Genomic DNA, 57226 nt, shown 5'->3' with positions numbered 1-57226 from the left:
CAGTTGAGTGAGCACGAAGACAGCGCCATCGGCCCTGGCCGCCAATCCAGCCCCGAGTTCCTGCTCCAGGCGTTGACGCACCGCCTGTTTGAGCGGCAAGGCATGAGGTGCCAGGTAATCCTCACGCCGAAAGCGTGCCAGGGCAGGGCGTCGCGTGCTGAACCCCGGCACGTTGTCGAACAACTCGGGAAGTTCGTCGAGATCGAGCCAGGCCATCCACAGGCGATAGGAGAACCGATGGCCACGAGGTATAAAGCGACGATGACGCAACGTGCCCCGATAAATACGGCTCCGCGGTGCGGTCATCATGACATCGGCTCCTCTGTATAGGAGGGGAGCAGCGCCTGGGTGTTGCTTCTCTGTTCATTACCCCGGCCATCACCCCAGCCTTGGCAGCCCAGCGTCTGAGCGACGCGCAGCGCACTCCACAGCCCATCCTCATGAAAGCCATTGCGCCAGTAGGCGCCACAGTAATGGGTGCGATATTCACCTGCGGAAATATCGCCATGGCGCTGCTGGGCCATCTGTCCTTGCGGCGTGAAGCAGGGATGCGCGTAGCTGAAGCGCTCGATGATATGGGCCGGATCGATGGCGGCGCTATCATTCAGCGTGACGCAGAACGTATGCGGCGAATCGATCCGCTGCAGGATGTTCATGGCATAGGTGACCGAGACCCGAGCGGTATCACCGCGCCCATCGAGGCGATAGTTCCAACTGGCCCAGGCGCGGGGTCGGCGAGGTAGCAGGCGCTTGTCCGTATGCAGCACCACCTCGTTGTCCTGATAGGGCAAGGCGCCAAGGACACTGCGCTCGGCGTCACTGGGATCGGCTAGAAGCGCCAGCGCCTGATCCGCATGACAGGCCAGTACCACCTGATCAAAACGTTCCTCACCCTGGGGTGAATGCAGCGTCACCCCTGTTGCGTCGCGTCGAATGGCATGAATCGGGCAGTTCAGGCGAATGCGCTCGGCATAGGGGCGTGTCAGGGCTGGTATGTAACTGCGCGATCCGCCGGTCAGGGTATACCACCGGGGGCGATGATCGACGGACAAGAGCCCGTGATTGTGAAAGAAGCGCAGGAAGAATAGAGCAGGAAAATCCCTCAGGTCCTCGAGGCTTGCCGACCAGATGGCGGCCCCCATGGGCAGCAGATAGCGCTCACGAAAATCCACGCCGTAACCACCGCGATCCAGATAGTCGCCTAGCGTCGTGGAGATATCGAGATTTCCGGCCTCGATATCCTGTCGGGCACGACGATTGAAGCGCACTATTTCTGCCAGCATGCGATAGAAACGCGGACGTAGCAGATTGCGTCGCTGGGCGAATAACGTGCCCAAGGTGTGGCCGTTGTACTCGAAGTCATGACGAGCGTCATGCACCGAAAAGCTCATCTCGGTGGGCTGTGACGTCACCTTCAGATGTGCCATCAATCCCTGGAAGAGGGGGTAGGTCCAGTCGTTGAAGACGATGAAGCCGGTATCCACCGCGTAAGACTTACCGTCGAGTTTCACGTCTATCGTCGCGGTATGCCCGCCCAGTCGTCGATCCGCCTCAAACAGGCTCACCTGATGGCGCTGAGACAGCAGATAGGCGGCACTCATGCCGCTGATACCGCTACCCACCACGGCGATCCGTTGACCGGGTGACGCGATGTTGGCTGGCTCGAGAAGAGGAGGTTGTCTAGTCATCGCTTTTTCGTGTCATGGTCAGGCCGATACGGCGACGCAGCGCCGGGGGCAGAATACCCATCAGCTTGATGCCAAAGGTAAAGCGCCGGGGAAAGTGAATATCCAGGGCGCGCTTTTCCAATCCCTTGATAATGGCATCCGCCGCGAACTCGGGGCTTACCCGCATGGGCATGGAGAAGTCGTTGCGATCCGTCAAGGGTGTTTTGACGAAGCCCGGGTGGATGATGCTGACATCGATGTTTTCTGCGGCCAGATCAAGACGCAGCGACTCGAGAAAATGACTCAAGGCCGCCTTGGAGGCGCCGTAGGCCTCGGCTCGGGGCAAGGGAAGATACGCCGAGGCACTGGATACCGCGGCGAACAGGGGGTGACTACCGTCCCGATCCCGAGCGCGACGCAAAAGGGGCAGGGCGGCATCGATCGTGTACAGTGCACCATTGACGTTGGTTGCCAGGACGCGCTCGATCAGATCGACATCGAAGTGACGGACATCGAGATATTCACAGGTGCCTGCGTTATGGATCACCAGATCCAGGCCGGCGAACTCGGCATCGATTCGCTGTCCCGCAGACCGGATCGACTGACGATCGTTCAGATCCAGCGGTACGACCAACGCATCCTTGTGATCCTGAGCAAGCTCTTCGAGAGCCTCGCGACGGCGCGCACTCAGGGCAACGCGGTGTCCTTCGGCAAGCAGGTGCTGCCCAAGGGCCAGACCGATGCCCGAGGTGGCACCGACCAACCAGATACGCTGTTTCCCTGTCAGTGAAGCCATGTTGTGTGCCTCTCCCGAAGCCGAGCGACTGGCGCGCTTGTAGGGTTGAAATACGCCGCTCAAGACGATGAGTGTTGAAAGAAGTGACGTATCCAACCAACGGACCGCTATAGCTTTCATCCGAGTGTAACCCTCAGACAAGTATTTTGTACAATATTTGTCCAATTAATTGCTAGGGGTGTACAAGATATCTGCAGGACTTTCTGCCCTTTAATGCGCTCTTTTATCGCAGGGACAATGCGCCTTGTCAGCGCTCTTTGCTGAGGGCCTTGAAGGCATCGAGAGCGCGGGTTCGTGCCGCCTTGTGATCGACGATCGGTGCCGGGTAATCGACCTCCTCGAGCAAATCCTTGGGCGGAGCATGCCGCGCCTTCTCGGGCAGGCTTGCCAATGTGGGTAAAAATTCGGCAATGAATTCGCCCTGGGGATCGAAACGCTGGGACTGAGTGGTGGGATTGAAGATGCGAAAATAGGGTGCGGCATCCGTGCCAGTGGAGGCCGCCCATTGCCAGCCACCGTTGTTGGAGGCGAAGTCGCCATCGATGAGGTGATTCATGAAGAACGCCTCTCCACGGCGCCAGTCGATCAACAGGTGCTTGCTCAGGAACATGGCGGTCACCATGCGCAGACGGTTGTGCATCCAGCCGCACTGCACCAGCTGACGCATGGCGGCATCGACCAATGGATAGCCGGTGCGCCCTTCGCACCAGGCGGCAAAGGCATCATCGTCATCGCGCCAGGTCAGACCCTCGGTGTAGCGTTGAAAAGGCCTGTGGCGGCAGACATCCGGATAACCAAAGGCGATGTGCTGATAGAACTCGCGCCAGATGAGTTCATTGACCCAACTGGTGAGTCCGGCATCACCGTCCGCCAGGCTGCCGCCATTTTCGCTCATCACGGCCTGCAGGCACTGGCGGTAAGAGATCATGCCCAGGGACAGATAAGGCGAGAGTTCGCTGGTGCCGCGAACGGCGGGAAAGTTACGTTGCTCCTTGTAATGATGTGCCCGGTAGCGCAGGAAACGCTCGAGACGATCGGCGGCAGCATCCTGGCCGGCGGGCCAGTGCTTGGCATCGATGGGCTTGCCTTTGAGTCTGGGCAGCGCAGGGATGCGGTCATTATCGATGCCAAGTCGCTGTTGCGCGCCGGGGTTATCGCGCAGTGCCAGACGCTCGGCATCCACCTCCCGATGCCAGGCCTTGGCAAACGGCGTGAACACGCTGTAATAATCGCCTTGACCGGTCAACAGCTCACCCGGCGCGAAAGCCACGGCATCGGTATAGGGTTGCACCCTGCGGTCGGCTTGCCTGAACGCCTGTATTACCGCTTCGTCACGACGCCATTCGTTGAGCGGATATTCCCGATTGAAATGCAGCCCACCTTCGATGTCATATTCCTCGGCAATCTTCAGCAGAGCCTTGGGAGCCTCGTCGAAGGTGTCGATCTCACGATGCAGCAAAGGGATGTTGAGTCCACTCAGGTCATCACCGAGTGCACGCACGCTGCGATGCCAGAAATCGATCTTGTTGGCGCCATGATCGTGGGCTTGCCATTGGTCCACGCTGCGCATAAACACCGCGACTACCGGCCCACGTCGGGCGGCGGCAGCCAAGGCCGTATTGTCGTGAGTGCGAAGATCGCTACGAAACCAGACGAGTTGCCGTTGCATGAAGTGAGTGTCGCTCCATTATTGACTCAATAGCGGGCGAAGCCGGCTAACTGATTGCACCGGATCATCGCTTAACAGTTCTACACCACTGTTGGCGAGTTCACTGGCACGTATCCGTGTTATCGGCCCCGTCAGGCACAGCGGAACCGAAAGCTGATCCGCCAGGCGCGGTAGTTGGCGACGGATCAGGTCGCTGCGCTCAGCCTGTCCGCTGGCCAGTACCAACGCGGAAAGACGCAGGCGGTTGACCGCCAGGCTCAGCTCTCCCGAAGCCAATGGCATATCCAGCAATAAGACGCGATAGTTGGCATCCGTCGCCATCAGCGTAAACAGCAGGGGCCACAGAGCGCCGCTCTCCTCGGAGAGCGGAGCGATCAGCAACTGAGGGCCGTGGCTTGCTAGATTGGCATGATAAAGCCGCGTGCCGATGCGGGTACGCAAAAACGCTTCGAGCATGCGTCGCTGCAGTGCGGCACCTAGTTGGTCGTTCCAGCGCTCTTCGAGTTGCAGGATCGCCGGATGCCATAACTCACGCAGGCAGGTGGACATTGGATAAAGCGCCATTGCCTGATTGTAAAGCGCTTCCAGGCGCGTCAGGTCGAGGGTCTCTACCGCCAGTATCAGCTGTTCACGTTGGTTGGCCCAGTCACCGGCCTCCGCCACCGGGAGCTCAACGCTTTCCGGTTGATCCAGAAGATCATGTACCTGGCTCACCGGAACGCCACGGTTGAGCCACTGCAGGATCAATTCGATGCGTGTTATATCGTGCTGAGCATAGAGTCGGTGCCCTTTGGGCGTACGCTGAGGGCGAATCAACCCGTAGCGACGCTCCCAGGCGCGTAGCGTCACTGAATTGACACCGGTGAGCCGCGACACTTCTCGGATTGGATAAAGCGGCGCATGGGTCGGGTCTATCGCCTTGTCACTCATGCGTAATCAGCCTCCCTGTAAGACAAGCGCATGGCGCTGGGGGTCGAATCATTTTTCACGCCAAATCTGACATTTGTTGGAGTGGAGATTTATCCAACCTGAAGACAATATTGTACAGGTTGATAGCGTTGTACAACTAGCACGCAGATAACTCTGATCATCGCGTTCTGTCATGGGGCATGGCTAGGTTCGGCACGCCCTTCAATGATGCTGGCCAGTGCATCGATGAATGCAGGGTGTTCGCCCACCGGTGCCAACAATTCGATGGTCAGTGTCTCATGCCGGGCATGCAGGGCCTCGATCTGGCGTGGAACGTCTTCCCGCAGATGGCGGCCTGCCGCAAAAAACAATGGCAATACATCCGCGTGCCGATAGCCTGCGGTGACGAGTTCGGCGACGACGCTTTCAAGAGAGGGGTCGCACAACTCCATGTAAGCCAGTCGTAGCGGCGTCTCGAGCCGGCCGCTTAGCGAGTCGGCCAGGGCATCGAAAGGTGCACGCCAACGCGGATCGCGGGAGCCATGGGCCAGAAGAATCAATGGATCATTCATGCAGTCGTCTCCTCCTGCTTACTCAGATAGTTCCCTAAACGGTGTCCTGAGTGCCAGGCATCTTCGAGGCGTCCGGCGCTCAGACCATCACCACCCAAGGCGAGTCCAGATGAATCTATCAGAAAATCCTGTGCCTCATTGCCGATGGCCATCTCCGACTCGGGCTGAGCAAAGCGCCACCGATGCGCATCCAGGAGTTGAATGTCGGGCAGCGGTGCAGGATAACGTTCGGTAAATGCGGCCAGAAGCCGTGTGGCGACCCACTGTGGGTCGCGCTCGAGATGCGTCCGGCTCCAGTTCGACGTCGCCAGCAGCGAGAGGCTCTCGCCCTGATCTTCACGCCCAGGTTTGCTCGCATTACGGGTCACGAAGCGCAGGGGGCCGCCATTCATGAAGGCCGCCTGCCACCCGGGCTCCGGTATCTCAAGGCGCGGCAGGGATGCCTCGAGCAGCGCATAGGCCGCCCAGCAAGGGCTCATCTCGATGCGCTGGCATGCTTGAGCCAGTAACGAACTGTGAGGCGCCAGCAACGAAAGCGCCTGAGGCGCGGGGAGAGTGACGATTACCTTGTTAAAAGGGCCGTGACGCAGACCCTTGGCATCCCTCAGCCACCATTCGGCTCCTTCCTGAATCAGATGTTCGATACGGCATTGAGTACGCAGGTCCAACCCTTGAGATAAATAGCGCGTCAAGGCGCTCATGCGTGGCGCGCCGACCCAGCGAATCTCATCGTCCAGTTTAGGCTGCCAATGACCGTTTTCGCAGACCCAGAGAGAATGTGGCCAGCGTCCAACGACACCGGTCTCGCGCCAGGCGTTCAATTCCTCTTGAAATTCGCCAGAGCGCGCCGTGAAATACTGTGCACCGAGGTCGAAGGTGGCATGCTGTGTGCGTCGGCTTGCCAGACGTCCGCCGGGACCACGACTCTTCTCGAACAGCTGTACCGAGTGGCCGTGACGGACAAGTGCTCGTGCACAGGCCAAGCCGGTGATGCCACTACCGATAATGGCGTACCATGGAGCCTGCATGACACCTCGCCATAGGTTGGGCGTAAAGGGCGTTTAGCATTTAAACTGTATTACAGTAACAGCTTAGTACAATATTTGTATAATATGATAGCGATGCTCAAGGAGAGAGTCGATGCGCATTCTAATCACCGGTGGCAGTGGATTCATCGGGCAGTTGCTATGCAAGCGACTACGAGAGCAGGGGCATACCCTGCTGGTGGTGTCACGTTCGCCGGACAAGACGCGGCGACTATTGCCACCAGACACGGATATCCGCGCCCGGGTGCCCGAATTTGACGGTACTCCGGTCGATGCCATCGTCAACTTGGCCGGGGAGCCGATTGCCGGCAAGCGCTGGAGCGAGGAGCAGAAGAAGAAACTGGTCGAGTCGCGACTGGCGATCACCGGCGACCTGGTTGCCCTGTGTGGCAAGCTGGATACACCGCCTAAAGTGATGGTGTCCGGTTCCGCCATGGGCTATTACGGTGCCCAGGGGCAACGACCGGTCGACGAAGACACGCAGCCCCATGATGAATTCGCTCATCGCCTGTGCGCTGGCTGGGAAGCCACGGCGCAGGAGGCTGAGGCCTATGGAGTACGTGTCGCGTTACTGCGTACCGGCCTGGTGCTCGATCGTCATGGTGGCGCGCTCAAACAGATGCTGCCGCCTTTCAAGATGGGAGTGGGCGGGCGTATTGGTGATGGTCGTCAGTATATGCCTTGGATTCATCGCCTGGACATGGTGCGTATCATCGAGTTTCTGATCGAGCAGGACGGCTTGAGTGGCCCCTTCAATTGTTCGGCCCCAAATCCGGTGACCAATGATGAGTTCGTCCACACCCTGGCGCGCCATCTTCATCGACCGGCGATGATCCCGATGCCTGCCGCGGTGTTAAAGATGGCGGTGGGCGAGATGTCACGCCTGCTTCTGACCGGCGCCGCCATGCAACCCAAACGCCTGGAGGAAGCCGGGTTCACCTTCGAGTATTCGACCCTCGATGAGGCACTGAAGGAAATACTCGGCAATTAACGACGGCCGCTCTCACCCACCGTCACGATCACCCGGACCGCATCCAGGCGTAGCCGGGTGTCGTTGATCACCGTATCCAGCGCCGCGCGCTCTTCCTGCAATGCCTGTATCTCGTCGTCGCGAACCGCCGGATTGTGCTGTGCCAGCGCTCTGAGGCGGGTTAATTCATTATCGAGTTCGGCCCGCATGCGTTGCTGGGCGGTCTCGATGATAGTGGGCAATTCGCGCTCGGCCTCGTTCTCGCCCTGTGTCAGCAGTGCGCGCAACTGATCATGCCGCGACTTGATCAAATCCCGAGCCACTGCCTTCTTGACCTTGCGCAGGTTCTTGGCCAGGCCGGTGAAGGAGACCTTGGACGATAGGTTGGCGCCGGACTCGTCGAGCAGTACCCGGATCGCCGTGGGAGGCAAGAAGCGGTTGATGTGCAAACGTCGGGGCGCGGGGCAGTAGGTGCTGAACACCATCTCCACCATCAAGCGCCCCGCAGGGATCGCTGGATGCGCGAGCAGCGCCACGGCCGTATTGCCCAGGGTGCCGTCGAGAATACGCCCCATCATCTCACGTACCAGGGGATGCTCCCAGGAGAGGTGTTGCACGTCATCCCGGATCAATGCCTGTTGACGGGACGAGGTAGCGGTAAAGCCTTCTTCCCCCTTCACCAGACCCGGCAGGCCGTCGAGCATGTGCGCGCCGGCACGCAGATGTACCAGTTCGTTGTCCAGGTCTTGGCTGTCCACGCCGAAGATGTCCAGCGCCTGGTCCAGATAACGCGCCAGTGTCGTATCTTCATCGAGCTCACGAATGGCCTCAATGACCGCCTCGGCGCGATCCGGATGACAGGCATTGAGCTCGAGTAGGCGATTGCGTCCGGCATCGCGCTCGGCCAGGCGCGCCTCGAACAGCGCACGAGTCTCGCTGACGATTTCATCGACCCCCACGGGGTCACGCAGCGACGCGGCCAGGGCATCTCCGAAGGCGTCATACAGGCTGCTGCCGACCCCATGCGGGGTGCTGAAGGCATCCATGCCCTCCTGGTACCAGCGCAATAGCTGCTCGCCGGGACTCTCGTCGAACACAGGGACATGAATCTCGATGGCATGACGCTGACCGATACGGTCCAGGCGCCCGATGCGCTGTTCAAGCTGATCAGGGTGCTGCGGCAGATCGAACATCACCAGATGACGGCAGAACTGAAAGTTGCGCCCCTCGGAGCCAATTTCCGAACATATCATCACCGGGCTGCCCTGTTCCTCGTCGGCAAAGGCGGCGGCGGCGCGATCGCGCTCGACCAGTGTCATGCCTTCATGGAACACTGGCACATGGAGACCCGCCAGGACCCGCAGCGCCTCGGCGAGATCGATGGCGGTATCGCGATCGTGGGCGATTACCAGCAGCTTGTCGTGGCTGACGTCGCTCAGCAGCTGCAGCAACCAGGCCACTCGTGGGTCGAGCCTCCACCAGGGTTCGATCTGGGTGTCCCCCGCATTGAGAGCGCGATGGGTGATCTCGGGGTAAAGCAGTGCTTCCGAATAACCGAGACCAGCATCCACCAGCCGTTCATCCAAGGCGCTCTCATCAGGGGGAATATCCAGTAACAGCTGGCGATAGGCGCCAGGCAGTTCGAGCCGTGCAATGTGTAAGTGGCGTTCGGGGAAGCCCCCCACATGACGACGACTGTTGCGAAACATCACTCGCCCGGTGCCATGCCGGTCGAGCAGTTGTTCGCGCAGCTGGCGCCGGGCGTTGTCCTGCTGGGCAGTATCGCTTTCCGGATCGATCAGCGTGGTGAGCAACGCCCGGCTATCCGCATCATCGATTTCTGACTCGATGACTGTAGCCGCCCCGGCGTCATCGGGTAGTTTGTCCAGCGCATCGATGGCGGCAGCAACTTTCACATAGTCCGCTTCTTCGAGGCGAAAGCGCCCCAGGTCGTGATAACGGTCCGGATCAAGCAGCCGTAGCCGCGCAAAATGGCTTTCGATACCCATTTGCTCGGGTGTGGCGGTCAGCAGCAGAAGCCCCGGAATCTGACCGGCCAGACCTTCGACACAGGCGTAACCGGGGCCACTGGCGAGGGGTGTCCAGTCGAGATGGTGCGCTTCATCCACGATCAGCAGATCCCAGTCGCAGGCCTGCGCCTGTGTCTGACGCTGCGGGTTGGCGAACAGCCACTGCTGGCTGGCCAGAATCAGCTGGCCGGACTCGAAGGGATTGGCCTCGCCGTGAGCCTGACTTTGCGACTCGTCGAGCAGAGTTACTTCCAGTGCGAAACGGCGCAGCAGCTCGACCAGCCATTGGTGGGTCAAGTTGTCGGGCACCAGGATCAGCGCCCGCTCGGCGCGGCCACTGAGCAGTAGCCGATGCAGGATCAGTCCGGCCTCGATGGTCTTGCCGAGCCCCACCTCATCGGCCAACAGCACTCGCGGTGCATGCCGTCGCGATACTTCGTCGGCGATATACAGCTGGTGGGGAATCAGGTCGATCTTGGGGCCGGCGAGGCCAAGCGATGGATTCTGTTCGACGCGGTGATAGTGATACAGCGTGCGAAAGCGTAAATCGAACCAGTCGTTACGATCGATCTGACCGGTGAGCAGCCGATCACGGGCCTGATTGAACTGCATGCTGTCGGCAATGCGCGCCTCGGGCAGCTCCTGGGCGACACCCTCCTTATCCTTGCCGGTATATACCAGCAGGCCCTCGACTTCCTGAACATCATCGACGATCAGTTGCCCGCCCTCGGCCGTGGTGATGCGATCACCGCTGCCGAAGACCACCCGTGTCAAGGGGGCCTGACGAGCGCTGTAGGTACGCGTCTGTTGGCTCGCCGCGAACAGCACCGTTACGCTGCGGAAGTCACAGTTCAAGATGGTGCCCAGCCCCAATTCGGCTTCGCCGTCGCTGATCCAACGCTGACCCGGTGTAAAAACGCGCATGCTGCCTCGATTACTGGAAGACGGTGTGGTGCCCGACACCATACGTCGGGGCGCAGTAGTTTACAGGAATACGGTGGCCGGCTTAAGCGCTCGCGGGGCTGGCATCACTCTTTCAGCCAGGCTGCTAGCTGAGCCCGGGTCAGTTCGCCCACATGGCGCTCGACGAGTTTGCCCTGGGCATCGAACAGCAGCGAGGTAGGCAGGCCCGGCGACTCGGCGGCAACCATCAGACGCTGTTCGGGATCCAGCAGCGCATGATTGAAATCCAGTCCCTGGCCATCGAGATAGCGCACCGCCGTGAGCAGGGATTCGCCCTGATTGACGACCACTACCTGGACGTCTTCTCGTTTATCCGCCTCTGCCAGCAAGGGCATCTCGCGGCGACAGGGAGGGCACCACGTCGCCCAGAGATTGAGCACTACGGGTTCGCCTTGCAATGTGCTCAGATTGATCTGGTTGCCCTCGAGATCCTCCAGTGCAATGTCCGGCAGTTCGCTCAAGCCAGTCTCGTGACCCAAGGGATTCCAGGCCACCAGCCCCAGCCACAGCACTACGCTTGCTACCAGCAATGCTTCGGCCTTGATCATCGTCGCCAGGTGCTCGCGCAATTTCCAGGCACTGAAGCTCGCCGCGGCCAGCAATCCCCATGTCGTGCTGTAGCCGGGCTGCCATAGTTTGAGAATATCCAGTGGGGCAGCGAGATAACTGTCGGTATGCATCAGCACGTAACCCAGGCGGGCACCCATCAGCCAAGTCAGCAACAGGCCATTGAACCAGCCCGCGCGCTGTGACTTTTCAAGACGCAGCAGCGCCATACTGGCCAGCAGTAACGACAGCGCTGCAACAAAGGCATACAGACGTGGCAGGGCAATCAATAAAGGGCCGAGGGCGATGGCGTTCATGACGTGATCAGGCATCCACTGAGGGGTATTGGAATGGCGGCGGTCGCCTCGCGGGGCCGCCGCGCTACAATGCAGCAGCCTACTGCCCTGGCCCTTTCCTGTCACCTTTAGAGAGTTGGCGTCGCCCACTAGCCAACTGATGCCTGCCCCGACTTTCCTTGACCGGTCAATTTATCATGATAAATTGACCTTGATGCTTGATACTAGCATCAAGGCCTCGACGTTTGACGCCTGCGTCTCTCGCCTGGGCCAGGGCGGGAGGCGGATCACGAGATGCAACCCTTGCCTCCCGGTACTGCTCGATTCTATCCAACAAGGACAACGATATGAGCATTCGAGAGCAGGCGCTTGCCGAGCGCAAGGGCAAGAAGTGGTATCAGACGGTGCCTGATCCGATGGTGCTGATCTTCCTGATTCTATTGGCGACCTATGCCCTGACCTTCGTGGTTCCGGCCGGTGAGTTCGAGCGGGTGATGCAAGATGGGCGCACCCGGGTGGTACCGGGCTCCTTCCAATATCTGACCGACGTGGCGGCGATCCACCCCTTTGATATATTCGTGGCCGTTCCCAAGGGACTGAACGAGGCCTCGCTGTATCTGTTCATCGTATTCATCGCCGGCGGGTTATTTCACATCCTGCAGAAGAGCGGGGCGTTGGAGAATGCTATCGGCGTGGCGGTGAACCGAGTCGGCGTCGAGCGCCGCAATGTGATCATCACCGCCGGTACTTTCATCTACGGCTTCTTCGGCGTCGCCGTGGGCTTCGAGAACAATATCGCTCTGGTCCCGATTGCCGTGCTGATCGCCAGCGCCATCGGTTGCTCCAGTTTAGTGGGCACCACCATGGCGGTGGGTGGCATCGGAATAGGTTTCGCCTTGTCGCCGATCAACCCCTATACCGTGGGGGTGGCCCAGGGTATCGCCGAGCTCCCCACCTTCTCCGGCGCCTGGTTGCGCACCCTGCTGGTGCTGTCTTCACTAGCGCTGCTGTCTTTCTACATCTGCAGATGGGTGGTAAAGATGGACTTCCAGGAGCCCGATGACACCAAGGCAATGAGCAAGGAGTTGACCGAATACCACCTGGAGAAACGTGACAAGTTGACGCTGGCGGTGTTCGTCGGCGGCTTGGTGGCCATGTTGATCGGAGTTTTTACCCAGGGCTGGTACATCAACGAGATCGCCGGCATGTTCCTGCTGATCGCGATTCTGATCGGCATCGTCAACGGTCTGTCGGCCAATGAAATCGTCAAGCAGATGATGGAAGGTGCCTCCAAAGTCACTGCTGGCGCCCTGGTAATCGGGCTGGCCGCATCGATCCAGGTCATTCTCCAGGAGGCCCGAATCATCGACACCATCGTCTACGCCCTGAGTGGCATGATTCAGGACATTCCCTTGGCCTTCTCGGCGATCATGGCCAGCGTGGTACAGGGGGTGATAAACCTGTTCGTGCCTTCGGGTTCAGGCCAGGCTCTGGTCACCATGCCGATCCTGATACCGGTGGCCGATCTCGTGGGTATGAGCCGCCAGTTGATGATCACCGCCTTCCAGGTCGGCGATGGCCTGACCAACCTGATCGTGCCTACCTCCGGTGGTACGCTGGCCATGCTGGCGCTGGGACGAGTGTCCTATGAAAAGTGGCTGAAAGCGATCCTGCCGTTCATGGCGCTGGTCTATGGCCTGTCCTGGATTGGCCTGATCATCGGTCATATGGCCGGCTACTGAAGCAGCGTCCTCTATGACTCTGTCACTGGTTCACGTCAATCCCATGAGCGGTACCGTCGCCACCCTCGCTGCTACTGCGGGGGTGGCGGTAGGGGGGTATGTCCCCCATGGCTGGCGAGGACTGGGTGCCTGTGCTACCCAGGGGCTATCGACCAACCCCTGGTATCCGGATGGTCTGCGCCGCGCACTGGAAGCGGGTTTCGAGGCCGAAGCGGCCCTGCACGCGGTAGTCGATGCCGACTCCGGGGCAAGCCGGCGCCAGTGTCTGGTGATGGATGCTCTAGGGAGAGCGGCGGTGCATTCGGGCCAGGATAACTTGCCTCGAGTCGCTGCCTCGCTTAAGCCCACGGTCGCAGTGGCCGGTAATCTTCTGGCAGGCGCACCGGTAATCGAAACACTGCTCAAGACCTTCCTGACGACCACCTGCCATAACGCTGACGCGGTAATAGCCGAAGAAGCGTTTCCCTGCTATCGCCATGACTACGAGGTTCGACTGCTTGAAGCGTTGATCGCCGCCCTGGAAGCGGCGCTGGCCGCCGGTGGCGACGTGCGTGGCACCCACTCGGCGGCGCTGCGCATCGAGTCGTTCCAGAGCGCCCCGCTGGATCTGCGTGTCGATTGGGCCGAACACGACCTGATCGCTCAGCTACGTGGGCTGGCCGCCAGGGTGCGCGCTCCCGCCTTTGCCGACTTTCTGGCCTCGCTGCCGCGGCGTTGAGCCTATCCTCTCCAACCTTTGGAGGTTCTATGACCATGACGACTCCCACACCTGCTCTTGGCCAGGCACTACTCGATCGCCTCGATGAGGCTGCACGTCACTCCGAGCCTGGCTCCGGAGTCACGCGACTGTTCTGCTCCGACGAGCATCGTGCCGTGCTCGAGGTCATCGAGGCGTGGATGCGACAGGCTGGCCTCGCTCCGGAACTGGATGCTTCCGGCACCCTAGTGGGGCGCAACGAGCACGCCCGGGCCGGTCAAAAGACCCTGATCATGGGGTCTCATCAGGATACTGTGGTAGAGGGCGGCAAGTACGATGGCATGCTCGGCGTGGCGCTGCCGCTGATGGCACTTCAGGCTCTGAAAGAAGAAGGAATAACGCTACCTTATGGCATCGAGGTGGTGGCCTTCGGCGACGAAGAAGGTACTCGCTTCCAGTCCACCCTAATCGGCAGCCGGGCGCTCGCCGGCACCTTCGATCCTGCTAGCCTTGAGTCCCGTGATGCCGACGGCGTCAGTCTGGGCGAGGCGCTCAAGGCTTTCGGCGGTGATCCTGAGGCCATTCCTGGACTGGCCAGAGACCCGGGTTCGATGCTTGGCTTCGTCGAGGTGCATATCGAGCAGGGGCCAGTGCTGGAGCAGCGCGATCACGCCGTAGGCGTGGTTACCGCCCTGACCGGCATCGAGCGCCATCGCCTGAACGTTACCGGCAAGGCCGGTCATGCTGGCACTACGCCGATGCCGGGCCGCTGCGATGCCCTAGTGGGTGCCGCCGAGATGATCGTCGAGGTGGATCGAGTGCTAAACGCCACCGACGACTTCGTCGGCGTGGTGGGCAAGCTCGACGTGAGGCCCAATGCGGTCAACGTGATTCCCGCCGAGGTGGAATTTACTCTGGAACTGCGCTCGCCGGATGGCGAGGTGCGGCGCCGTGGTCGCGAGAAGGTGCTTGCCGCTTGCCAACAGCTGGCCCAAGCTCGAGGCCTAGAGTTCGATGTCGAGTCCACCTACGAGGCCGAGGCGGTGAACTGCGCCGATTGGTTGATCGAAGCCCTGGAAAATGCCTGTCGCGCTTGCAAGGAGCCTGCCGAGCGGCTGTTCAGTGGCGCCGGCCATGACGGCCTGGCCATGAGTGAACTGACCGATATCGGCATGCTGTTCGTGCGTTGCAAGGATGGTCTGAGTCACCATCCCGACGAGGCTATTTCAGCCAGTGACGCTGAGGCCGCCATTAGAGTACTGATGCGCTTTTTGGTCGAGTTGGGCGAACGGCAGAGCTAGGTGGTGGAAGAGCGAGCGGGCGTTCCGATTTCGGAGAGGAAGCCTCGTTGGACTTGAGCCTCATTGTCGTTCATCACCGCCTGAGCCGCGAGCATGTGTTCGCGCATCAGTTTGCGGGCGCATTCGGCGTCGTTGGCCTCGATAGCATCCAAGACTTTGGCATGATACCGGCAGCCGGCTGGTCCGATGTGATGATCGCCAGGCTCGTAAAGCCGACGATAAACCGTCAGGTCGGATAGCACCTGGGCGGTAAAGCGAATGATGAAGGCCAGCAGTGGGTTGCCGCCGGGCAATTCGGCGAGCATCTCGTGGAAATTCAGCGAGTCGAGATGCTGCTGACGCTCGGCTTCCAGGGTCGGTGCGCGTTCGGCGTAGCTGGCAAGACTCTCACGCAGTCGGGCAAGGTTCTCGGCGCTGACCCGGCCGGCCAGAGAGGCGGCCAACTCCGGCTCCAGGGCGATGCGGATCTGATAGATGTCGCGGATCGAGATATCCTTGAAGTACAGATAATGGCTTAGCAGTGATATGGCTCTCGCTTCGCTCATCTCCCGCACGAAGGCGCCACCCCCCGGACCGGTACGCGTCTCCACGAGTCCTTGGGCCTCCAGCACCCGGGTGCTTTCCCGCACCGTCCCTTTGGAGACCCTGAGACGCTCCATCAACTCCGCTTCGCTGGGCAGTCTGTCACCAGGCATCAGCTGACGATCGACGATCCATCCCTTGATGATCTCCGCTATTTGATAGGGGCGCCTTTGGAAGGAGCTTGCTGCCATGGATCACATCATCCCGAGATAACAAAGCCAAAGGGTAACACGAGGTTGTGTCGGGCTGTGTAGCACTGAAATGGATAGCCAACAATTTTGCCCGAGAGAACCACCGCCGCGCTACAATGCAGCAGCCTACTAATCTACCTCGAACCTGTCATCCTCGTCGTGAGCCGGAGCGTTTTCATGGGCCGATCCACCGATCATCTGCGTGCCCTGGCCATTGCCAGTCAAGCCATCGGGTTTGTGCTGATCATCGCCCTGGAAACCTGGTTGGGCGATGCGGCGCGACCCTGGCAGGGGACGACCCTGGTAGTGATGCTGGTGGCCGCTGTCTGGATCGCACTGGTACGGCTTTACCGGCGCAACCGCCAACGCAAGAGAGTTTTCGAGCGGACGCGGGAAGACGCCGAGGATGAGACGACCGATTAGACCTGCGCGACCATGCCTCTCGATAGCCTTCTTCTTGCCCGCTTTCTCAATACGATACCCACAAATCGGCAGATCATATTGCGCACTGCGCAAACGCGGTAAGCGTCTATGCTTCAATAATCAGTGTGACTAAAAGGCGTGGCAGAAAAGTCTGATGGATGAGGGCTTCACTCGCCATGATCGGTAGTCTCTTCATCACAAGAATGTAAGGAAGACCAGTCATGAAACAGCGCAATATCTTCGTCGTCGGTCTCAACGACTTCAATCGCGACCGGCTGCGCACCCTGCGGGGTGCCGAACACTACAATTTCCATGGCGTCATCGATCCCGCCGAAGTCTATGAAACGGAGCATTTCCCCATCGAGGACATGCTCAAACGGGCGGAAGCACAACTGAGCGAGTTCGATGAGCCCATAGACGCGATCGCCGGCTACATGGACTTTCCTGTGTCGACCATGTTGCCACTGTTGTGCGAGCGTTTCGGCACCCGTACCACCAGTCTCGAGAGCCTGCTCAAATGCGAGCACAAGTACTGGAGCCGTCTTGCTCAGCGGGATGTGATCGGCAACTATATCCCGCGTTTTACCGCCTTCGATCCCTTCGATGACCGCGCCTTGTCGCATATCGGTGAAGCGGGGCTGTACTTTCCTTTTTTCGTCAAGCCGATCAAGTCTTCCGGCTCGCGACTGGGTTTTCGCATCGACAGCCCCGAGGATTTCACCGCGGCGGTAGCGCGCCTGCGGGAGGATATCGGTCTGATCTCGGAGCCGTTCAATTTCGTGCTCGATCAGGCCAATTTGCCGGATAAGGTGCGCCAAGTAGATGGCGGCTACTGCATGGCGGAAGAGATCATCGGCGGCTGGCAGTGCACTGTGGAAGGCTATGTCTACCAGGGTGAGGTCGTGTCCTATGGCATCGTCGATTCGATTCGCTATCCCCAGGTGCTGAGCTTTTTCTATTACCGCTATCCCTCGCGGCTTCCAAAGCATATCCAGGATAAGATGCGGGAACTGACCAATACCATCATGACACATATCGGCTACGACAATGCGGCCTTCAACGTCGAGTATTTCTGGGATGAAGTGCAGAATCGCATCTGGCTACTGGAGATCAATACCCGCATCTCTCAGTCCCATTGTGATCTGTTCGAGAAGGTTGATGGGGTCAGCAACCAGCAGGTCACCATCGACTTGGCGCTGGGCCTGTCCCCGGACATGCCGAGGCGCCACGGTGATTTCGCCGTGGCGGGCAAGTTCTTTTACCGAGTGTTCTTCGTCGACGCTGTGGTCACCCGCGTGCCCAGCGATGAGGAGATCAGCGCCCTGCAGCAGGAATTCCCCGGCACCGTGATCGCCTTGCAGGTCGAGGCAGGTACGCGCTTGTCGACACTGCCGGAGCAGGATAGCTATAGCTTTGCCCTGGCCTATGTGTGGATGGGCGCGGACAGCGATGAAGCGCTGGAAGTCAACTACCGGCGTCTGGCGGATAAGTTGCTCTTCGAATTCGAGGAGGTCGTGGGATAGCGCTCTATCTCAATTGTTATCATTCAACTCTTGTTCGGCTCTCGTTCTGTCACTGGAGTAACAGCTGTCTATGCATATCGTTAAGGAGTTCCCCCGGCAGGTCTTCGAAGAGGAGACCTGGATCACCCTGGCCGATGGTTGCCGGTTGGGGGTGCGCATCTGGCGTCCTGTGGATGCCGAACAACGGCCGGTACCGGCAATTCTCGAGTATCTGCCCTATCGCAAGCGCGATCTGACTGCGGTTCGGGACGCCCAGACCCATCCTTATTGGGCGGGCCACGGCTACGCTGGCGTGCGGGTGGACATTCGCGGCACCGGCGAATCGGATGGCGTGCTCACCGACGAATATCTGCAGCAGGAGCTGGACGACGGCGTCGAGATATTGGCCTGGCTAGAGGAGCAGCCCTGGTGCACTGGCGACGTGGGCATGGTGGGTATCTCCTGGGGCGGCTTTAATGGTCTGCAGATTGCCGCTCTGCAACCTCCTCAACTCAAGGCAGTGATCACCCTGTGTTCTACGGATGATCGCTACGCCGATGACATCCACCACATGGGCGGTTGCCTGCTTGGCGACAACCTGTCCTGGGCATCGACCATGTTCGACGGCAATGCCTCGCCCCCGGATCCTGAATTGGTGGGCGAGCGCTGGCGTGACATGTGGCTCGAGCGTCTCGATGGCAGTGGCCATTGGCTGACAATCTGGCTAGAGCATCAGCGCCGCGACGACTACTGGAAACATGGGTCGGTGTGTGAGGATTTCTCCCTTATCAAGTGTCCCGTCTATGCCGTCAGCGGCTGGGCGGATGGCTATTGCAACGCCGTGTTTCGCTTGCTCGAGGGGCTCGATGTCCCGCGCAAGGGACTGGTTGGCCCTTGGGCGCACAAGTATCCGCATCTTGGTGTGCCAGGGCCGGCGATCGGCTTTTTGCAAGAGTCTCTACGCTGGTGGGATCAATGGCTGAAAGGCGAGGAGACCGGCATCATGGACGAGCCGATGCTGCGGGTCTGGATGCAGGACTCGGTACCGCCTTCGGCACGCTATGACAACCGCCCCGGACGCTGGGTCAGCGAGCCGACCTGGCCGTCGCCGCGCATCACGCCGCACATGTTTCGCTTGACCAGCGGCCACGATCTACTGCCCGAGGCTGCGGATGCCCCCTTGATGCAAGCCGTCGACGATGTGCCGCTGGCGGTGCGCTCACCGCTTTCCGTGGGCCTGTTTGCGGGCAAGTGGTGCTCCTACAATGCCCCGCCGGATCTGCCCCACGATCAGCGCGACGAGGATGGCGGCTCATTGATCTTTCAGACGGCACGGCTCGAGGAGGCGATCGAGATTTGCGGCCAGCCCGAGGTCGAACTCGACATCGAAGCGGATCAACCGGTGGCAATGGTGGCCCTGAGGTTGAGCGATATTGCAGCGGATGATAAGGCAACCCGGGTCTCCTACGGACTCCTCAATTTGACTCATCGTGACAGCGACGAGTTTCCCGAGGCACTAGAGCCTGGCAAGCGTTATCGCGTGCGCGTCAAGCTCAAGCATATTGCCCAGCAGTTCGCCGCCGGTCATGCCTTACGACTATCGCTTTCGACGAGCTACTGGCCCTTGGCCTGGCCGGCACCCGAGCCGGTCAAGTTGACCGTTCATCCTGCCGCCAGTCAGTTGATGCTACCTTGTCGCACACCCCAGCCACAGGAAGAAGCGGCCTTGCCCGCCTTTGGCGAACCCGAAGGAGCGCCGGCGCTTCCGCGCACTCTGATTCAGCCCAGCCAGGAAGAATGGCGCGTGATTCGTGACCTGGCCAACGACAAGACCACTCTCGAGGTGATCAACGATGAAGGCAGCTATCGACTCGATGATATCGACCTCACCATCGCGGCGAAGGTGACCGAGCGTTATAGCTACGCCTACGGTCATTACGACAGCCTGAGCGGCTGGACCGAATGGAAGCGCACGTTCCGGCGGGGCGACTGGCAGGTACGCACCGTGGCGCGCACGTTGATGACGTCCAATGCCGAGTACTTTCGCCTGCGGGCCACCCTGGATGCCTACGAAGGGGAGAGTCGGATATTCTCCAAGTCTTGGGATGAGGAGATACCGCGGGATCTGGTGTAGGGGGTGTACAAGAAAGGATGACATGACGAAATCCAGCTAGGAAGGAGAGCAACAGCCATGCGAATTTTCGTGCTTTATGCCATCACGGCGGTGATTTTTCTCGGCTTGGACGCCGTTGGCTTAAGCAAGATCATGCGGCCGCTGTTCGAGACCTACATATCGAACATGCTGCGTGAGAATGTTCAGCTCGTCGCTGCGGCGGTGTTCTATCTACTTTACGTGGCGGGGCTGCTCTACTTCGTCTCGGTGCCGGCGCTGCGTGACAACACTCCGACGATGGCGTTATTGAACGGTGCGATTCTAGGGGCGATCGCCTATGGCACCTTCGAATTCACGGCGTTCTCGGTGCTCAAGGGTTGGCATTGGCAGATGGTTGCCACGGACGTTACCTGGGGCACGGCGCTGACGGGATTTTCCGCCTGGGCAGGCGTCATGCTGACGCGCTGGCTCATGCCGGGTTGATGTGGGCTTCATCCAAAGCCTCAAGGGTGGCGATCTCCAAGCGGAAAGGTCCGGCGCGTCGGTCGGCGATCAACAGGCCGATCTGTTGGATATCCCCCGGCATGAGTGCAGGAACGTCTTCCAGCACGCGGCCGCGAAAGACCGGTTCGAATGCCTCCCAAGACAGGGCGATGCGTTGCCACTCCCCCGCAGGCGGCTGAAAGAAAGCGCGGTAAGCCGCCCCGCCGAACAGCCGGTGAGTACGTAGACGCAACTGGTAACGGCGCCCATCGCCGCGCACCTCCACCCTCAGTCCAGTATGCCCTGTCAGCCGAAAATCCTGCGGCTCTCGACGCACGGAGGCGAAGCCGCCGCCGTTGTCGAGAGACACACTTCCTGCGAAGACGCCGATGCCCTGCTCGGCGCGCATCTCACTTTCGGAAACACCGCCCATGACATCATCATTGATGGGGGACCAATGAGTGGATTCTTCGGGATTCTGGAAATCGATCAGTTGTGGCATGGTGGGCTCCGTTCGGCTCGTGCGGCAAACCCCAGCCAACGTGGGAGCCAGGGGCCGATTCCAGCGTGCTTCGTCGATGCCATGGGAATATCTAGCAAAAGACCGATCTGCGGTGCAATCAAAAGCGGGAACGACACCACCTGTTCTGTTCGCTACCTGGGCATAGGCACAAAAAACCGCCACCCGGAGTTATCCGTAAGTGACGGTTTTTAATGTCTTTTCTGGTCGGAGTAGCAGGATTCGAACCTACGACCTCTGCCTCCCGAAGGCAGCGCTCTACCAAGCTGAGCTATACTCCGATGCGGTTGGGCGTGCGCCTCAACGGGGCTGCATTATACCGCTCGCATGGTCTTGCGCAACCCCGGCGCACCGCACGTTTATGCCGTCATGCCTGGCGATCTACCGCTAGTCGCGCCAAGTCTGCCATGGTATCGCGATAACGGCTTTCGGGGAGGGCGTCGAGCTGCGCCAGCGCCAGACTGGCCATTTCTTCGGCGCGTTGGCGCGTGTAGTCGAGTGCGCCAGTAGTATTGACGATGGCCATGACCTCATTGAGTTGCTCCAGGCCGCCCTTGCGAATCGTCTTGCGGATCAATTGGGTTTGTTCCGTGGTGCCGCGATTCATCGCCTCGATCAGCGGTAACGTAGGCTTGCCTTCGGCAAGATCGTCGCCAACGTTCTTACCCATGGTGCCGGCATCGCCTTGATAGTCCAGCAGGTCGTCGACCAATTGGAAGGCCAGCCCTAAGTAGCGCCCATAGAGCTTGAGCGCCTCTTCCTGCTCGGCAGTGGCCTCGGCGAGTACCGCACCGCTATGGGAGGCGGCCTCGAAAAGCATCGCTGTCTTGCCTTGGATGGTCTCGAAGTAGGCGGCTTCGTCGATATCCGGGTTACCGATGTTGGTCAGTTGCAATACTTCGCCCTCGGCGATGGTGCAGGTGGCGGCGGAAAGGATCTCCATGACTCGCATCGAGCCGACTTCGACCATCATCTGGAACGAACGTGAGTAGAGGAAGTCGCCGACCAGTACCGAGGGGGCGTTGCCCCAGTGTTCGTTGGCGGTTTGCTTGCCGCGACGCATGCTTGATTCATCGACGACATCGTCATGGAGCAGTGTCGAGGTGTGCATGAACTCGATCAGCGTGGCCAGGGTGATGTGATGTTTTCCCCTATAGCCCAGCGCGCGGGCCGCTAGCAGCACCAGCAAGGGACGCAGGCGCTTGCCGCCGCTTTCGATAATGTAATGACCAATGCTCTCGACCAGCGGAACTCGGGAGCCGAGCTGGACGAGGATGGTGCGATCGACGGCGGCGAAATCATCCGCCACCGGTGCATGAATGGGCGATGCGTTGGGTTGCATGATGTCTGTCTGTAAGGGGGTTGGGCCACGTCGCGCAGGCTCGTCTAGCCGCTGTCGTACCGCGCTTGGGCCAAGCTTGGCTGTAGCCATGCTATGAGGCCCTCTATGAGGCGTCAAGACAAGACAGGGCGTGGGTACGATGAATGCCTATGGTCTTGTGATGGTAGCCATGTGCAGCTATAATCCGCGACCCAACTCATCATGCTCCCTGTCAGATGGTTGCCAAAAGGGGCGCCACTCGCCGCAGGTCGATGAAGAGCCCACCTTGGATGAGTGTCTGGAGATCGTTATGTACGCAGTTATCAAGAGTGGCGGTAAGCAGTACCGCGTTCAGGAAGGTCAGACGTTGAAGCTTGAGAAGCTTGAAGTGGCGACGGGCGAGAGTCTGGATTTCGATCAGGTATTGTTGGTAGCCGACGGTGACGACGTCAAGGTCGGTGCGCCGCTGGTCAGTGGTGCGAAAGTATCTGCCGAGATCGTTTCTCACGGTCGTGGTGAGAAAGTTCGTATCATCAAGTTCCGCCGTCGCAAGCATTCCATGAGGCGTCAGGGCCACCGTCAGTGGTTTACTGAAGTCAAGATCACCGGAATTTCCGCCTAGGCGGCATCACCCCTCAACGAGCGAGGTATTTGCAATGGCTCACAAGAAGGCAGCTGGTAGTACCCGTAACGGTCGCGATTCCGAATCCAAACGCCTTGGTGTCAAGTTGTTTGGTGGACAAGTCGCCGTTCCCGGTAACATCATCGTGCGCCAGCGTGGCACCAAGTTCCACGCCGGCACAGGCGTTGGTATCGGCAAGGATCATACCCTGTTCGCATTGAACGAAGGTGTGATCAAGTTCGAGACCAAAGGGCCGAAGAACCGCAAGTTCGTGAGCGTCGTCTCCGCCTGAGACAATGCGAATGTTGCACTGGAAAGGCCCCGCGATTGCGGGGCCTTTTCGTATCAGGGCGGTATTGCCGTCGGGAGAATGACCCATGCAGTTCGTCGATGAAGCCTCGATCATCGTGGAAGCCGGCAATGGCGGTAACGGTTGCCTGAGTTTCCGCCGCGAGAAATACGTGCCCAAAGGTGGTCCCGATGGTGGTGATGGCGGCCATGGCGGCAGCGTTTATCTGATCGGTGATGATGCCCTGAACACGCTGATCGATTTCAAATACCAGCGGTTTTACAAGGCGCGTAACGGCCAGCCGGGGCAGGGGCGTCAGATGAGCGGCAAGGCCGGGGACGATCTGCACGTCAAGGTGCCGGTGGGCACCACGGTGATCGATGAAGACACCCTTGAGGTGATCGCCGACGTGACCGAGATCGGGCAGGTGGTGCAGGTCGCCCAGGGCGGGCGTCGCGGCCTGGGTAATATCCATTTCAAATCGTCGACCAATCGCGCGCCGCGGCGAACCACACCGGGTACCGAGGGTGAGCGCCGCAATCTGCGTCTTGAAATGAAGGTGATGGCGGATGTGGGCTTGCTGGGCATGCCCAATGCCGGTAAGTCGACGCTGATCCGCTCTGTCTCCGCGGCCAAACCCAAGGTGGCCAATTATCCCTTCACCACACTGGTACCCAACCTCGGCGTGGTCAAGCTGGGTACCCATGAGCACTTCGTGATGGCGGATGTACCCGGATTGATCGAAGGTGCTTCCGAAGGTGCCGGTCTGGGACTGCGCTTTCTCAAGCACTTGACCCGCACACGGCTGCTGCTGCATGTGGTGGATGTGGCCCCTTTTGATGATTCCGATCCGGTGGAAGCTGCCCAGGCCATCAGCCACGAGCTGGAGCAGTTCTCCGCTACTTTGGCCGAGCGGCCGCGCTGGCTGGTGCTCAATAAGTTCGATCTATTGCCCGAAGATGAGCGTGAGGCGCGTGCCGACGAGATTGTTTCTCGTCTCGATTGGAGCGGGCCAGTGTTTCGCATTTCGGCGATTGGTGGCGATGGCACCGATGCACTTGTGCAAGCAGCTCACCGTTGGCTGACCGAGCAACGCCGCATGGAGACCGAGGACGAAGAGGCCGCCGAGCGTGAGCAGGATATGCGCCGTCGCATGGAAGCCGAGGCAGTAGCCAGAGCCGAGGCGCGCCTGAGCCACAAGCGTAAACCCGCGGTCGAGGATGACGACGACGATGATTTCGATGATGATGAGTACGACGTCGACGTCGAATACGTACAGTAAGACTCATCATGGCAATGAATAACGATCAAATGCCGGGCCGCGAGGCGCTGATCAGTGCGCGGCGAGTAGTCGTCAAGATCGGTAGCGCGCTGCTGACCAACGATGGTCGTGGCCTGGACGAACCCGCCATTGGTGGCTGGGTGGATCAGATTGCCGCGCTGCATGCGCGTGGCATCGAAGTGGTGCTGGTATCCTCCGGCGCCGTGGCCGCCGGCATGGTGCGTTTGGGCTGGAATGCACGTCCCTCGGCGGTACATGAACTGCAGGCCGCCGCCGCGGTAGGTCAGACCAGTCTGGCTCAGTGCTATGAAGGCCACTTTGCGCGCCATGGTCTGCGTAGCGCACAGATTCTGCTGACTCACGACGACCTTTCCAATCGTAAGCGCTACTTGAATGCACGCTCGGCGCTGCGCACGCTGGTCGCCTTGCGTGTGATCCCGGTGATCAATGAAAACGATACCGTGGTTACCGACGAGATCCGCTTCGGTGACAACGACACCCTGGGAGCGCTGGTGGCCAATCTGCTCGAGGCCGAGGCGTTGGTGATCCTGACCGATCAGGAAGGCCTATTCGATGCGGACCCACGCCATCGGCCAGACGCGCGATTGGTGCATGAAGGGCGTGCCGATGATTCTCGCTTGATCGCCATGGCTGGCGGCGGCGGCGCGCTGGGACGCGGTGGCATGACCACCAAGATGCGCGCGGCACGACTGGCGGCGCGTTCCGGTGCGGTCACGGCAATTGCCAGCGGACGTCAGCCGGATGTGCTGACCCGCCTGATCGAAGGAGAACGTTTGGGCACGCTACTGCGTCCCGAGCATGCACCCTTGGCGGCGCGCAAGCGCTGGCTGGCCGGCCAGCTTCAGGTGCGCGGCAGCCTGACGCTGGATGCCGGCGCGGTGAGTGTGTTGCGCGAGCGCGGTTCGAGCCTGCTGCCGGTGGGGGTAAAGGCGTTATCGGGGCGTTTTGTCCGCGGCGATATGGTGGTCTGCCTTGATGAGCAGGGTGAGCGGGTGGCCAAGGGACTGGTCAATTATGGTAGCGATGAAGCCGCGCGCATTCTGGGTCAGCCGAGCCATCGCATCGAGGGGTTGCTGGGTTATATGGAGGCGCCGGAGCTGATCCATCGCGACAACCTGGTGATTCTCTGACCGTCGTACTCGAACCATCCGCCACCGGTAGCAAGGCTAGGGGTGTTGTGGTAGGATTTTGCATCCTTTCAGACATGGCCCGTGCACAACGCTTTTCGTGGCATGTCTTGCGGCATGATCAAGCCGCTTTGGACATATTCGGTTATCAAATCGAATCAAATACTTACACCGCATTTTATGGTTCTCCAAGGAGATTACGGTGGCGAATAGCAAGCAAGCACGCAAGCGCGCACGTCAGGCAGAAGAACGTCGTCGACATAAAGCCAGCCAGCGTTCCATGGTCCGCACTCATATCAAGCGCGTGATCAAAGCGATTCAGGGCGGCGATCATGGCAAGGCCATGGAAGAGTTCCGCACGGCCCAGCCGGTCATCGACCGCATTGCCGATAAGGACACTATTTCCAAGAAAAAGGCTGCCCGTCTCAAGAGCCGCCTGAACAAGCGAATCAAGGCGCTGGCTGCGTAAGTCGGACGCTCTCTGGGCCCTACTTCCGTTGCCACTACGCGGAATAACGTATCAGGGTTCAGGAAAAACCGGCTTCGGCCGGTTTTTTTGTGCATGGCTTTTGATCGAGGAAGGTGCGCTGCAGTGAGTTCCCAGCCAGACAAAGAGGCACGCTCTATCGCCAAGCCATCGTTGGAAGGAGGCGAAGCCCAGTTGGACGCCCCGGCCGGCGGCGATGGTGCGCAAGGCGATCCGGCGCCCGGTAAACAGGTGACTGCGCGGGCAGGGCTGTTGCGTTCTGGAGTGATCGTGAGTGCGATGACCATGCTCTCGCGCGTGCTGGGGCTGGTGCGCGATGTGGTCATTGCGGCGTTGTTTGGCGCAGGGAGCGGCGCCGATGCTTTCTTCGTGGCCTTCAAGATTCCCAATTTCCTGCGTCGGCTGTTTGCCGAAGGGGCCTTTAATCAGGCCTTCGTGCCGGTGCTTTCCGAGTACGCCACCCGGCGCTCGCGGGAGGAAGTCCGTGAATTGCTCGATGCCGTCTCCGGTAGTCTGGCAGTAGTACTGGCATTGATCACCGCGGCCGCCATGCTGTTGGCGCCCTGGCTGGCCTGGCTGTTTGCCCCGGGCTTTGGTCGCGACCCCGAGAAGCTGGCCTTGACCGCCGAGATGCTGAGGTTGACCTTTCCGTATCTGTTGTTGATTTCGCTCACGGCGTTCTCGGGCAGCGTGCTCAATACCTGGAACCGCTTTGCCATACCGGCATTTACACCGGTGCTGTTGAACCTTGCCTTGATTGGCACCGCCCTGTGGCTGACGCCATTGATGGAGACGCCATCGATGGCGTTGGCTTGGGGCGTGTTGATTGCCGGCGCTGCGCAGTTGGCATTTCAGGTGCCGTTTCTGGCGCGGTTGGGGTTGTTGCCCAGGCCTTGGCCGCGGTTTCGACATGCCGGGGTGCGGCGGATATTGAAGTTGATGACACCGGCACTGTTCGGTGTCTCGGTGTCTCAGATCAATCTGCTGCTGGATACCGTGCTTGCCTCGCTATTGGCGGCGGGCAGCGTCTCCTGGCTGTACTATTCGGATCGTCTGGTGGAATTGCCCTTGGGGGTATTCGGTATCGCCATCGGCACGGTGATCCTGCCGGCCTTGTCCAAGCGCCATGCCGAGCAATCTAAGGAGCATTTCGCCAAGATGCTCGACTGGGCGCTGCGCGCGGTGTTACTGATCGGTTTGCCGGCGGCGCTGGCCCTGGTGGTGTTGGCCGAACCCTTGTTGATCAGTCTGTTTCACTATGGCGCCATGACCGAGCATGATATCGCCATGGCGGCGAGGAGCTTGCGTGCCTATGCCTTGGGTTTGGTTGCCTTCATGCTGATCAAGATATGGGCGCCGGGTTATTTCGCTCGTCAGGATACCGCCACGCCGGTCAAGATCGGCATCATCGCCATGATCGCCAACATGGGGTTGAACCTGGCGTTGATCGTGCCGCTGGCTCATGCTGGCTTGGCTCTGGCCACGGCATTGTCCGCGTTTCTCAATGCCGGTTTGCTGGCCCGAGGCCTGCGTCGTCAAGGTGTGTTGATTTTCCAGCCTGGCTGGGGGCGCTATGCTTGGCAACTGGGGGGAGGGTGCGCGTTGCTGGGAGCGGCGCTTTGGTGGTTCTCACCCCCCTGGCAGGCATGGCTGGGCTGGGAACTGGAGCAGCGGACACTGACCTTGGGGGCGCTGGTGATGGGGGGCGCGGCCTTATACTTTGCCTGGCTTGTCATCTGCGGTATTCGGCTGCGGCACTTTCGCTTGAATGGCTGACGGAATGGCTGGCTGCCAAGGTCTTGTGCCTTCGTTATAATCGATTCTTTAACCGACGCGTGAACGCTGCATGGAATTGATCCGCGGTTTACACAATATACGCCAGCGTCATCGTGGCTGTGTTGCGACCATCGGCAACTTCGATGGCGTGCATCGCGGTCATCAGGCGATTCTCGATCAGTTGCGCGATAGCGCCGTGGCGTTGGAGTTGCCGATCACGGTGGTGGTGTTCGAGCCTCAGCCACGGGAATTCTTCGCTGGAGATCAGGCGCCTCCACGCCTGACCCGGCTGCGCGACAAGGCGCGGTTGCTGGCAACTCATGGTGCCGAGCGCATTGTCTGTCTACCGTTCAACGAGGCGCTGCGAAGCCTGACGGCACGACAGTTCATCGATCAGGTGTTGATCGACGGATTGGGAGTGCGTCACCTGGTGGTAGGCGATGATTTCCGCTTCGGCTGCGACCGGGCCGGTGACTTTACCTTGCTGACCCAGGTGGGTGAAGAGCGCGGCTTCGGTGTCGAGCATACTCGCACCTTTGCGCTCGACGATGAGCGTGTTTCGAGTTCTCGCGTGCGCACACTGCTGGCCAGTGGTAATTTCCTGCAGGCGGCGCGCATGCTGGGTCGCCCCTATTCCTATGCGGGCCGAGTGGTTGCCGATCAGAAGCTGGGTCGCACCATCGGCGTACCCACCGCCAATGTACCGCTGCTATCAGGGCCTATGGCCTTGCGCGGTGTTTATGCGGTCTTTACGCGCTTGAGTGATGGCCGGGTGTTTGCTGGGGTGGCCAATATTGGCTGGCGACCCACCGTGGGAACACCCCGTCCGGTCCTGGAGGTCAATCTGTTCGATTTCGACGAAGACCTCTATGGCCATATCATCGAGGTTCTCCCTTGTGCCCGGCTGCGGGGCGAGCAGCATTTCGAGGGACTGGAGGCGCTCAAGCAACAGATTCAGGCCGATCAGGCTCGAGCACGAGACTATTTCAAAGCCTGGACGGCGTACGACAAGAGCGGTAGCGATTTGACACCCTATCTGGCATCGGCGCCTTTGGCGCCGACCCCCGGGCATGCTGGCCCCGGAGCCGCCAGGCGCGATAACGATGGAACCCCATGAGCGACTATAAGCACACATTGAATCTGCCTGAAACCGATTTCCCCATGCGCGGCAACCTGCCCAAGCGTGAGCCGGCGCGCATCCAGCGCTGGCAGCAAATCGACCTTTATCAGCGTCTGCGCGAAGCGGGGGAGGGGCGAAAGACCTTCGTGCTTCACGATGGCCCACCCTACGCCAACGGCAGCATCCACATCGGCCATGCGGTGAACAAGATTCTCAAGGACATCATCGTCAAGGCCAAGGGCATCGCCGGATTCGACGCGCCCTATGTGCCGGGCTGGGATTGCCACGGTCTTCCGATTGAGCACCAGATCGAGAAGATTCATGGCAAGCATTTGCCGCCTGACGAGACCCGCACCCTATGTCGCAGTTATGCCGCAGAGCAGATCGATGCCCAGCGCGAAGACTTCCTGCGCCTGGGTATCGTCGGCGATTGGCAGCGCCCTTATCGCACCATGGATCGTGTCAACGAGGCCGAAGAGGTGCGGGCGCTGGCCGAGATGGTCAAGCAGGGTTACGTTTTCAAGGGCCTGAAGCCGGTCAACTGGTGCTTCGATTGTGGTTCGGCCTTGGCCGAGGCCGAGGTCGAGTACGCAGACAAGCAATCCGATGCCATTGATGTCGCCTTTGAAGCCGATGACTCCGCTGCGCTGGCCACGGCCTTTGGCCTCGAGTCACTGGCCAAGCCGGCCGCCGTGGCGATCTGGACCACCACGCCCTGGACCATTCCCGCCAACCAGGCGCTCAACGTCCACCCCGAGGTCGACTATGCCCTGGTGGACACCGGCGAGCGTTTTCTGGTGCTGGCGGGAGATCTGGTCGAGAGCTGCCTCGAGCGCTTCGGGCTGCAAGGCAAGATAGTTGCCACCACCTCGGGTACCCATCTCGAACATCTAAATTTCCGTCATCCGTTCTATGAACGTCTGGCGCCGGTCTATCTGGCGGATTACGTCGAGATCGACGCCGGTACCGGCATCGTGCATTCCGCGCCGGCCTACGGGGTGGACGATTTCGTTACCTGCCGCGCCTATGGCATGGAATTCGAGGAGATCAAGAGTCCGGTGATGGGTAACGGCGTCTACGCCGAGGATCTCAAGTTCTTCGGTGGTCAGATGATCTGGAAGGCCAACCCGCAGATCGTCGCCAAGCTGGAAGAGGTCGGCGCACTGCTGGCTCACGAGAAGATCACCCATAGCTACATGCACTGCTGGCGCCACAAATCACCGGTGATCTACCGTGCCACGGCGCAATGGTTCGTGGGCATGGATATTCAAGGCGCGGATGGCAAGACCCTGCGCCAGCGCGCATTGGAAGGCATCGAGACGACCCAGTTCGTGCCCAGCTGGGGCAAGGCGCGCCTGCATTCGATGATCAGTAATCGCCCGGACTGGTGCATCTCGCGTCAGCGTAACTGGGGGGTGCCGATCCCGTTCTTCCTGCACCGGGTCAGCGGCGAGCTGCATCCACGCACCCTGGAGCTGATGGAGGAAGTCGCCAAGCGTATCGATGCCGAAGGCATCGAGGCCTGGTTCCGGCTCGAGGCCAGCGAACTATTAGGCGACGAAGCGGCGGATTACGAAAAGATCAGCGACACCCTGGACGTGTGGTTCGACTCCGGCACCACTCACTGGCACGTATTGCGCGGCTCCCACGCGGCGGTCTTCGATCATCCGGAAAAGCGCGACGGCCCGGTGGCGGATCTCTATCTGGAAGGCTCCGATCAGCACCGCGGCTGGTTCCATTCGTCGCTGTTGACCGGCTGCGCCATCGACGGCCATGCGCCCTATAAAGGCTTGCTGACCCATGGCTTCACCGTCGATGCCCAAGGGCGCAAGATGTCCAAGTCGGTGGGCAACGTGGTGGCGCCTCAGGAGGTCATGGACAAGCTGGGCGCCGACATCCTGCGCCTATGGGTCGCCTCCACGGACTACTCCGGTGAGATGGCGGTCTCCGATGAGATATTGAAGCGCACCGCCGACGTTTATCGACGCATTCGTAACACGTCACGTTTCCTGCTCGCCAATCTCACTGGCTTCGATGTCGCCCGGGACGCGGTACCCTTCGAGGAGATGCTGGCCCTGGATCAGTGGGTGGTGGATCGCGCCGCGCAGTTGCAGGCGCGCATCGAGCAGGCCTATGCCGAGTATCGCTTCCTGGATGTCCATCAGCAGGTGCATACCTTCTGTGCCCGGGAGCTGGGTGGCTTCTACCTGGACATCATCAAGGATCGTCAGTACACCACCCAGGCCGACTCGTTGGCGCGGCGCAGCTGTCAGACCGCGCTGTATCGCGTCGTCGAGGCGTTGGCGCGCTGGGTGGCGCCGATCCTCTCCTTCACCGCTGAGGAAATCTACGAGCATATCCCCGGCGAGCGCAAGGACAGTGTGCTGCTGGAAACCTTCTACGGCGAGCTGCGGACCCTGGATGCCGGCGCCACCTTCGATCGGGAATTCTGGGAGCAGGTGCTGGAGGTCAAGCAGGCAGTCAACAAGTGCCTCGAGGATGCGCGCAATGCCAAGGTGATCAAGAGTGGTCTGGCTGCCGAGGTGACACTCTATGTCAGCGACAGGCTGCGCGAGACCCTGGGCCGGCTGGGCGACGAGCTGCGGTTCGTGCTGCTGACCAGCGAGGTACAGCTGGTGTCGCTCGATGCCGCCGGCGTAGAAGGTGCTGAAGCCACTGAGCTCGACGATTTGAAGGTGGCGGTCATTGCCAGCCCTCATGCCAAGTGCGAGCGCTGCTGGCACCATCGTCCTGATGTCGGTCAGCATGATGACTACCCGGATCTGTGCGGACGCTGCATCAGCAACTTGCCGGACGGGCCGGGAGAAGAGCGCCATTATGCCTAAGGCTGAAACAAAAGGGGCTGAAGCAAACGAGATTTCCGTGACTTCGGAAACGAGATTCATGGCCAAGCCTCTACGTTGGCTATGGCTCTCGGCCTTGATCGTGATACTGGATCTGGGCTCGAAGGCCCTGGCCAGCAGCATGCTTTACTATGCTCAGCCCGTGGAACTATTGCCGGTATTCAATCTGACCCTGTTGCACAATCCCGGCGCTGCCTTCAGTTTCCTGGCGGCCCATGATGGCTGGCAGCGCTGGCTGTTCGCGGTGATCGCTATCGGTGCGGTAATTGGCCTGACCATCTGGATGGCACGGCTCAAGGCACACGAAACGCTGACGGCAGCCTCTCTGGCATTGGTCATCGGTGGGGCATTGGGCAATCTTTACGATCGATTAGTGCATGGCTATGTGGTGGATTTTCTGTCCTTTCATTGGCAAAACTACTATTTTCCGGCTTTCAATCTTGCGGACACGGCCATCACACTGGGGGCTATCGGGCTGATTCTTCAGGCGCTGCGTGAGGCGCGCGTCGAGCGCCGACGCAAGAGCTCCCATCACTGAGGTCAGTAGAGGATAGGCGAGATGAGCGAGTATCGTATCGACGAGGGTATGGAGGTGACGTTGCACTTCACCCTCAAACTGGAGGATGGCACCGTGGTCGACTCCACCCAAGGCAAGCGGCCGGCGACCTTCCAGGTGGGGGATGGCAACCTACCGCCGGGCTTCGAGTCGCCGCTGACGGGGCTGACCGATGGTGACAGCGGCAGTTATACCATCGCGCCGGAGCATGCCTTCGGTCAGCACAATCCTCAGAACGTGCAGCGCATCCCACGGGACAGCTTCGAGGGCGCCGAGGCCGAACTGGAAGAGGGCCTGGTAATGTCCTTTGCCGACGCTGCAGGCGGCGAGGTGCCCGGCGTCATCGCCGAGATCGACGACAAGCATGTGGAGGTGGACTTCAATCATCCCCTGGCGGGGCGTACCCTGACCTTCGAGGTAGAGGTGATTGAAGTCCGGCCCGCGACTACCCACTAGCACCACCATTTTACTGACACCGCCACGATACCGCATGTATCAAGCGAGGCTCATTATGCAGATCAAGCTGGCCAATCCCCGGGGCTTTTGCGCCGGCGTCGACCGTGCCATCGAAATCGTCAATCGTGCCCTGGATATACTCGGGCCGCCGATCTATGTACGCCATGAAGTCGTTCACAACCGCTTTGTCGTCGATACGCTACGCGAACGAGGGGCGATCTTCGTCGAGGAGCTTCATGAGGTTCCCGATGATGCCACGGTGATCTTCTCCGCCCACGGGGTTTCACGAGCCGTACAATTGGAAGCCGAGCGGCGCGGGCTCAAGGTATTCGACGCCACCTGTCCGCTGGTGACCAAGGTGCACATGGAGGTGCTGCGTTACGCCAAGCGCGGCCAGGAATGTATCCTCATCGGGCATGCTGGCCATCCCGAAGTGGAGGGCACCATGGGTCGCTACGACACCTCCCACGGCGGCGCCATCTATCTGGTTGAGGATGAAGCCGATGTTGCTGCGCTCGAGGTCAGCCATCCCGAGACGCTATCGTTCGTCACCCAGACGACGCTCTCCATGGACGATACCGCGCGGGTCATCGATGCTCTTCGCGAGAAGTTCCCGGCCATCGATGGGCCGCGCAAGGATGATATCTGCTATGCCACTCAGAATCGGCAGGACGCGGTACGCCAGTTGGCGGCAGAAAGCGATCTGGTGCTGGTAGTGGGGAGCGTCAACAGCTCCAATTCCAATCGTTTGCGAGAATTGGCAGAGCGTATGGGCACCGCTGCCAAACTGATCGACGATGCCAGCCTGATCGATGAGGCGTGGTTGAACAATGTCGAGACCATTGGCATTACCGCCGGAGCCAGCGCCCCGGAAGTGCTGGTCAATGGGGTAATCGAGCGACTACGTGAGTTGGGCGCTACAGCGCCTGAAGAACTCAAAGGGCAAGAAGAGACCATCACTTTCTCGATGCCCAAGGAGTTGAGGGAGCAAGTAATCGCCAGTGGATGAGGCATTTCGTTCCTTTAAAGTTGAAAAGTCGGGCTTTTGCCCGACTTTTTTATGTTTTGAAATCCTGAAAACTGTGTATTATCACTACACAATGATACAGGAATGTAACCGTCTACAGGAGGAAGGCTGTGCGCCAGGACGGGGTTTCACTGATTGAATCCTTGGTAGCGCTATTGCTCATCAGCATAGCGTTACTTGGCATCGCGGCGTTGCAGCTGTCGAGCTTGCAGGATTCGCGAGACGCGCGCTGGCGCGTCGATGCCATCTCGCTGGCCAACGGCATGCTCGAACTCATGCGCGCCGATCCCGATAGTGCGGAATCATTCGAAGTATCGGGGGGAGCTTCGTCGCCCAAGTGTGGCGCAGGTGAACCTGAGGCGTGCCACCGGGATGCATGGCTTGCGGATGTGGCACAAACTCTGCCCAACGGCTTGGCGGCGGTTGCAGTCAATCAGGTAGGTGGCGTCGATCGGGTAAGCATCTCGCTGCGCTGGCGACAGCAGCCGCCTACCGCCGCGGATCCTTTGCCTGGTTGCGGTATCGACGCACCATCGGGTGGCTGCGTCATGCTGGAAACCCGCCTATGAAAACCCCGAACGTTTTACTTTATAAACGCATGGCCCGGCAAAGGGGTGTAGGGCTCATCGAGCTGATGATCTCCATCGTTATCGGCCTAATCCTGGTACTCCTGGTGAGTAACTACTACCTTTCGAGCCGCCAGAGCTATCAGACCACCATCGTCTCCAGCGAAATCACCGACAGCCAGCGCTACGCAGTGCAGTTGATCACGCGTCAACTGCTGTTGGCCGGCTACAGCGATTACTGGTTCAACCAACAGACCGAGTTCACATCACTCCCCGCGAAGGGGAGCGTACCGGCATTCGGGGCCGGTCAGGTGGTGGCCAGCAACCCGGGTTCGGACAGGATCTGGATCCGTTTTCGGCCGGCCGCGCTTGAGAATCAGCAAATCGTCGCCTGCGACAATCAGATAATCAATGAGCCCATCGACACGGTCGTGGTGATGCAACTGGGCGTCAACACCGACCAGGCGCTCTTCTGCAAGCGTATCGATACCGGAGGCGGTTCAGTGCCGCTACTCAACGGTGTCGATGCGATGGCCTTCGATTTTCTGGACGACTCCGATGCCTTTCAGCCCGCTGGTGCAGTGGCGGATTGGTCCTCTGTGCGTGCCGTGCGTCTCAATCTGATTTTGCGTTCGGAAACCGCGACCTTCGATACCCCCACGCAACAAGTCATCAACTGGCCTGGCGGGAATCGCGTGTTCAACGATCGACAGATGCGCGCCCGGATGACCCGCGTGGTGGCGCTGCGTAACAATCTGGGAGGTATCTGATGAAGAGATGCTACTCGCGGAGACAATCCGGCATGGCGCTGCTGGTAACCCTGATTCTGGTGGCACTGATGGCGCTGCTAGCGTTTGCCGGCAGTGACACCATCCGTCTGCAGCAACGTCTGGCGACCAATGATCATGCCGCCCAGATCGCCTTTCAGGCGGCCGAGGCGGCGGCTAGCGAGGCCTTCGATGTCTTCGATCAGGCACCTCATCGCATCAACTTCTGTAACGGGATCGTCAGCCGTTATGACATCGCCACTGCCAAGGACTTGAACGAAGACGACTTCCAAAAAGTGGCGAATTGGACGGACGTTCCTTTTGCCTTGAACGGGGGCAATCTTGCGCAGAACCCACGCTATGTCATCGCTTGTGTCGAAGAAGATGCCGTCGAGGGTTATACCCCGCCTCGGAACCTGGTGGTGGGAAAGGCGGAAAACAATCAGAACCGTTACCAGTTTTTCCGGGTATACGCGCAGGGGTTTGGGCCCCGGGGTCAGATTTCCCGAGTGATCGAGGCTCGTTATGTGTTCGAAGAGTAATAAGATGAAATATACGGGGCATTTAAGCAGATTTTTATTGGCGGCCTTCTCACTGTCATTATTGCCAGCTCTTTCGGCTGAAGTCGTCTCGATAAAATGGATGAACTCATCGGCCACTGCCGCCCCAAAAGATGTTGGAAGTACGGATTATCACTCCGATATACCCTACAAGATACCCGAGAGCGCCCAGTCGAATGTCGATCCGAGAAGCATGATCGTCATGTCCCGGGATCATCAGTTGTTCTTCAAAGCCTACACGGATTGGAGCGATATCGATGGGGACGGCAGCATCGACAAAACCTACAAGAGCGCCATCAGCTATTACGGCTACTTCGATAGCCAGTCATGTTACGAATACAGCAATAAACTTGAAAGTGGTTCCTTTAAAATAGCCGAAGCAGCCAAGGAAGATCATTCTTGCAGCGGCAATAAATACTGGAGCGGAAATTTTCTCAACTGGGTTTCCATGACCCGAATGGACATCCTGCGCAAGGTGCTCTATGGCGGGAAACGCATACGTGATAACGTAACCGACACCACCATTCTGGAAAGAGCCTATCTTCCCTACGATGCCCATTCGTTCGTCAAGGTGGTCAGCGATCGAAACATACTGAATAAAAACACACCCATGAATGGTGAGGGTCCAGTATCCTTCTGCAATACCACCGGTTATACCGGGAATAAACAATCTAAACATGTTGATAAGCCACCTCTGTTGAGAGTGGCTCAAGGGGAGTGGAAAAACTGGGCAGCCAACGAGCGCTGGCAGTGCCAATGGAAAGGCGATAAAAACAAGGGTGAAGAGAGCAAGCGCCCTCCCTCTCCAGGAAGCGACGATGGAACCAATAATGACGAATACAAAGTAAGGGTGGAAGTCTGCACGGGGGCCAACCTCGATGGTGATGAGTGTACTTCCTATGCAGGTTCTACCTACCCCAAGCCGACGGGGCTTCTGCATGAATTTGCCGATGGGGTCGATTTCGGTCTTTTTTCCGGCTCTTACGAAAAGAATCTGAGTGGTGGGGTGTTGCGTGCGAACACGAGAAAGTTTAGTGAGGAGTTTGATTCCAACACCGGGATGTTTCGGGCTAACGTTCCAGGCATCGTCAGTAACATTAATGCCTTTCGTGTCTCGCGATACGACTATAGCGACGGCACCTACAACAAGTTAGGAAAGAATGGTGGCGACGAATGCAAGTGGGAAAAGAAACTCTCGGAACTGGATAATGGGGAGTGCTCCAGTTGGGGGAATCCGTTAGCGGAAATGACTCAGGAGGCGCTGCGATATTTGACAGGGAAAGCATCACCAACGGATGCCTTTCATGTCGGAACAAGTGTGAAGAACGAGGATTCGGAATCACCTTCTTTCAGTCTGGTGGAAACCGGTTATGTCAATGGTCTGACATCGCCTGCCTGGGATAATGATATAGGCGCCGATTGGTGCGCCGCACAATCCATGGTAATCATCAATTCCAGTGAAGCTTCCTTCGATGCGGACGAGCTAGGTAGCGATGATCTGATTGATAAAGAAAGTATTGCCAAATGGACGAACAGCGTTGCTCGGGATGAAAATATATCAGGCAGGTACTTCGTCGGTGAGAACGATAGCGACGATAACAAACTCTGCACCGCAAAAAATATCGGAAGCGGGAATTTCGATGAAGTGCTGGGCCTTTGCCCGAGTGCGCCGGGTCTGGAAGGAAGCTACAACATCGCTGGGCTGACCCGTTATGCCTTCGAAACTCCCATTGTCAAGAACCCCAACGATGACAGCCAAGGAAACTCAGTCAGCACCTATGCCGTACGTCTGAGTGCCAATACACCGGTCATCGACTTGGGAGCGGTGAAGATCGTGCCCGCCTGCGAGAACAAAGATAGCAGTGGTCGCTGTGCCATCGTGGATTTTCGTCCTATTACCATCGGTTCGAAATCGGGAAGTTTCGATATTACCTGGGAAGACTCCGAGTTTGGGGGCGATTACGACTCGGATCTCGAGATGCGTTTCAGCTACGAACTGGATACCAGCAGGAATGAGCTGACGATCACTACCGATGTCGTTCATGAGTCGGCTAGTGCAAAAATGGGGGTCGGTTACGTGCTTAGCGGTACCGATGCACGCTTCGAAGATCCCGAGGACCCAGAGAGTAGCAAGATCACCACCGACCATAGCAGCGGTTTCATCGCTCATTCGGGCATTGAAGGTTACGACGGTTCTCTTTGTGATGAGTGTGAAGTGAGCGATGGCCCTAACACCCAACGCTACCGCATCGCTTCAGGAGGCAGCGCTTCAGAACTCAAGCCACCTCTTTATTATGCTACCAAGTATGGCAATACGGCAGATGAAGACTCACCCGCTTACTTCGAGGTCAATCAGGTCGACCAACTGGTCGGTGCCCTGCGCAGTGTCTTCACACAGGTTCAGAACAGTGGCAAGAGAACTGGGGCGGGGCTTGGCTACAGTGTCAGCAACAATGGTCGAGTTTTTCAGACGCTCTATGACAATACCGATGGCTGGGCGGGTAATCTGCTCGCCTTCGAAACGAACGCGAATGGCATCGGTGACCAGCTTTGGAACGCCCAGGCCAAATTACCTGGTCCGGATGCACGTACTTTCATTACTTTCGATTCCAAGCAGGGAAAGGGAGTCTCGCTAAATCCAAGCGTGCTGCCGGGTGATGTGATCGGTTATCTGCGTAATGCGCCCCTGGGCGATATGATCGGCTCGCGTCCCTTCGTCGTCGACGAGCCCAATAGCTACTACATTCCTGCTGGGCCGAGCGACACGTCCTATTCCGATTTCAAGGCTTCGATGAAGGACCGGCCTGCGATGGTCTATGTCGGTGCCAATGATGGCATGCTGCACGGCTTCGACGTAAAAACCGGCGAGGAAAAGCTGGCCTACATGCCTGGGATGCTGAAGGACTACGTAGTGGAGTTGATGGATCCCGACTACATCCATCGCTATTACGTGGATGGTAGCCCGACGGCCTTGGATATGCGCATCACCAACGACTGGCGCACCGTGCTGGCCAGTGGCCTGGGATCCGGTGGACGCGGCTTATTCGCCCTGGATGTCACCGAGCCCGGGCTATTCAGTGAAGCCAAGGCTCGCGACATCGCCTTGTTCGAGTACACCCCCGCCACCGAGCAGGGTCTATATAGCGACGATAGCCTGGGCCATATCTACGGCAACCCGAGCCTGGTGTTGCTGGAAAGTGGCGATTATGCGGTGGTATTCGGCAACGGTTATTACAGTCCTTCCGGCAAGGCTGCCCTGTATATCGTCAAGCTGGAGGGTGCTGCCGATGGTGCGATTGATGCATCCGATGTCCTGCGCATGCTGGCGCCGGAAACGAGTGGCCTGAACGGCCTCTCGACGGCCTCTCTTGTCGACCTGGATGGTAACGGGCGTGTCGACACCGCCTATGCCGGGGATCTGCAAGGCAATCTGTGGCGTTTCGATCTTACCGGTAACTTGGCCAATAGCAACCAGCCCACACTGCTTTTCTCGGCAGTAGACAACGGTGCGAACCAGGTCATTACCACCGCCGTCGAAGGAGGGCGTCATCCGGAAGGTGGGCCGATGCTGTTCTTCGGTACCGGCAGTCGCCCTGAACTGCCGATCATTGGTGCCGAGCCCCGTAGCACGATGGGCTCCTTCTATGCGGTCCGTGACCGTGACTCCACTGGAGGAGGGGCGCTGACGCGAGACGATCTAACGGAGCGCAAGCTGACAAGTACGATCACGACCGATACTCAAGGCAATCCGGTGGAACTGCGCTTCTTTGAAAGCAGTGTAAATAGCCTCGACAGCGAACATGGCTGGTATATGGATTTCCCCGGTGACGAGCGAGTGGTCAACGATTCCTTGCTCTATGGCGATCGCATTTTGATCACAACGCTGATCCCGGGAGATGGAACCTGTGGCGCCGAGAATGGCGGTTTCCTCTACCAACTATCGGTTTTTCAAGGGCGCGCGGTGAACAAGCCAGCCTTGGATATCAACAATGATGGTGTTGTGGATGGCCAGGACCAGATCAATGACGACATACCGGTGGGGATGAAAACCGATGGTGCGCTCTTTACCCCTGTCGTCGATACCAACTTGGAAGACAACACTGAAAACCTTTTGACGATCAATGACAAGGGTGAGCCTCAGGTATTCGAGGGCGAGCCCTTGAACCCGCTCAGCCTGGGACGGGTGGCCTGGCGGGAACTGGAGAACTGATGATGCGTGGAAACAAGGGCTTTACGCTGATCGAGTTGATGATCGTGGTGGCAATTGTGGGGATTCTGGCCTCGATCGCAGTGCCGTCCTATCAACGCTATGTGGATCGGGCCAACCGCACTCAGGCTCAGACGGTGCTGAATGAAATGGCACAGCGCCTGGAACGGCGCTACAGCCAGACCTTCACCTATGGCACGGTGGGTAATGATTTGGCACCAGGCGCACTAACCCCGCCTCTGGTGGTGAATGGGGCCGCCACAGTGGACCCCAATCGTTACCAGTTCAGGATCGATATCACCGATAGTGGCAACGGCTTCGTGATCAGAGCGGTGGCGGTACCTGGCGGTCCACAGGCCAATGATGGCTGCGGCACGCTGACCCTGAGTCAGGACGGTCAGCGTGCTCCTGCAACTCAAGGATGTTGGGGCTCTTGAGAGGCTTTTGATAAGCCCTTAAACGCAGATCTAGTTCCGACGCACCCGGGCCTGAGAGATGGTGATCTGGCGAGCCTGACCTGCATCGAGCTGGGGATGGCTCAAGGTAAAAGTCCCCCAATCAGTGGTGAAGCCATCGGCTCGATAGCTAAGGCCCGAGGAAGAGTTATTCGTTGTGATGATGGCCTTGTTATCAGGCGCATCGAAAACACGGATGACCGCTTCTCCCGCTTGATACGTATTATCCTCGTTGGCATCTGCGAAGAGCATCAGTGCTCCTTGCCAATTGGCATTACAGCCGTTGGCCGGATCGCCTGGACAGACCCGCACGGTCGTCCGGCGTTCCGCCGCCTCGGTGCGCGCGGCGGTGATTGCCTGCCAGATGCGGTCGGCCTGGCGGTCCAATGCGTTACCCGCCATCAGGTTCGAGAAGCTGGGTACGGCCCAGGTCGCCAAGATGGCGATCACCGCCACGACCACCATCAGCTCAATCAGCGTAAACCCCTTCTGCGTCCTTGAGTTCATACTAGCAGTGCCCGTCTTTGAATTTTGGTTATTCGAATGGCTTTCTATCAATATCGGGCTCACCGAACAAAACATGAGGGTGTGCGAGCGATTGTGTCAGTCGTCGGATGGACGCTGCTGTTCAAGAAACTTGTCGCGATGCTCGTGACTACAGAACCATTGATCGCCCCGACGCAATGCCTCGTCTTCCGGTAGGTGCACGCGACAATAACTGCAACGCACCATCTGGCCATCATCGAGGCGGTGCGGCTGATCGTCGTTCCGCTCCGACTGCCACTCCCGGTACATGCGATACAATTTGAGACCCGCCCAGAACAGCACGGCAAAAATGATCAGGCGTATGATCAAAAGATTCATCCTCTGACTCCCTCGGTGGCCGGTAGGCGCTTTGCCTCAGCGCAGACCTTGCGGGACAATGTGCATGAGGGAGTAAGTGTAAAGCTCCTATCCGTTCCAGCCAATTAAAGGAAACGATTCGCCATGCAAGACCTGACGCTGGTCATGGCCCAACTGGACCCCCTGGTGGGCGATATTCCCGGCAATGCCGAGCTTGCTATCGAGACGGTGCGCGAGGCGTGTATCGAGCACAAGGCCGATGTGGTCGTGCTGCCCGAGTTGTTTCTCACCGGCTATCCCCCCGAAGATCTGCTGCTACGTGGCTCAATGGAAGACCGATTGGAGGAAGCCCGGGAGCGCATGGCCAAGAAGATCGTGCGGGATGTGATGGTGATCGTCGGCTATCCCGGGCGTCGCAGGAAAGGATATTTCAATCTGGCCGGTGTGCTCTACAACGGTGAGTGGGTCGGCGAGTACGCCAAGCAGGCGCTTCCCAATTATCTGGTGTTCGACGAACATCGCTATTTCACACCGGGTCGCCAGCCGCTGGTGATCGAGCATCGGGGGGCGCGGTTGGGTATCCTCATCTGCGAAGATCTCTGGGAAGGCAAGCCGGTGCGCAAGGCTCAGGAAGCCGGCGCCGATATCCTCGTGACTCTCAACGCCTCGCCCTTCCACCAGGACAAGCCCGCCGAGCGCCTTGCGTTGTTTGCCGATCGAGCCCGTGAAGTGCAGCTTCCAGTAGTTTACGTCAATCAGATCGGCGGGCAAGACGACCTGGTATTCGATGGGGGGTCGCTGGTGGTAAGCGCCGAAGGCGATCTGCGGGTGCGCGCGCCGCATTGGCAGGTGGGACTGATGCCGGTGCGCTTCGTCAAACGTGATGGGCGTTGGGAGCCAGAGACAGGGGAGTGCGAAGCCCTGGGCGACAACGAGGACAACCTCTACTGCGCCCTGGTCACGGGGCTACGCGATTATGTCAACAAGAGCGGTTTTCAAGGGGTGGTGCTGGGACTCTCCGGCGGCATCGATTCCGCCCTGTCGCTGGCCATCGCCGTGGATGCGCTGGGCCCCGAGCGAGTCCAGGCGGTGATGATGCCGTATCACTATACCGCCGATATCTCCCGGGCAGATGCCGCCGAGCAGGCACGTTTGCTCGGAGTGCATTATGAGGTGATGCCGATTGCGCCGATGGTCGAGGCCTTCACCGAGACTCTAGCCGATAGCTTTGCGGGAAGTGAGCGGGATACCACCGAGGAAAATCTGCAGTCGCGTTGTCGTGGCGTGTTGCTCATGGCCATTTCCAACAAGAAGGGGTTGATGGTGCTGACTACCGGCAACAAGAGCGAGATGGCGGTGGGCTATGCCACGCTCTATGGCGATATGGTGGGCGGTTACAATGCCTTGAAGGACGTCTACAAGACCTGGGTCTATCGTCTGGCCAAATGGCGCAACACCCAAGGGCTGGTGATTCCTGAGCGGGTCATCACACGCCCGCCCTCTGCGGAGTTGGCGCCGGATCAGCAGGACAGCGATTCCTTGCCGGGCTACGATATCCTTGATGCGATTCTCGGGCGTTACATCGAGAGAGATATGAGCGCCGAGGCGATCATCGAGGCAGGGTTTGCCGCCGAGGACGTCTACAGAGTAGTGAAGTTGGTCGATCGCAGTGAATACAAGCGCCGTCAGGCGCCTCTCGGCGTACGGGTGACGGCCCGCGGTTTTGGTCGCGATCGGCGTTATCCCGTCGTCAATGGCTGGCAGCCAGGTAATTGAGCCGTGTCAGCGCCGTGAGCTAAAAGAGTAGCCCTGCCGATTGGCAGGGCTTATCGCTTCAAGACTTCTTGTTCCCAGGCTTTTTATTTATTTCCAGAGTCTGATAAGGGGCTCGATATCGATATCAGCTGTCAAGACTAAGCGGTTTGGCCTTGACGTGCTCCGGTTCGAAGGTGCGGCCATCCAGGTGCCGGTTGTCCGGATCGTTCTCGATCAGGGTCGCCAACGCTTCCCGGGCGCGGTCGCGCATATCCATGCCGAGATAGCCTTCTACCATGACTGCCAGAGCATCCCGGGTAGCGGTGGATTGCGGGTAATGCTCGATGACCCAGCGGCCACGCTCGATGGCGGCGACGTAGGCACCCTTACGCAGATAGAAGTCGGCCACCTGCAGCTCGCTGCGGGCCAACACGTTGCGCAGATAGATGATGCGTTGACGCGCATCGGCGGCGTAGGGGCTGTCCGGATAACGCCGGACCAGCTCGCCGAAATCGACATAGGCATCCCGCGAAGCGCCGAGATCGCGTTTGGAGATGTCGATCAGGTTTAGACTCTCGAGGCTGAAACGCCCCGCCTGATAAGCAGCAAGACCACGCATGTAGTAGGCGTAGTCGACCTGGGGGTGATCCGGGTGCAGACGGATAAAGCGACTGGCGGCGGCCCGGGCGGCTTCCCAGTTGTCCACCTTGTAGTAAGCGTAGATCAGCTCGAGCTGTGCCTGTTCCGCATAGCTGCCGAAGGGAAAGCGAGTATCCAGAGCTTCAAGCTGAGTGACGGCGCTGCTGTAGCGCCCGGCATCCAGCGATGTCTGGGCCTTCTGATAGAGCTCCTGCTCCTGTAAATCCGGGGCTGCCTCGTTGCTGGCGCAGCCCGCCAGCAGGGTGGCGGAAAGCAACAGGGTAGCCAGAGTAGTCGCGCGCATCGTCATCCTCATATCGGGCAATCTGCGGTGGCCATGCTAGAATCGGCCGAATTCGGCTCACTATAAAGCAAAGCCCCACAGGGGCGAAACGTCACAGGCCACAAGAACGCTATGTCAGAGACCGTTCATCGCGACGAATCCATTCCCGAAGCCATGGTCGGCATGCGCCTCGACCAGGCCGCGGCGGAACTACTGCCCGATTTTTCCCGCGAGCGGCTGAAGAGCTGGATCAAGCAAGGCGCGCTGACCCTGGACGGCGTTCAGGCCAAACCCAAGGACAAGGTTTACGGAGGCGAGCGACTGGCGTTGCACGCGGTGCTCGAGGAAGAAACGCGCTGGGTGCCCCAGGCGATCGCCTTGGATATCGTCTTCGAGGACGACGATGTATTGGTCATCGACAAGCCGCCAGGATTGGTGGTGCACCCGGCGGCGGGCAATCCGGACGGCACCCTGCTCAATGCGGTGCTGCATTATTGTCCGGCGTTGGCTGCCATACCGCGAGCAGGCATCGTGCATCGTCTCGATAAGGACACCAGCGGCTTGATGGTCGTCGCCAAGACGCTGCAGGCGCAGACCTCGCTGGTCGAGCAGCTCCAGGCGCGCAGCGTTTCTCGTGAATATGATGCGGTCGTCATCGGCGTCATGACCGCCGGCGGCACGGTGGACGCGCCAATCGGGCGTCATCCCAAGGATCGCAAACGTCAGGCGGTCACTGACTCGGGCAAACCGGCGATCACCCATTACCGCGTTGCCGAACGTTTTCGCGGTCATACGCATGTGCGTTGCAAGCTGGAAACCGGACGCACCCATCAGATTCGTGTGCACATGGCCCATCGGCGCTTCCCCTTGATCGGGGATGCGCTCTACAGCGGCCGCTTCAAATTGCCGGCCGGGGCCTCCGATACCCTCAAGGAAATCCTGCGCGAGTTTCCCCGCCAGGCCCTGCACGCGCGCAAGCTGGCATTTATTCATCCACGTCATGACAAGTCGATGGAATTTCGCGCCGATTTGCCGGACGACCTGCTGATGCTTCTCGACTACTTGAGAGTCGACAGTGAGGAGCGCACATGAGCGAGCAACCGACGCTTTTGTTGCCCGACTGGCCGTCGCCGAGCACCGTTGGCGCCTTCATCACCACCCGGGAGACCGGGCCCAGCCAGGGGCCCTTCGCCGCTTTCAATCCGGCACTTCATGTGGGTGATGATCCGGCCAAGGTGGCGCACTGTCGTGATCTGCTGGCCGAACAGATAGACGACGAACGCCCTCTGTTGTGGCTCGATCAGGTGCATGGCGCCAATGTCGTTCAAGGCTATTCCGCGGAGTTTGCCAGGACGTTGCCCAAGGGCGATGCCGCGGTGGCCTTCGACAAGCACTATGCCTGCGTAATACTTACCGCCGATTGTTTGCCGGTGTTCCTGTGCGATCGCCAGGGGAGCCGTGTCGGACTCGCTCACGCTGGTTGGCGTAGCCTGGCGGGGGGTGTTCTAGAGGCCAGCGTTGCAGCGTTGGGATGTGCTCCGGAAGATCTGATGGCCTGGCTTGGCCCGGCCATTTCAAATGCTCAATTTGAAGTGGGCCGGGAGGTATTCGAGGCCTTCGTTGCGGTTCAGCCCGAGGCAGCTAGTGCCTTTGAACCCAGCCCCTATCGGCTCAACCACTACATGGGTGATCTTTACCGATTGGCGCGCCTGCGGCTGGAGCGCCTGGGGGTCTCGCATATCAGCGGTGGCCATTTTTGCACCGCTTGTGAATCGCGTTTTTATTCTTACCGCCGGGACGACGGTGTGACCGGGCGGATGGCCAGCGTGATCTGGCTGAGATAAGGAAAAGCTGACTTATTGCTATGCGTGATATCTTTTCATTTTGATCTCGATCAATTGCGCTGCTGCTTTCGCTACCCACCGACTTGAAACCCTCCCAACATACCTCCATTGAATATGTCAACGTAAATGAAGGCCGCAAGGCGCGTCCAAACGCGCCTTGCCCCTGAGGGAGGAATTCGATGCGAATCGACCGCATGACCAGCAAATTGCAGAACGCCCTGGCCGAGGCCCAATCCCTGGCGGTAGGCAGCGGCCACAATCAACTCGATCCTGGCCACTTGGTGGCCGCACTACTCGATGCCCAGGATAGCGGCATCAAGGGGTTGGTGCAGAAGAGTGGCGGTGACATCGCCAAGCTGCGCGATGGCCTGGCCGACTATCTGGACAACCTGCCCGAGGTGGGGCAGTTCGACGGCAACGTCAATATGAGCCAGGATCTGGCGAGGTTGTTCAATCTGGCCGACCGAGAAGCCCAGAAACGCGGCGACCAGTACATTGCCAGCGAACTGGTGCTGCTCGCGGCCCTGGAAATGAACCACGCCATCACTCGCGTGTTGACCCAGGCGGGCCTGACCAAGAAAGCGGTACTGGCTGCCATCGACAGTCTTCGCGGAGGTGCCAAGGTCGACGATGCCAACGCTGAGGAAAACCGCGAAGCGCTGGACAAGTACACCTTGGACCTTACCGCCCGGGCCACCGAGGGCAAGCTCGATCCGGTGATCGGCCGGGATGACGAGATCCGCCGCACGATCCAGGTGCTGCAGCGGCGTACCAAGAACAACCCGGTGCTGATCGGCGAACCCGGGGTGGGCAAGACCGCTATCGTCGAGGGACTGGCCCAGCGCATCATCAACGGTGAGGTGCCGGAAGGGCTCAAGGACAAGCGGGTGCTGTCCCTGGACATGGGGGCGCTATTGGCCGGTGCCAAGTTCCGGGGCGAGTTCGAGGAGCGCTTGAAGGCGGTACTCAAGGAGCTGGCCCAGGAAGAGGGCCGGGTGATCCTGTTCATCGATGAGTTGCACACCATGGTCGGCGCCGGCAAGGCAGAAGGATCCATGGACGCCGGCAATATGTTGAAGCCGGCCTTGGCTCGCGGTGAGCTGCACTGCGTGGGCGCCACGACCCTGGACGAATACCGCAAGTACATCGAGAAGGATGCCGCTCTGGAGCGCCGTTTCCAGAAGGTGCTGGTGGACGAGCCGACCGAGGAAGACACCGTCGCCATCCTGCGCGGCCTCAAGGAGCGCTACGAGGTGCACCATGGGGTCGATATCACCGATTCGGCGATCATCGCCGCGGCCAAGCTGTCGACCCGCTACATCACCGATCGCCAGTTGCCGGACAAGGCCATCGACCTGATCGATGAGGCGGCCTCGCGCATCCGCATGGAACTGGATTCCAAGCCGGAGGAGATGGATCGTCTCGACCGCCGCCTGATTCAGCTCAAGATGGAACGTGAGGCGCTGAAGAAGGAGACCGATGAGGCCTCGCGAAAGCGCCTGGAAGGGCTTCAGGGTCAGATAGACGAACTCGAACGCGAGTATGCGGACCTCGAAGAGGTGTGGAAGTCCGAGAAAGCCAGTATCCAGGGGGCGGCCCAATTCAAGGCGGAGCTCGAGCAGGCGCGCATCGATCTCGAGGCGGCACGTCGCCAGAGTGATCTAGGGCGCATGTCCGAGCTGCAGTACGGGGTCATCCCGACGCTGGAGAAGAAGATCGCCGAGTCTGGCGAAGGGGAGGCGGCGGATACCTCCAAGCATGTGCTGCTGCGCTCCAACGTCACCGAGGAGGAGATCGCCGAGGTCGTCTCGCGCTGGACCGGTATTCCCGTGTCCAAGATGCTCGAAGGCGAGCGCGACAAGCTGCTGCGCATGGAAGACGCGCTCCACGAGCGGGTGATCGGCCAGGACGAGGCGGTCAATGCGGTGGCCAATGCGGTACGTCGTTCCCGAGCGGGGCTTGCCGATCCCAACCGTCCCAACGGCTCTTTTCTGTTCCTCGGCCCGACCGGGGTGGGCAAGACCGAGCTGTGCAAGTCGCTGGCCAATTTCCTCTTCGACACCGAAGAAGCCATGGTGCGCATCGATATGTCCGAGTTCATGGAGAAGCACTCCGTGGCGCGGCTGATTGGGGCGCCTCCCGGCTATGTGGGTTACGAAGAGGGCGGTTATCTCACCGAGGCGGTACGCCGCAAGCCCTATTCGGTGTTGCTGCTGGACGAGGTCGAGAAGGCGCATCCGGACGTCTTCAATATTCTATTGCAGGTACTGGAAGACGGTCGCCTCACCGACGGCCAGGGACGTACCGTGGATTTCCGCAATACGGTGATCGTCATGACCTCCAACATGGGCTCCGACATCATCCAGCGGCTGGGCGGCGATGACGCGGACTATGAGGTGATGCGGGCATCGGTCATGGAGGTGGTGGGTAATCACTTCCGTCCAGAACTGATCAACCGCATCGATGAAGTGGTAGTCTTCCATGCGCTCGGTCAGGAGCAGATTCAGGCCATCGCCAGCATCCAGCTCGACCGGCTACGGGGTCGACTGGCGGAGCACGATCTCTCACTCGAGATCAGCGACGATGCCATGGCGCAGTTGGCGGTGGTGGGCTTCGATCCGGTCTTCGGCGCGCGGCCGCTCAAGCGGGCCATCCAGAACCGCATCGAGAACCCCTTGGCACAGGATCTGTTGGCGGGTCGTTTTGCTCCCGGTGATACCATTCGCGTGAGCACCGAGGACGACCATCTGAAATTCGACAAATGATGTCGTTCAGAACGTTTTTTTCCTCCTTGGCCCGCCGTTCCCGGCGGGCTTTTTTGTCGATGAAAGCGTCACACCTGATTAGCGGCTCAGTTGCCAGTGCATACGAGTGCGCCAGCGTCCGCCTTCTCCAGAGAAGCGCCAGTTCCACGAGCTTGAGCGCGCGGTACCGCTACTGCCCCAATTACCGGTGTAACTGTTAATTGTCGCTCTTCTCGTCCGCGACCCGAGTATGTCGTCCTCATTCGTGAACAGTCTGGCTAGCCAGTCCATGATGTTATCCAGGAAACCTTTCACCGCGTTGGCGATGATCCTTGCCACATGCGGAGGAATCACCACGCCCAAGGCTTCCCCGGCAGCAATAACCCCTCGGGCGATCAGTTCCTCGGTAATCTTTGCCTTCGCATACTCGCGCGCGGCATCAAGGAACTCGTTCCAACCGCCCTCATCGCGCTCGATGGCATACACACTCACCGAATAAGCTTTTGGAAACCGATTGCCGCCCTCGGTGATCCGAAACCAATGGATCGTCTTGTCATTGAAACTTTTTTTGCCGCCTTCCTTGATGCTGCCAAGGTTATAATATCCTGAGGTGACATCGCCGGTTTCATCGATGCCGACGGTAGCCAGCGAAACCTCGTCGACCTGATTGAAGGTGAAAGGCCAGACATGACGTTCATCTTGGCTGTCCTCGACGCGAAGAGACTCCAGCTTCAGGTCGAGGCGGCGATAGCCGTCCGTTCCAGGCGGCTCCCTTTCCTCAAGCTGGCGAAAAGCTGTCGGTGCCAGCCGAAAATTCGCCTGTATGCCGGATGGAATCAGTTCGGCTCGAAAGCTGGCGCGATCTAGAAGCCCCTTGGTCGTGACCTCTAGGGTTAACGGGTCGCTGATCTTGAGTTCGGTCAGCGGTCCCAGCACCTTAACGCGCTGTGCCAGATCCAGATCCTTCTGACGGTGAAAATAACCCGTCATAAGCTTCCTCTTGCTCTCGGGAATCGCCTCCAGGAGTTTGGCGACATGCGCCTCGTCCGTTCCCTCGCGGCGCATATCGAGATTGACATAGCGCTCGCCGGCCAGCAGAAACGATTGAAACAGGTTGTCACCGAGGGCGATGCCGACTTTCGAGAGTTCCAGGTCGGACTCGGTATTGTTCTTGACGGTCATGACACTATCTCCCTGCTGAGTTGAAGAGGGCAGTAGCTAAGCGCTGAAACCCAAATCATCAGTGGCTACCTAATGCCCACAGGTCAGTAATAACAATTAGGTAACGGGAAAAACGTCACCTCTAATGCTACATTATTAGTGCCGTATAGTTATATTTAGGCAGCGCAAGCTTACAGGGGGGGTGGCGCCGGTCTCGTTATCGACGCGCTTTGAAACATCATGAATCCGCTCGCTAGTGCCGAGGCGCGTATCAAGCAGCTTTGCTGCCTAGGGTTGGGTGGCGAAGTGATAATGCCGGCAATACTGGAAGAGCTGCACAACCTTATCCCCTCCTATACCAATTGCTTCACTTGGTCGGGTCCTGAAGGTGAGATGAGCAACAGCTATGCGGAAAATATGGACGAGTTGTTGCCACTGCTACCTCTCTATTTCGAGGAAATGTATAACCGGCGGGAAGAGGAGGTGGTGGCTTCCTTCCGCGATGTGATGCGCGGTCGAGTTAATGTTCACAAGACCGTATTGCTGCTCGAGGATATGCTCAAGGACGATCGCCGCAGTTATTATCGCCACGACTATTACAATCTGTTTCTTCGCCCTGCCAATTTGCATCGCAGCATCAATGTCGTCGTACGTGAAAATGGGATCGCGCTTGGCGGCTTCGGATTGCACCGTACGGAGAGAGATAGCGAATTCAGGTCCGATCAGCTAGGCTCGCTGGAACGCTTGATGCCCTTTATCGCCCATGCGCTGACGGCTGCGCCTCGCTGTGAAGAGTTGCTGGTGGACAGTGAACGGGAAGGTTTTATAATCGCTGATCACGAAGGCCGGATACATCATTTTTCCGAGGAGGCGCATCGACTGTTGATCATGGCGACACGGCCGGTTATCTCTTGGCAGACTCACAGCGACGACCTGCGTTTGCCTGATCCAGTCGCACAACTGTGCAGGCGTCTGACTACCGTTTTCACCAGCGGCATGTTTGCCAGCACCCCGCCTGTTTACCGTCATCGCAACAATCTGGGTGGCTTTATCTTTCGCGCCTATTGGCTGAATAATGATGGCCTCCATCAGGCGGAGCCAGAGCCCTCATCGCTGGTCGGTGTCCATGTACGCTATCAGGAGCCCAAGACAGTACGGATACTTCGCCGACTTCGTGATATGCCTTCTCTATCACGCCGCCAAATGCAGGTTTGCCTTTTGTTGGCGACCGATATATCGACCGAGCAAATCGCCGCACAGATGAACATGAGCAAGCATACCGTCGTGAGCCATACGCGACGGATTTACGATAAACTGGACGTGAATAACCGTGGCCAGTTGCTGGCTAAACTCACGTCACTTTGAGTCGTTATCCCACAGGGTTGCCTGTCCGCTCAAGCGTGCCATCTAGAGCCGGATCGAGAACCTGCTGGCCCGGGATCTGCTGACCGGTCGTTTCGCTTCTGGCAATATTATCCGCGTAAGCTCCCAGGACGGCCATCTGAAATTCGACAAATGATGTCGTTCAGAACGCTTTTTCCTCCTTGGTCCGCCTTTCCCGGCGGACTTTTTTGCGTCGCAACATGGTTGGCCGGTTGACAGTTTCGGGCAGCTAATGGAATCTTGACGGTTCCTGATTGTGGGCGCGGCAATATCGGGCGATCCTCGAGCGCTGCGTGAAGGGTAGGTGCGAGACCTCTACCCGCCTTGCAAGGATTTCCAGGCATGGGCTAACCGTCCATTCTGGCCCAACCCCGACGCGGCGATCCGTCGCGATATAGAGTGCAGGCCCTATCCGGGCCGTATAACGCCAGGGTTTGGCATCAGGTGCCGGCGTTGCCGGCAGCGGCGTATTGCCGCACTCGATTTTCGTCACCCATTCCGGGGGCGAAATGGCACTCGAGACCTCCAGGGGAGAAATAACTGTGGAACTGCTTTCCGGCGCCGATATGATCGCCCGCTTCCTGAAGGATGAGGGCGTTGAGTACATCTATGGCTATCCTGGCGGAGCCGCGCTGCATATCTATGATGCGCTGTTCCGTCAGGATGACGTCAAACACATTCTAGTGCGTCACGAACAGGCCGCTACCCATGCGGCCGATGGCTATGCGCGGGCATCCGGTAAGCCCGGTACCGTGTTGGTCACCTCCGGGCCCGGCGCGACTAATGCCGTGACCGGTATCGCCACCGCCTATATGGACTCGATTCCAATGGTGGTGCTGTGCGGCCAGGTGGCCAGCCACCTGATCGGTGAGGATGCCTTCCAGGAGACCGATATCATCGGCGTGACCCGGCCGATCGTGAAGCACAGCTTCTCGATCCGTCATCCGTCTGAGATACCGACGGTACTCAAGAAGGCCTACTATCTGGCGGCTTCGGGGCGTCCCGGGCCGGTGGTTGTGGACATTCCCAAGGACATGACCGCGCCCACCGAGCGCTACGAATACGTCTATCCGAAGAAGGTCAAGCTGCGCTCCTACAATCCGGTCACCCGAGGACATTCCGGCCAGATCAAGAAGGCCGTGGAGCTGATGCTCAAGGCACGTCGCCCGGTGTTCTATACCGGTGGCGGGGTGGTCACCGGTGATGCCTGCGAAGCGCTGACCGATCTGGTGCGACGTCTCGGCTACCCGATCACCACCACGCTGATGGGTATCGGGGCTTATCCGCAGAGCGATCGCCAGTCACTGGGCTGGCTGGGCATGCATGGTTCCTACGAGTCGAACATGGCCATGCACCATGCGGATCTGATCATCGCCATCGGGGCGCGCTTCGATGATCGCGTGACCAACAGCACCTCGAAATTCTGTCCGACGGCCAAGATCGTGCATGCGGACATCGACCCCAGTTCGATCTCCAAGACCGTGCGCGCGGATGTTCCGATCGTGGGGCCCGCCGGGAGCGTCATCAGTGAGATGATCAGCCTGGTGCAGGACCGCGAACCGAGTAATCCGGAGGCACTCATCGAGTGGTGGCAGAAGATCGACGGCTGGCGCGAGGAGCGCTATGGCAAGCTCTATGAACCCGCGGAGCCGGGGGAGCCGATCAAGCCTCAGCAGGTCATTGAGGAAATCTGCCGCATGACCCGCGGCGAGGCCTTCGTCACTACGGATGTCGGTCAGCACCAGATGTTTGCCGGCCAGTACTACAAGTTCGACAAGCCTCACCGCTTCATCACGTCCGGGGGCTTGGGCACCATGGGATTCGGATTTCCGGCGGCCATGGGCATCAAGCAGAGCTATCCAGATGATGACGTGGTCTGCGTCACCGGCGAGGGCAGTTTCCAGATGATGATGCAGGAGCTTTCGACCTGTAAGCAGTACGGTATCGGTGTCAAGATCGTCAACCTCAACAATGGGTCGCTAGGCATGGTGCGTCAGTGGCAGGATTTGAACTACAAGTCTCGCCACGCCCACTCCTACATGGAGTCACTGCCGGATTTTCAAAAGCTGATCGAGGCCTATGGCTTCACCGCGCTCAGAGTGGAGCGTTACGAGGATCTCGAGCCGGCGCTCGAGCGAACCTTTGCGGACAAGAACGAGCTGGTGTTCCTGGACGTTTACGTCGACCCGCGCGAACACGTCTATCCGATGCATGTGCCTCTTGGTTCCATGCGTGACATGCTGCTTTCGAAGACGGAGCGGACCTGATGCGTCATATCATTTCGATTCTGTTGGAAAATGAGCCTGGTGCTCTGTCTCGGGTAGTGGGGCTCTTCTCCCAGCGTAACTTCAACATCGAGTCGCTCAATGTGGCGCCGACAGAAGACGGAACCCTGTCACGGCTGACCGTCACCACGGTAGGAGATGATCGAGTCGTCGAGCAGATCACCAAGCAGCTCAACAAGCTGATCGATGTGGTCAAGCTGGTCGACCTGACCGAAGGCAATCACATCGAACGGGAGCTGATGCTGGTCAAGGTCAAAGCCTTGGGCGCTCAGCGCGATGAGGTCAAGCGTACGGCGGACATCTTCCGAGCCCAGGTGGTCGACGTCACTCCCAGCGTCTACACTGTGCAGATCACCGGCGATGCCGGCAAGCTGGACGCTTTCGTCCAGGCCATGGCGCCGATCGGTATTCTCGAAGTAGCGCGTACCGGTGTGTCGGGCATTGCCCGCGGCGACAAGATGCTCAGCCTGTGAGCGTCTACTGGCAATCATCGAGCCGCCTTACCACGGGCGGCTTTTTAGTGCCCAGTCTGTCCCCAAAGTGCATGGATCAACGGGTTCTTGAGTCGCTTCTCCGTCACGCATAATCCGACATCGAAAGGCGCCAGGGCAGGCTGGATATCGAGTAGACGTACCCGGTCGGCCAGCGGACTGTTATCGAGAACGATCTTGGGCACCACGCCGATGCCGAAGCCCAGTCCGACCATGCTGACGATAGCCTCGTTTCCTCCCACCTGGGCGTATATGTGTGGCTTGATACCGAGTGCTTCGAACCAGGCATCGGTACGCTCCCGGGCCAGCCCTGCCTCTGAAAGAATCATGGGTGCGCGAACCCATTCGCTTGTTTGGGGTGGGGACGTAATAGAAGGCACCCAATCTGCGGGCTCGTCCGGGGCGATGAAGACCAGAGGCGATCGGGCGATGGGCTTGAAGGCGAGCTGCCGGGGAAGTGTTTCAGGGCACGCCGTGATGGCCATGTCCTCGTCGCCGCCAAGCACGCGAGGAATGGCGTCCGCTGGATCGCCGGTATGCAGTTTGAGTTCGATGCGCGGATAGCGCAAACGAAACTCACTGAGCAGTTCGTAGAGAAAGCTGTAGCTGGCGGTGACCGAACAATAGATACTTATTTCCCCGGATAACTCGCCGGATTCGCTCATCAAGGCGTGACGCATCAATTCCCACTGTTCCAGGGCCTCCCTGGCGTACTGCTGGAACAGTCGGCCTTCCCGGGTCAGTTGGACGCTGCGATTGTTTCGTTCGAAAAGAGTGACACCCAAGTGGGCTTCCAGTTGTTGAATCACTCGGCTTAACGTCGAGGGGCTGACATGGCAGCTATCGCTGGCGCGACCGAAGTGTAGGGTCTCTGCCAGGGCCAGAAAGTGTTTCAGTGGTCTGAAGTCCATGGTTGCGTTGCATCTTGTGAATTGCAGTGTTGCAAATATAGCGTTTTACGCAACGTCATGCCTGGCGTATCGTGACCTCACGTTAAACCATTCGTCACGCGAATCGGCCATGCGACCGCTCGCGTTCACCATATAAAGGAGTTCGGCATGCGCGTTTATTACGATAAGGATTGTGATCTTTCCCTGATTCAGGCCAAGAAAGTCGCCATCGTTGGCTATGGCTCCCAAGGTCACGCCCACGCCAACAACCTCAAGGAATCCGGTGTGGACGTGACCGTGGCGCTGCGTGCGGGGTCTTCTTCCGCGGCCAAGGCCGAAGCGGCGGGTCTCAAGGTCGCGTCCGTGGCCGAGGCCAGCAAGGAGGCGGATGTGGTCATGGTGCTCGCCCCGGACGAGAATCAGAAAGCCATCTACGAGCGCGATATCGAGCCCAATCTCAAGCAAGGGGCGACCCTGGCCTTTGCCCACGGCTTCAATATCCATTACAACCAGATCGTGCCTCGTGAAGACTTGGACGTCATCATGATCGCGCCAAAGGCGCCGGGGCACACCGTGCGATCTGAGTTCACACGGGGCGGTGGCATCCCCGATCTGATCGCCATCCAGCAGGATGCCTCCGGGCAGGCCAAGGAAACAGCGCTTTCCTATGCCGCAGCCATCGGCGGTGGGCGTACCGGTATCATCGAGACGACGTTCAAGGATGAAACCGAGACGGATCTCTTTGGTGAGCAGGCGGTGCTCTGCGGTGGCACCGTGGAGTTGGTCAAGGCAGGTTTCGAAACGCTGACCGAAGCAGGCTACGCGCCGGAAATGGCATACTTCGAGTGCCTGCACGAACTTAAATTGATCGTCGATCTTATGTATGAAGGCGGCATCGCCAACATGAATTACTCCATTTCCAACAATGCGGAGTATGGCGAGTACGTCACCGGTCCGGAAATCATCAATGATCAGTCTCGCGCCGCAATGCGCAACGCCCTCCAGCGCATCCAGTCTGGAGAGTATGCCAAGATGTTTATCCAGGAAGGTGGTACCAACTATCCGTCGATGCATGCGCGGCGCCGACTCAACGCAGATCATCCGGTCGAGCAGGTAGGTGCCAAGCTTCGCTCGATGATGCCCTGGATCGCGGCCAACCAGTTGGTCGACAAAAGCAAGAACTGATCGGTTCGCTGAATCGAAAAGAAACATCGAGTATGTAAGAAAGGCGCGGAATCTCCGCGCCTTTTGACGTCATGGGCCTGGCAATCTGTGACGCTATACGCCTATCGTTAAAGGCGACACAGTGTAAAATGATGATTCATGCCCCACGGCAACGGAACGAGATCTATGACTCAGCATTCGAATCAGGAAGAATCCTCATCTCCCCAAACAGCATCGACCAGCCAGGAATTTTCCAGTTTTACAGAGGAAGTGGATGTCGTTGAGGACACAGTAGAGGATGGCAAGAAAACGCGTCGTCGAGGTATCTATCTATTACCCAACCTGTTCACTACCTCGGCGTTATTTTCCGGTTTTTTTGCCGTCGTGGCCTCGATCAACGGTGATTTTGCAGCGGCAGCCATCGCTGTGTTCGTCTCAATGGTGCTCGATGGCCTGGATGGGCGCGTAGCGCGCTTGACCAATACTCAAAGCGAATTTGGTGCCCAGTACGATAGCCTGGCCGACATGCTTTCGTTTGGAGTGGCGCCGGCCATCGTGGCATTTGCCTGGATACTGCAGGACATCGGCAAGATTGGTTGGATTGCTGCCTTCGTCTACGTAGCCTGCTCGGCGCTGCGGCTGGCGCGCTTCAACGTACAGATCGGCTCGGTGGACAAGAAATGGTTTATCGGTCTACCCAGCCCCTCCGCAGCGGCGCTGGTGGCCGGCTGTGTCTGGGTATTTCATAATTTCGATGCCAATGCCTTTGGCTTCAAGGTGCTCATGACCTTCGTCGTTGCTGCTGCGGGTGTGTTGATGGTCAGTAATATTCGTTATTACAGCTTCAAGGACGTGGATGTTAAAGGTCCGGTCCCCTTCGTGGCCTTGTTGGCCATCGTGCTAGGCTTCGTTGTCATTTCGCTCGAGCCTTCGGTTATGTTGCTGACGTTATTCAGTTGTTATGTCGCCTCGGGGCCCATCATGGCGTTAATGCGCAAGCTGCGTCGCAGCAAGAAGCAAGTCGGATAAATTTTTCGTCTCAAGGGCTTGTCAGGCCCGGTCGAGATCCGTAAAGTACGCATCCGCTGCTGCCGACGAGGGGATACCCGAGAGGCATCGGCCGGCTCTTTAACAATTGATCAGGTAATTCATGTGGGCGCTTGTGAGCGATGCGGTGAGCAGTCACCGAAATCGAGGCAAGCGACTCGTCGAGACGTTTGACC

Annotated in this window: 50 protein-coding genes and 1 tRNA gene (1 of these 51 cut by a window edge); 33 read left to right on the top strand and 18 right to left on the bottom strand. The window is 59.0% G+C overall.

Features of this window, described 5'->3' with window-relative positions; all coding sequences use genetic code 11:
* From ACPF7Z_RS13030 to ACPF7Z_RS13000, 7 genes are all read right to left on the bottom strand, one after another.
* Positions 1–309, bottom strand: the 5' end (the start) of a protein-coding gene (locus tag ACPF7Z_RS13030; RefSeq protein ID WP_425193684.1) for a DUF1365 domain-containing protein. It extends 468 nt beyond the left edge of the window; only the first 309 of its 777 coding nucleotides appear in the window; the start codon lies at positions 307–309; the stop codon falls past the left edge of the window.
* Positions 306–1688, bottom strand: a complete 1383-nt coding sequence (locus ACPF7Z_RS13025) for an NAD(P)/FAD-dependent oxidoreductase (RefSeq protein ID WP_425193683.1) — start codon at positions 1686–1688, stop codon at positions 306–308. The genes ACPF7Z_RS13030 and ACPF7Z_RS13025 overlap by 4 nt, the downstream gene beginning before the upstream one ends.
* Positions 1681–2463, bottom strand: coding sequence for an SDR family NAD(P)-dependent oxidoreductase (locus ACPF7Z_RS13020; protein ID WP_425193682.1), 783 nt, complete (start codon positions 2461–2463; stop codon positions 1681–1683). Before ACPF7Z_RS13020 ends, ACPF7Z_RS13025 begins: the two co-directional genes overlap by 8 nt.
* Positions 2464–2710: 247 nt before the next feature.
* Positions 2711–4132 (bottom strand): deoxyribodipyrimidine photo-lyase, encoded by a 1422-nt coding sequence (phrB, locus tag ACPF7Z_RS13015; protein WP_425193681.1) that lies wholly within the window; start codon positions 4130–4132, stop codon positions 2711–2713.
* A gap of 18 nt (positions 4133–4150) precedes the next feature.
* Complete coding sequence (locus tag ACPF7Z_RS13010) at positions 4151–5062, bottom strand: MerR family transcriptional regulator (protein WP_425193680.1); 912 nt, start codon at positions 5060–5062, stop codon at positions 4151–4153.
* A 170-nt stretch (positions 5063–5232) separates the two neighbouring features.
* On the bottom strand, positions 5233–5613 hold the full coding sequence (locus tag ACPF7Z_RS13005) for a sirohydrochlorin chelatase (protein ID WP_425193679.1): 381 nt from the start codon (positions 5611–5613) through the stop codon (positions 5233–5235).
* Entirely contained in the window at positions 5610–6641 is a 1032-nt protein-coding gene (locus ACPF7Z_RS13000; RefSeq protein WP_425193678.1) for an NAD(P)/FAD-dependent oxidoreductase, read from the bottom strand. Before ACPF7Z_RS13000 ends, ACPF7Z_RS13005 begins: the two co-directional genes overlap by 4 nt.
* A gap of 112 nt (positions 6642–6753) precedes the next feature.
* Here ACPF7Z_RS13000 and ACPF7Z_RS12995 point away from each other — a divergent pair, with 112 nt between their 5' ends.
* Positions 6754–7650 carry a TIGR01777 family oxidoreductase gene (locus ACPF7Z_RS12995; protein WP_425193677.1) on the top strand — a complete coding sequence of 299 codons (897 nt, stop codon included), beginning with the start codon at positions 6754–6756 and terminating at the stop codon, positions 7648–7650.
* Here ACPF7Z_RS12995 and rapA read toward each other — a convergent pair.
* Together rapA and ACPF7Z_RS12985 are read right to left on the bottom strand one after the other, a co-directional pair.
* Positions 7647–10583, bottom strand: a complete 2937-nt coding sequence (rapA, locus tag ACPF7Z_RS12990; protein WP_425193676.1) for an RNA polymerase-associated protein RapA — start codon at positions 10581–10583, stop codon at positions 7647–7649. The two genes, ACPF7Z_RS12995 and rapA, sit on opposite strands and share 4 nt — an antisense overlap.
* A gap of 104 nt (positions 10584–10687) precedes the next feature.
* Entirely contained in the window at positions 10688–11485 is a 798-nt protein-coding gene (locus tag ACPF7Z_RS12985; protein WP_425193675.1) for a prolipoprotein diacylglyceryl transferase family protein, read from the bottom strand.
* A gap of 326 nt (positions 11486–11811) precedes the next feature.
* Here ACPF7Z_RS12985 and ACPF7Z_RS12980 point away from each other — a divergent pair, with 326 nt between their 5' ends.
* Genes ACPF7Z_RS12980 through ACPF7Z_RS12970 form a run of 3 tightly spaced genes read left to right on the top strand, consistent with a single transcriptional unit; the run spans position 11812 to position 15204 of the window.
* Entirely contained in the window at positions 11812–13206 is a 1395-nt protein-coding gene (locus ACPF7Z_RS12980; protein WP_425193674.1) for a YfcC family protein, read from the top strand.
* A gap of 13 nt (positions 13207–13219) precedes the next feature.
* The gene (locus tag ACPF7Z_RS12975) at positions 13220–13924 is read left to right on the top strand and encodes a DUF1028 domain-containing protein (protein WP_425193673.1); all 705 of its coding nucleotides are present in this window, start codon (positions 13220–13222) and stop codon (positions 13922–13924) included.
* A gap of 35 nt (positions 13925–13959) precedes the next feature.
* A complete protein-coding gene (locus ACPF7Z_RS12970) occupies positions 13960–15204 on the top strand; it encodes an allantoate amidohydrolase (protein ID WP_425193672.1) in 1245 nt (414 codons plus the stop codon).
* Here the strand turns inward: ACPF7Z_RS12970 and ACPF7Z_RS12965 are convergent.
* On the bottom strand, positions 15201–15977 hold the full coding sequence (locus tag ACPF7Z_RS12965; RefSeq protein WP_425193671.1) for a FadR/GntR family transcriptional regulator: 777 nt from the start codon (positions 15975–15977) through the stop codon (positions 15201–15203). The genes ACPF7Z_RS12970 and ACPF7Z_RS12965 overlap by 4 nt on opposite strands.
* Positions 15978–16154: 177 nt before the next feature.
* Here ACPF7Z_RS12965 and ACPF7Z_RS12960 point away from each other — a divergent pair, with 177 nt between their 5' ends.
* The 4 genes from ACPF7Z_RS12960 to ACPF7Z_RS12945 all read left to right on the top strand — a co-directional run bounded on the left by ACPF7Z_RS12960 (position 16155) and on the right by ACPF7Z_RS12945 (position 20498).
* The gene (locus ACPF7Z_RS12960) at positions 16155–16400 is read left to right on the top strand and encodes a hypothetical protein (RefSeq protein WP_425193670.1); all 246 of its coding nucleotides are present in this window, start codon (positions 16155–16157) and stop codon (positions 16398–16400) included.
* A gap of 221 nt (positions 16401–16621) precedes the next feature.
* Positions 16622–17923, top strand: a complete 1302-nt coding sequence (locus tag ACPF7Z_RS12955) for an ATP-grasp domain-containing protein (protein WP_425193669.1) — start codon at positions 16622–16624, stop codon at positions 17921–17923.
* 70 nt (positions 17924–17993) lie between these two features.
* Positions 17994–20036 carry a CocE/NonD family hydrolase gene (locus ACPF7Z_RS12950; protein WP_425193668.1) on the top strand — a complete coding sequence of 681 codons (2043 nt, stop codon included), beginning with the start codon at positions 17994–17996 and terminating at the stop codon, positions 20034–20036.
* Between the two features lie 57 nt (positions 20037–20093).
* Entirely contained in the window at positions 20094–20498 is a 405-nt protein-coding gene (locus ACPF7Z_RS12945; protein WP_425193667.1) for a DUF2177 family protein, read from the top strand.
* Here the strand turns inward: ACPF7Z_RS12945 and ACPF7Z_RS12940 are convergent.
* The 3 genes from ACPF7Z_RS12940 to ispB form a co-directional block, all read right to left on the bottom strand.
* A complete protein-coding gene (locus ACPF7Z_RS12940; RefSeq protein ID WP_425193666.1) occupies positions 20485–21000 on the bottom strand; it encodes a CIA30 family protein in 516 nt (171 codons plus the stop codon). The genes ACPF7Z_RS12945 and ACPF7Z_RS12940 overlap by 14 nt on opposite strands.
* Before the next feature lie 222 nt (positions 21001–21222).
* Positions 21223–21299: transfer RNA gene (locus tag ACPF7Z_RS12935), tRNA-Pro, on the bottom strand.
* An 86-nt stretch (positions 21300–21385) separates the two neighbouring features.
* On the bottom strand, positions 21386–22360 hold the full coding sequence (gene ispB / locus ACPF7Z_RS12930) for an octaprenyl diphosphate synthase (protein ID WP_425193665.1): 975 nt from the start codon (positions 22358–22360) through the stop codon (positions 21386–21388).
* Positions 22361–22649: 289 nt separating this feature from the next.
* On the opposite strand from ispB, the gene rplU reads away from it, so the two are divergent.
* The 16 genes from rplU (at position 22650) to ACPF7Z_RS12850 (ending at position 40503) form a co-directional block, all read left to right on the top strand.
* A complete protein-coding gene (rplU, locus tag ACPF7Z_RS12925) occupies positions 22650–22961 on the top strand; it encodes a 50S ribosomal protein L21 (RefSeq protein ID WP_425193664.1) in 312 nt (103 codons plus the stop codon).
* A gap of 34 nt (positions 22962–22995) precedes the next feature.
* The gene (rpmA, locus tag ACPF7Z_RS12920) at positions 22996–23253 is read left to right on the top strand and encodes a 50S ribosomal protein L27 (protein ID WP_425193663.1); all 258 of its coding nucleotides are present in this window, start codon (positions 22996–22998) and stop codon (positions 23251–23253) included.
* An 85-nt stretch (positions 23254–23338) separates the two neighbouring features.
* Entirely contained in the window at positions 23339–24532 is a 1194-nt protein-coding gene (gene cgtA / locus ACPF7Z_RS12915; protein WP_425193662.1) for an Obg family GTPase CgtA, read from the top strand.
* Positions 24533–24546: 14 nt separating this feature from the next.
* The gene (gene proB, locus ACPF7Z_RS12910; RefSeq protein ID WP_425193731.1) at positions 24547–25683 is read left to right on the top strand and encodes a glutamate 5-kinase; all 1137 of its coding nucleotides are present in this window, start codon (positions 24547–24549) and stop codon (positions 25681–25683) included.
* Positions 25684–25882: 199 nt separating this feature from the next.
* Positions 25883–26149: a 30S ribosomal protein S20 gene (gene rpsT, locus ACPF7Z_RS12905; RefSeq protein ID WP_425193661.1), complete on the top strand. Its 267-nt coding sequence runs from the start codon at positions 25883–25885 to the stop codon at positions 26147–26149.
* 249 nt (positions 26150–26398) lie between these two features.
* Positions 26399–27943, top strand: coding sequence for a murein biosynthesis integral membrane protein MurJ (murJ, locus tag ACPF7Z_RS12900; protein ID WP_425193730.1), 1545 nt, complete (start codon positions 26399–26401; stop codon positions 27941–27943).
* A gap of 70 nt (positions 27944–28013) precedes the next feature.
* Positions 28014–29060 carry a bifunctional riboflavin kinase/FAD synthetase gene (gene ribF, locus ACPF7Z_RS12895; protein ID WP_425193660.1) on the top strand — a complete coding sequence of 349 codons (1047 nt, stop codon included), beginning with the start codon at positions 28014–28016 and terminating at the stop codon, positions 29058–29060.
* On the top strand, positions 29057–31909 hold the full coding sequence (gene ileS / locus ACPF7Z_RS12890; protein ID WP_425193659.1) for an isoleucine--tRNA ligase: 2853 nt from the start codon (positions 29057–29059) through the stop codon (positions 31907–31909). The genes ribF and ileS overlap by 4 nt, the downstream gene beginning before the upstream one ends.
* 58 nt (positions 31910–31967) lie before the next feature.
* The gene (gene lspA, locus ACPF7Z_RS12885; RefSeq protein ID WP_425193658.1) at positions 31968–32465 is read left to right on the top strand and encodes a signal peptidase II; all 498 of its coding nucleotides are present in this window, start codon (positions 31968–31970) and stop codon (positions 32463–32465) included.
* 21 nt (positions 32466–32486) lie between these two features.
* The gene (gene fkpB / locus ACPF7Z_RS12880; protein ID WP_425193657.1) at positions 32487–32939 is read left to right on the top strand and encodes an FKBP-type peptidyl-prolyl cis-trans isomerase; all 453 of its coding nucleotides are present in this window, start codon (positions 32487–32489) and stop codon (positions 32937–32939) included.
* 55 nt (positions 32940–32994) lie between these two features.
* Complete coding sequence (gene ispH / locus ACPF7Z_RS12875) at positions 32995–33948, top strand: 4-hydroxy-3-methylbut-2-enyl diphosphate reductase (protein ID WP_425193656.1); 954 nt, start codon at positions 32995–32997, stop codon at positions 33946–33948.
* 128 nt (positions 33949–34076) lie between these two features.
* The gene (gene pilV / locus ACPF7Z_RS12870) at positions 34077–34535 is read left to right on the top strand and encodes a type IV pilus modification protein PilV (RefSeq protein WP_425193655.1); all 459 of its coding nucleotides are present in this window, start codon (positions 34077–34079) and stop codon (positions 34533–34535) included.
* Entirely contained in the window at positions 34532–35302 is a 771-nt protein-coding gene (locus ACPF7Z_RS12865) for a PilW family protein (RefSeq protein ID WP_425193654.1), read from the top strand. The genes pilV and ACPF7Z_RS12865 overlap by 4 nt, the downstream gene beginning before the upstream one ends.
* Complete coding sequence (locus ACPF7Z_RS12860) at positions 35302–35841, top strand: pilus assembly PilX family protein (RefSeq protein ID WP_425193653.1); 540 nt, start codon at positions 35302–35304, stop codon at positions 35839–35841. The genes ACPF7Z_RS12865 and ACPF7Z_RS12860 overlap by 1 nt, the downstream gene beginning before the upstream one ends.
* A 4-nt stretch (positions 35842–35845) precedes the next feature.
* A complete protein-coding gene (locus tag ACPF7Z_RS12855) occupies positions 35846–40069 on the top strand; it encodes a pilus assembly protein (RefSeq protein ID WP_425193652.1) in 4224 nt (1407 codons plus the stop codon).
* Positions 40069–40503, top strand: a complete 435-nt coding sequence (locus ACPF7Z_RS12850) for a type IV pilin protein (protein WP_425193651.1) — start codon at positions 40069–40071, stop codon at positions 40501–40503. The genes ACPF7Z_RS12855 and ACPF7Z_RS12850 overlap by 1 nt, the downstream gene beginning before the upstream one ends.
* Positions 40504–40533: 30 nt before the next feature.
* Here the strand turns inward: ACPF7Z_RS12850 and ACPF7Z_RS12845 are convergent, their stop codons facing one another.
* Both ACPF7Z_RS12845 and ACPF7Z_RS12840 read right to left on the bottom strand, forming a co-directional pair.
* Positions 40534–41028, bottom strand: a complete 495-nt coding sequence (locus tag ACPF7Z_RS12845) for a GspH/FimT family pseudopilin (protein ID WP_425193650.1) — start codon at positions 41026–41028, stop codon at positions 40534–40536.
* A gap of 96 nt (positions 41029–41124) precedes the next feature.
* On the bottom strand, positions 41125–41385 hold the full coding sequence (locus ACPF7Z_RS12840; RefSeq protein WP_425193649.1) for a PP0621 family protein: 261 nt from the start codon (positions 41383–41385) through the stop codon (positions 41125–41127).
* Positions 41386–41508: 123 nt separating this feature from the next.
* On the opposite strand from ACPF7Z_RS12840, the gene ACPF7Z_RS12835 reads away from it, so the two are divergent.
* Positions 41509–43140, top strand: a complete 1632-nt coding sequence (locus ACPF7Z_RS12835; protein WP_425193648.1) for an NAD+ synthase — start codon at positions 41509–41511, stop codon at positions 43138–43140.
* Positions 43141–43264: 124 nt separating this feature from the next.
* On the opposite strand, the gene ACPF7Z_RS12830 is transcribed toward ACPF7Z_RS12835, so the two are convergent.
* Entirely contained in the window at positions 43265–44074 is an 810-nt protein-coding gene (locus ACPF7Z_RS12830; protein WP_425193647.1) for an outer membrane protein assembly factor BamD, read from the bottom strand.
* 99 nt (positions 44075–44173) lie between these two features.
* Here ACPF7Z_RS12830 and rluD point away from each other — a divergent pair, with 99 nt between their 5' ends.
* From rluD to clpB, 3 genes are all read left to right on the top strand, one after another.
* The gene (gene rluD, locus ACPF7Z_RS12825; RefSeq protein ID WP_425193646.1) at positions 44174–45133 is read left to right on the top strand and encodes a 23S rRNA pseudouridine(1911/1915/1917) synthase RluD; all 960 of its coding nucleotides are present in this window, start codon (positions 44174–44176) and stop codon (positions 45131–45133) included.
* Positions 45130–45885 carry a peptidoglycan editing factor PgeF gene (pgeF, locus tag ACPF7Z_RS12820; protein ID WP_425193645.1) on the top strand — a complete coding sequence of 252 codons (756 nt, stop codon included), beginning with the start codon at positions 45130–45132 and terminating at the stop codon, positions 45883–45885. Before rluD ends, pgeF begins: the two co-directional genes overlap by 4 nt.
* A 179-nt stretch (positions 45886–46064) precedes the next feature.
* On the top strand, positions 46065–48650 hold the full coding sequence (gene clpB / locus ACPF7Z_RS12815) for an ATP-dependent chaperone ClpB (RefSeq protein ID WP_425193644.1): 2586 nt from the start codon (positions 46065–46067) through the stop codon (positions 48648–48650).
* Between the two features lie 78 nt (positions 48651–48728).
* On the opposite strand, the gene ACPF7Z_RS12810 is transcribed toward clpB, so the two are convergent.
* Entirely contained in the window at positions 48729–49811 is a 1083-nt protein-coding gene (locus ACPF7Z_RS12810; RefSeq protein WP_425193643.1) for a hypothetical protein, read from the bottom strand.
* A 219-nt stretch (positions 49812–50030) separates the two neighbouring features.
* On the opposite strand from ACPF7Z_RS12810, the gene ACPF7Z_RS12805 reads away from it, so the two are divergent.
* The 3 genes from ACPF7Z_RS12805 (at position 50031) to ilvN (ending at position 53931) form a co-directional block, all read left to right on the top strand.
* The gene (locus ACPF7Z_RS12805; RefSeq protein ID WP_425193642.1) at positions 50031–51155 is read left to right on the top strand and encodes a helix-turn-helix transcriptional regulator; all 1125 of its coding nucleotides are present in this window, start codon (positions 50031–50033) and stop codon (positions 51153–51155) included.
* Between the two features lie 560 nt (positions 51156–51715).
* The gene (locus tag ACPF7Z_RS12800) at positions 51716–53440 is read left to right on the top strand and encodes an acetolactate synthase 3 large subunit (RefSeq protein WP_425193641.1); all 1725 of its coding nucleotides are present in this window, start codon (positions 51716–51718) and stop codon (positions 53438–53440) included.
* On the top strand, positions 53440–53931 hold the full coding sequence (gene ilvN / locus ACPF7Z_RS12795) for an acetolactate synthase small subunit (protein ID WP_425193640.1): 492 nt from the start codon (positions 53440–53442) through the stop codon (positions 53929–53931). Before ACPF7Z_RS12800 ends, ilvN begins: the two co-directional genes overlap by 1 nt.
* 44 nt (positions 53932–53975) lie before the next feature.
* On the opposite strand, the gene ilvY is transcribed toward ilvN, so the two are convergent.
* Positions 53976–54860, bottom strand: a complete 885-nt coding sequence (gene ilvY, locus ACPF7Z_RS12790; RefSeq protein ID WP_425193639.1) for an HTH-type transcriptional activator IlvY — start codon at positions 54858–54860, stop codon at positions 53976–53978.
* A gap of 147 nt (positions 54861–55007) precedes the next feature.
* Between ilvY and ilvC the strand changes: the two genes are divergently transcribed.
* Both ilvC and pssA read left to right on the top strand, forming a co-directional pair.
* The gene (ilvC, locus tag ACPF7Z_RS12785) at positions 55008–56024 is read left to right on the top strand and encodes a ketol-acid reductoisomerase (RefSeq protein WP_425193638.1); all 1017 of its coding nucleotides are present in this window, start codon (positions 55008–55010) and stop codon (positions 56022–56024) included.
* A 165-nt stretch (positions 56025–56189) separates the two neighbouring features.
* Positions 56190–57032, top strand: a complete 843-nt coding sequence (gene pssA, locus ACPF7Z_RS12780; RefSeq protein WP_425193637.1) for a CDP-diacylglycerol--serine O-phosphatidyltransferase — start codon at positions 56190–56192, stop codon at positions 57030–57032.
* Positions 57033–57226: the final 194 nt, after the last annotated feature.

The sequence above is a fragment of the Halomonas sp. GXIMD04776 genome (assembly GCF_049808615.1).
GTDB lineage: Bacteria > Pseudomonadota > Gammaproteobacteria > Pseudomonadales > Halomonadaceae > Modicisalibacter.
Note: the sequence above shows the minus strand (reverse complement) of the source record. Positions and strands in the feature narration are given on the sequence as shown.

Excerpts from the sequence above, each read along its gene's own strand:
- ACPF7Z_RS13025 (WP_425193683.1), bottom strand. The coding sequence starts at position 1,688 with ATGACTAGACAACCTCCTCTTCTCGAGCCAGCCAACATCGCGTCACCC.
- ACPF7Z_RS13020 (WP_425193682.1), bottom strand. The coding sequence starts at position 2,463 with ATGGCTTCACTGACAGGGAAACAGCGTATCTGGTTGGTCGGTGCCACC.
- phrB (WP_425193681.1), bottom strand. The coding sequence starts at position 4,132 with ATGCAACGGCAACTCGTCTGGTTTCGTAGCGATCTTCGCACTCACGAC.
- ACPF7Z_RS13010 (WP_425193680.1), bottom strand. The coding sequence starts at position 5,062 with ATGAGTGACAAGGCGATAGACCCGACCCATGCGCCGCTTTATCCAATC.
- ACPF7Z_RS13005 (WP_425193679.1), bottom strand. The coding sequence starts at position 5,613 with ATGAATGATCCATTGATTCTTCTGGCCCATGGCTCCCGCGATCCGCGT.
- ACPF7Z_RS13000 (WP_425193678.1), bottom strand. The coding sequence starts at position 6,641 with ATGCAGGCTCCATGGTACGCCATTATCGGTAGTGGCATCACCGGCTTG.
- ACPF7Z_RS12995 (WP_425193677.1), top strand. The coding sequence starts at position 6,754 with ATGCGCATTCTAATCACCGGTGGCAGTGGATTCATCGGGCAGTTGCTA.
- rapA (WP_425193676.1), bottom strand. The coding sequence starts at position 10,583 with ATGCGCGTTTTTACACCGGGTCAGCGTTGGATCAGCGACGGCGAAGCC.
- ACPF7Z_RS12985 (WP_425193675.1), bottom strand. The coding sequence starts at position 11,485 with ATGAACGCCATCGCCCTCGGCCCTTTATTGATTGCCCTGCCACGTCTG.
- ACPF7Z_RS12980 (WP_425193674.1), top strand. The coding sequence starts at position 11,812 with ATGAGCATTCGAGAGCAGGCGCTTGCCGAGCGCAAGGGCAAGAAGTGG.
- ACPF7Z_RS12975 (WP_425193673.1), top strand. The coding sequence starts at position 13,220 with ATGACTCTGTCACTGGTTCACGTCAATCCCATGAGCGGTACCGTCGCC.
- ACPF7Z_RS12970 (WP_425193672.1), top strand. The coding sequence starts at position 13,960 with ATGACGACTCCCACACCTGCTCTTGGCCAGGCACTACTCGATCGCCTC.
- ACPF7Z_RS12965 (WP_425193671.1), bottom strand. The coding sequence starts at position 15,977 with ATGGCAGCAAGCTCCTTCCAAAGGCGCCCCTATCAAATAGCGGAGATC.
- ACPF7Z_RS12960 (WP_425193670.1), top strand. The coding sequence starts at position 16,155 with ATGGGCCGATCCACCGATCATCTGCGTGCCCTGGCCATTGCCAGTCAA.
- ACPF7Z_RS12955 (WP_425193669.1), top strand. The coding sequence starts at position 16,622 with ATGAAACAGCGCAATATCTTCGTCGTCGGTCTCAACGACTTCAATCGC.
- ACPF7Z_RS12950 (WP_425193668.1), top strand. The coding sequence starts at position 17,994 with ATGCATATCGTTAAGGAGTTCCCCCGGCAGGTCTTCGAAGAGGAGACC.
- ACPF7Z_RS12945 (WP_425193667.1), top strand. The coding sequence starts at position 20,094 with ATGCGAATTTTCGTGCTTTATGCCATCACGGCGGTGATTTTTCTCGGC.
- ACPF7Z_RS12940 (WP_425193666.1), bottom strand. The coding sequence starts at position 21,000 with ATGCCACAACTGATCGATTTCCAGAATCCCGAAGAATCCACTCATTGG.
- ispB (WP_425193665.1), bottom strand. The coding sequence starts at position 22,360 with ATGCAACCCAACGCATCGCCCATTCATGCACCGGTGGCGGATGATTTC.
- rplU (WP_425193664.1), top strand. The coding sequence starts at position 22,650 with ATGTACGCAGTTATCAAGAGTGGCGGTAAGCAGTACCGCGTTCAGGAA.
- rpmA (WP_425193663.1), top strand. The coding sequence starts at position 22,996 with ATGGCTCACAAGAAGGCAGCTGGTAGTACCCGTAACGGTCGCGATTCC.
- cgtA (WP_425193662.1), top strand. The coding sequence starts at position 23,339 with ATGCAGTTCGTCGATGAAGCCTCGATCATCGTGGAAGCCGGCAATGGC.
- proB (WP_425193731.1), top strand. The coding sequence starts at position 24,547 with ATGAATAACGATCAAATGCCGGGCCGCGAGGCGCTGATCAGTGCGCGG.
- ribF (WP_425193660.1), top strand. The coding sequence starts at position 28,014 with ATGGAATTGATCCGCGGTTTACACAATATACGCCAGCGTCATCGTGGC.
- ileS (WP_425193659.1), top strand. The coding sequence starts at position 29,057 with ATGAGCGACTATAAGCACACATTGAATCTGCCTGAAACCGATTTCCCC.
- lspA (WP_425193658.1), top strand. The coding sequence starts at position 31,968 with ATGGCCAAGCCTCTACGTTGGCTATGGCTCTCGGCCTTGATCGTGATA.
- fkpB (WP_425193657.1), top strand. The coding sequence starts at position 32,487 with ATGAGCGAGTATCGTATCGACGAGGGTATGGAGGTGACGTTGCACTTC.
- ispH (WP_425193656.1), top strand. The coding sequence starts at position 32,995 with ATGCAGATCAAGCTGGCCAATCCCCGGGGCTTTTGCGCCGGCGTCGAC.
- ACPF7Z_RS12865 (WP_425193654.1), top strand. The coding sequence starts at position 34,532 with ATGAAAACCCCGAACGTTTTACTTTATAAACGCATGGCCCGGCAAAGG.
- ACPF7Z_RS12860 (WP_425193653.1), top strand. The coding sequence starts at position 35,302 with ATGAAGAGATGCTACTCGCGGAGACAATCCGGCATGGCGCTGCTGGTA.
- ACPF7Z_RS12855 (WP_425193652.1), top strand. The coding sequence starts at position 35,846 with ATGAAATATACGGGGCATTTAAGCAGATTTTTATTGGCGGCCTTCTCA.
- ACPF7Z_RS12850 (WP_425193651.1), top strand. The coding sequence starts at position 40,069 with ATGATGCGTGGAAACAAGGGCTTTACGCTGATCGAGTTGATGATCGTG.
- ACPF7Z_RS12845 (WP_425193650.1), bottom strand. The coding sequence starts at position 41,028 with ATGAACTCAAGGACGCAGAAGGGGTTTACGCTGATTGAGCTGATGGTG.
- ACPF7Z_RS12840 (WP_425193649.1), bottom strand. The coding sequence starts at position 41,385 with ATGAATCTTTTGATCATACGCCTGATCATTTTTGCCGTGCTGTTCTGG.
- ACPF7Z_RS12835 (WP_425193648.1), top strand. The coding sequence starts at position 41,509 with ATGCAAGACCTGACGCTGGTCATGGCCCAACTGGACCCCCTGGTGGGC.
- ACPF7Z_RS12830 (WP_425193647.1), bottom strand. The coding sequence starts at position 44,074 with ATGAGGATGACGATGCGCGCGACTACTCTGGCTACCCTGTTGCTTTCC.
- rluD (WP_425193646.1), top strand. The coding sequence starts at position 44,174 with ATGTCAGAGACCGTTCATCGCGACGAATCCATTCCCGAAGCCATGGTC.
- pgeF (WP_425193645.1), top strand. The coding sequence starts at position 45,130 with ATGAGCGAGCAACCGACGCTTTTGTTGCCCGACTGGCCGTCGCCGAGC.
- clpB (WP_425193644.1), top strand. The coding sequence starts at position 46,065 with ATGCGAATCGACCGCATGACCAGCAAATTGCAGAACGCCCTGGCCGAG.
- ACPF7Z_RS12810 (WP_425193643.1), bottom strand. The coding sequence starts at position 49,811 with ATGACCGTCAAGAACAATACCGAGTCCGACCTGGAACTCTCGAAAGTC.
- ACPF7Z_RS12805 (WP_425193642.1), top strand. The coding sequence starts at position 50,031 with ATGAATCCGCTCGCTAGTGCCGAGGCGCGTATCAAGCAGCTTTGCTGC.
- ilvN (WP_425193640.1), top strand. The coding sequence starts at position 53,440 with ATGCGTCATATCATTTCGATTCTGTTGGAAAATGAGCCTGGTGCTCTG.
- ilvY (WP_425193639.1), bottom strand. The coding sequence starts at position 54,860 with ATGGACTTCAGACCACTGAAACACTTTCTGGCCCTGGCAGAGACCCTA.
- ilvC (WP_425193638.1), top strand. The coding sequence starts at position 55,008 with ATGCGCGTTTATTACGATAAGGATTGTGATCTTTCCCTGATTCAGGCC.
- pssA (WP_425193637.1), top strand. The coding sequence starts at position 56,190 with ATGACTCAGCATTCGAATCAGGAAGAATCCTCATCTCCCCAAACAGCA.